Origin of the sequence: Facklamia sp. P12937 (assembly GCF_050409505.1) — a bacterium.
Taxonomy (GTDB): domain Bacteria; phylum Bacillota; class Bacilli; order Lactobacillales; family Aerococcaceae; genus Facklamia.
In genome coordinates this window covers 1-57,671 of sequence record NZ_JBNUPI010000014.1, presented here as the reverse complement: position 1 = coordinate 57,671, position 57,671 = coordinate 1, and the positions used below count along the sequence as shown (strand labels likewise).

The window sequence follows — 57,671 nt, the reverse complement described above, 5'->3', positions numbered from 1 at the left end:
TGTTCTATATGAACTGAATCACACTAACGAAATTATTGAAAGGGTGACTAATGCCCCTGTCAACTACTATCGAATGCCATATGGAGCAGGTGGCAAACGTGAAATGAATTTAACGGAAATGACTCCTGTTCTATGGAACGTTGATTCGGAAGATTGGAAGAGTCGAAATGAACAAGCCATTATCAACCGTGTAGTAGCAACCCTATTACCTAGTCCAGTAATTTTAATGCACGACATCTATCAAGAATCGGCTAACTCATTAGGAGCAGTCATTGAAAGCGTCCAAGCCAATGGGTATCAGTTTGTGCGACTGGATGAAATGATGTAATTATTCAAACCTCATTATCATAAGTATAAATGCCTAGCTAGAATTCAAGTCTAGTTGGGCATTATTTTTTCTTTTGTTTAATAGTTTTTTACAATTTTAGATTATAACTAATGAGCCATAATCTATTTATAAAAATAATATGCTATATAAACTGATTAAGTAATAACCAAGTGTTATAATTAAATCATGAAGCGTTTACACAAAAATTTAGGAGGTATTTTATGAAGAAGTTTTTCGCAAGCATTGTTGCCATGTTATCGGCAGGAATGTTACTGGCTCAACCAGTAGCTGCCTGTACAGGCGTATATGTTGGTAAGGGCCTTACAGAAGATGGGTCAGTTATTTTTGGCCGAACAGAAGACTTAGAACAAAGCCATAATAAGACTTTTGTAGTAATTGAAGCGACGGAAAATGAAGAAGGCGCAAAGTTAGTGGATGAATATACTAAGTTCGAATTTGAACTACCAGCTCAATCTTATAAGTATTTTGCTGTGCCAGATACCACCCCTGAGTGGGGCTTGTATTATGAAGCAGGTTATAATGAGTATGGTGTAGCGATGGATGCGACCACTACTACTTATACTAATGATGAAGTTTTAGCGGTTGACCCTTTAGTTGAAAATGGTCTTTCAGAAGGAATCATGACGACCGTCGTTTTAGGTCACGTTAAAACAGCGCGTGAGGGCGTGGAGTTGTTAGCATCGATTATCGATGAGAAAGGCTCTTCCGAAGGCAACGGATTGATTATTGCTGATAAAAATGAAACTTGGTATATGGAAATTTTATCCGGTCATCAATATGCTGCGATGAAGTTGCCAGATGATATGTTTGCCGTATTCCCCAACTCGTTCTTCTTAGAAACAATCGATGTGAACGATACTGAAAATGTGATTGCCTCTGCCGATTTAATTAACATTGCAGAAGAAGCGGGTACTTATGTCGAGGAAGAGGGGATGATTCGGGTTGCTGATTCTTATGCAGCTGAAATAGATCCCGGGTCTGTGTCTAGGTATTGGTCTGGAGTAAAAACCTTAGATCCAGATGCAGAAGTTTCTTTAGATGACACAGAGTTTCCATTCTTACATTCTACGGATAAAACAATCACATTAGATCAAGTCATGAGCTTACAACGAAATCGTTTAGAAGATACAGATTATATTCCAGCGGATAACATCGCATCTGCTACCGGTGGACAAGTTGTTAAAGAAACTGAAACAACAGAAGGTGAAGAAACCAAAGCAACAGAAAGCGAAGAGGCTGAGGCAACAGAGGGTGAAGAAACCAAAGCAACAGAAAGCGAAGAGGCTGAGGCAACAGAAGGTGAAGAAACCAAAGCAACAGAAACCGAAGAAACCGAAGTAGAAGAAAGCGAAGAAACCGAAGCAACAGAAACCGAAGAAACCGAAGTAGAAGAAAGCGAAGAGGCTGAAGCAACAGAGGGCGAAGAAGCTGAAGCAACAGAAGGCGAAGAAGCTGAAACAACAGAGGGCGAAGAAACTGAAACGACTGAAAAGCAAGAACCAGAAAAGCCTGAGAATGCTTTATATCCCATTGGTAACAAAAATACAATGGAAGCTCATATCTTCCAAATTTATGAAGATATGCCTGAAAAAGTACCAGGTGTGATGTGGTTAGCGATGGGATCGCCTACCGTTTCACCTTACTTACCATACTTTGGAAATATCAATGACACACTATCTGCTTACCAAGTGGAAACCAATGAATATGATCCAGAATCATTCTATTGGGCAGTAGATAATCTACTAACCATTATGTTAGAAGATGAAGAGAACTTAAAACCAGAAATGAGAGAAAAGATCTTAGCCATTGAAAAAGCTGGTAAAGATAAATACGAAGAATTACGTCAAGAACTTATTACGATGTATGCGGAAGATCCCCAAGCTGCTGCTGAGTGGATTACTGAACAAACCATGCAATTAGCTCAAGATGCTTTTGATCAAATTAAAGATTTAGAAGCAGAGTATGTAGAGAAATAAGGCTCATTGTCCAATCGGATTGATAATATTTTTCAAGAGATCAAGCAGCATGTTTTTGTTGCTTGATCTTTTTTTCCTGACGTAAAGCGTTATGAAATGACTAAACCACTTGCTCGGAAGTGTGTGTAGTATTGATAGCCATCAGCATATCTGTTGATAAGTTTAATCTTATGGTTGATTCCTTCAATTGGTTCATTGATTTGAGGAGGGAGGAATAAGTTCTATTTTTAATAATGGTTTGATGCCCATTATATATCGAACAAATAAGGATAGAATAGGTTAGTATTGTTTGATATAGATATTGTTTCAATAATTAACAGCAAAACATTTCACTATGTTGATGTAATAATTTATAATATCAAAACTATTAATAAATAGGCTCAAGAAGCTAAGAATTATTGCTTAATCTAAGGCTTCTCTTTTGTTACTCTTAATAAGCGGATAAAACTTGATAAAGTTAAAGAGAGTGTTTCCGTGGAAATAAGAGTGTTGAATGAAGCAGATATAAAGGAAGTTATGACCATGAAAGAACTATTCAAGCGGTAAAAAAGCTTTAAAATTATATTCTGAAGATAAAACAGATACTCCCTTAAGAACAAACATTGATTTAGAAGAATTCGGAGGTCAAAATTTATCCATGCCAAGTTTAGCTGGCTCGGCGACAGGGTTTAAAATAGTTTCTGTCTATCCGAATAATATCCATGTTTAAAACAGGGGGACACGCTCAGCATCAATTAGAAGCGATGTTATCAGCGCAACCAATTAAAGAAGAGTGTGCCTTTGATAGTGACCAAGAGCGTGCTAGCGCATTCGCTTAAAAAAATGATGGATTTATTCGCTAAAAAGTTTGACGTTGAAATTAAAGCTGTTGCTTCTCCAAAAGAAACAATCGGTGGGGACGACGTTATCACAATTGTTACCACATTACAAAACCCGTTTTTGATAGTAAAAATCTTAAACCAGGAGCCCATATTAATGGCGTAGGCTCATACACACCAGACATGCAAGAACTTCCTGAAGCAATTTTTGCTCAAGCAGGTAAGATCTATTTAGATACCAAAGATGGAGTCTTAAACGAATCAGGCGATTTAATCAATCCGCTTAAAAAAGGTATGATACAAAAAGAGTCCATCACAGGTGAATTAGGTCAATTAGATTCAGGTAAAATAGCCGGGCGTCAATCAGAAGACGAACTCACTGTCTTTAAGACGATAGGCTCTGCTGTTTTAGATATTATAGTTGGAAAAGCGATTTATGAAAAAGCTATGGAATTAAACAAGAGCCAAGTGATTGAATTATAAATCTAAGTCACTTCTATGCGAAGTGCTTTTATATAAATAAAGTTAAAATTTAAAGAGAATAAGTAGGGAAAAATGATGAGCTGTTATACTTATTAAACAAAGAAAAAGAAATTAACTTTAGGGAGGTCATCAATGAAGTTACCAACGATTAATTTTGAAGAAGTAAATTTCTTTACCATACTCTTAAGGCCCCTTTTAGCTATGTTGATTAATGGTATGATTGGTTTTGGACGTGGATTGAAAATCATCCAGCCGGTATGCGTACTTATATTTTAGTCTGTGTAACTTCAGCCATGGTAATGATGACCAATCAGTTTGCAGCCGAATTTTTTTGAAGGAGTTGATGCTACACGGATGGGGTCGCAAGTTGTGAGTGGGATTGGCTTTTTAGGTGCCGGTATGATTTTAGTTACTAATCGTGACAAAATTAAAGGGTTAACCACGGCTGCGGGCTTGTAGTCTTCGGCTTGTATTGGCTTAGCAATTGGGATCGGCTTCTACGAAGTAGCAATTGTTGTAGGCTTTATACTCCTAATCACTTTGACCTTCTTACAAAGACTTGAAAGCTCATTAAGGAAGAAAACACCTTGGGTAACGGTTTTTGTGCAAGCAAATGATGTTCAATCTTTTAATGAGGTCCTTCATTTTATTGAAGTGTCATTAGTTACCGTCACTTTTATCAAACCCTTGGTGAATAATAGTGACCAACTTGATTATTTAGTCCGTCTAGTAATTCCTAAAGAAGTTCATGCTGAAAAGTTCTTTCAAGATATCAATCAGCTTGCAGGCGTGAGTATTTATGAATCGGAAGATGAATATAATGAATAAAAAAGCTAGTCAAATGTTATCACCATTGGCTAGCTTTTTGCTTATATATTTTTATAGAATATTCCTCTTGGATGTAATCAATTAGAGGATGATGATCTTGGTAATGGGTTGATTCAAGTGTTTTAATTGGAGTAATCCCCATCAAACAGTTGGTCATAAAACCAGCTTGGAAAGTTTGTCTTTCTTGCCAGTCTATGGGGCGAATAGTCACAGGGAAATGGTCAAGCACCCATTGACGCATAATACCTGGAAGAAGACCTGCGCTTGTTGGAGCAGTGATAAGCTCTTGGTCTTTAACAAAAAAGAGATTCGTAAAGCTTCCCTCAGTGATCTGGTCTTTTTCATTTAAAAAGATGCATTCAAAAGCCCCTTTTTCTCTTATCTGCTTTAAATTAATTTTGTTCGCTAAGTACATAGTGGACTTATGTTGCAAGAGTGTGTTAGAGGAATGGCGCTGCCACTTGGCTAATTTTAATGGCTTTGCAGGCAAGAATCTCTTACCATAGGGATCCGATCGTTCTTGTAGAACAAGATTACCTGGTGAGAGGATGATTTTTAAAGCCCCATCCACCATTTCTTTCTCGTTAATAGAGTTGACAATAACGTTTTTGGTTATAGAACTTTTGAAACCTAAAGCTTTGGCTGATTGACACAAACGGCTAAGATGTTGGTCTAAGAAGAGCGCTTGTCCATTGATGACTTTAAGGGTGGTAAAAACACCTTGTCCAAAAAGAAAGCCTTCATCTAATTTGATGTAAGCCATGGTTGGCACTCCTTCATTAGTTGATCCAACATAGAATAATCAATAGTCTGAGCGGCATCGGTCCAGGCCTGGTCGGGATTGTGATGGACTTCGACCATAATCCCCGAAATATCAGCGGCTAAAGCGGCTTTACTTAAAGGGAGGATGAGGTCGCGTCTACCACTGGCATGGCTAGGATCAATAACGACAGGTTGTTTCGTTTTGGCTTGGAGGAGAATAGCACCTGCTAAATCAAGGGTGTTGCGTGTTTCATCTTGAAAGCTACGTATGCCGCGTTCGCAGTATACAACCGAAGCTTTTCCTTCGCTCATTAAATACTGACCGGCCATTTCCCATTCTTTAAGAGTTGCTGAAAAGCCTCTTTTTAATAGGACAGGTTTACCGGCTTGACCTAACAACTTCAGCAGTTGGTAATTATACATATTTCGAGAACCTACTTGAAACATGTCCACAAGATCGATCAGCTTTTCGACATCATATTCACTTAAAACTTCTGTGACCATCGGGAGGTGAACTGAATCAGCGGCGGCTCTTAAGTACTTTACACCTTCAAAGCCTAAACCTTGAAAAGCATGAGGGCTAGTTCTTGGTTTATAAGCACCCGCTCGAATCATGTCGACTCCCGCCGCCTTCAAGGCTTGAGCTTCTTTAAAAATATGTTCTTCAGATTCAATAGAGCAGGGTCCAGCGATAACAATAGCTGGTTGTTTGCCAAAAGTGACTTGCTTTACAGATACAGAATTCATTGTCATTTATATCTTCTCTTTCTATGTGATAGGTGATGGATTATTAGGATTAAAGAGGTAATTTTTGATAAAATCCAGAGCTTGAAGGTAGCCTGCAGGGCCTTGTCCTTCAATTGTTATTAAGGCTAAATCTTGGATATATGAGACTTGTCGGTAACTTTCTCTTTGACTAATAGAACTTAGATGGACTTCTACAAAAGGAATGGCAACGGCTGCTAAAGCATCGCGAATAGCGATGGATGTATGGGTGTAGGCAGCTGGGTTTATTACTATGCCATCCACCTTTTGATAAGCATTTTGAATTTTATCGACTAAGGCTCCTTCGTGGTTGGATTGAAAGATATCAAGGTCTACAGCATATTCATTTGCCCATTTTTTTAAAGAGTTTGTTAAGTCAGAGTATGAGGTTTGACCGTATATTTCTGGTTGACGGATGCCTAATAAGTTAAGGTTGGGTCCGTTGAGGACTAATAATCGCATGTTTGATCAGCCTTTCTTGCATTTCTTGATAGCTAGTAGGGATAGAAGACTTGACGGGAATAATGAGGTCTGCACTCTCTTGGTAGAGTGTTTTTCGTTCATTCCATAAACGCTTAACTTGGTCTAGTGAAGCTGAAAGTGGTCGGCCCTTTCGAGACAGTTCTTCTAAGGGGCGCTCCAATAGAATCAATCGACCATTCTGAGTTAGAGCTTGTCGGTTCCTTGCCCTTAAAATGGCACCTCCGCCCGTGGCAATTACTTGCCCATTTCTCTTAGCCACTTGATGAATGATTTTTTCTTCTAGGTCGCGAAAAGGTTTTTCGCCCACCTTGGAAATATATTCAGAGATCGGTTGATGGATGACAGCTTCGATCAATTGATCGGTGTCTAAAAAGGGGCGGCCTAGTTGATCAGCCAGTTTTTTTCCGAGAGTGGTCTTGCCAACACCTGGCATTCCGATGAAAACTAAGTTTTCGATTCCCTGCCAATAGGATTGGCAAATTTGATGGATGAAGTCTGTCGGATAAGACTTACCGGTAAAAAGTTGACTGGCAAAAAAAGCTTGAGCAATTAACATGTCGAGTCCACCTATACCTTGAATGCCTTGGCTTTTGGCTTGGAGGACTAAAGAAGTCCGTAAGGGATTATAGATGAGATCAACGACCGCTTCTAGTTGAGGGAATGCGGTCAAGTTTAATCTTAAATCCTGGTTATTAGGGTACATACCAACCGGTGTCGCATTGAAAATAACTTGAGCCGCCTGATTGTCAGCCTTTAATGGTGGGAAAGCTTGGCGAATGCTTAAATGGCTAACTCGGTGACAGTTATGGTTTTTAGCATAAACAGCGATCATTTTGGCAGAGCCACCGGATCCAAGAATAAGCACATTTTTGCCTGTTAAGGTCAGATGATTGTTTTTTAATAAAAAGTCTAAGCCAGCGTAGTCAGTATTATAGCCTTTGAGTTTTCCCTCTTCATTCACAATTGTATTGACCGATCCGATGGCTTTAGCCAAGGGGTCTAGGTTGTCTAAATAAGGTAAGGCCGCTTCTTTATAAGGAATAGTCACATTGAGTCCGAGGTAGTTTTTCTCTAAAAGAAAGTCTTTCAACTGATTGGGTTCTAATTCAATTAAGTGATAGGGATAGTTCCCAATTCGTTGGTGAATAGATTGGGAATAACTATGACCTAATTTACGTCCGATTAAGCCACAAAGAGTGGGTTTTTTATTTTTTTGAGATGTCTGTAACATAAGAACCTACTTTCTAAAGGCGGCAATTAATTTTTTGTTGAAATAGTTGGCCATTGACCGTCCATCATCATTAGGTCTAAAAGGCAAATAGCGGTCATTGCTTCAATAACGGGAACAACCCGAGGGACGATACAAGGATCATGCCGGCCCTCAATCGTCAATTCTTGATTAACTTGTTTATCAAGGTTGACACTTGCTTGGGATTGACCGATAGAAGAAGTAGGCTTAATTGCTACTCGCATAATCAAGGGCATGCCAGTGGTCAAACCACCGATAATACCGCCGTGATGGTTGGTCAGCGTTTTAACCATCAGGTTATTATCCAAATAATAAGGATCGTTGTGCTGGCTGCCGCGTAAGTTTGCTCCAGCAAAGCCCGTTCCGAATTCTACGCCGCGAGTGGCGGGAATGCCAAACATGGCATGGGCTAATTTAGCTTCACACGAATCATAGAGGGGTTGACCGATACCAACTGGTAAGCCGTCAACGATTACTTCGATTTGCCCTCCTACAGAGTCTTTATCTTCTTTAGCGGCTAGGATAGCTTCCTTCATGGCTTGGCCTTGCAGGTCATCAATTACGGCAAATTCTTTATTAACTAATTCACTTAAGGCTTTAAAATCAGGTTGCGCAAAATCAACTAACCGGTCTTTTATACCAGCGATTGAATGAATGTGGCTATAAATTTGGATGTCGCTTGTTTCTAATAAATAGCGGGCAATACTACCAGCCATTACAATTGGAGCAGTCATGCGCCCTGAAAAGTGTCCGCCCCCACGAATGTCATGGTGTCCCTCATATTTAATGAAAGCAGGATAATCAGCATGTGAGGGGCGAGGGAGATAGTGATGTTGGGCATAATCCTTGGACTGCATGTCTTGATTCCTAATTTCTAAGCAAAGGGGCGCCCCACAGGTTTTACCGTCTACAATACCTGCTTTGACTTCAAATAAATCAGTCTCGTTACGGCTAGTTGACCAAACCTTTTTACCAGGACGACGACGTTCGAGAGCTGTTTGAATGGCTGCATAAGGGAAATCTAAACCGGCAGGAAGGCCATCAATGACTACCCCAATCGCTTTAGCATGGGATTGTCCGTAAACAGTGAGACGAAAATTTTGACCGAGACTAAAGGACATGATAGATACCTCCTAATTTTTGAAAATCATCGAAGAAGTGGGGATAAGATTTAGAAACACAGTCCGCCCCTTTAATAATCACAGGTTCTTGGGCAAAACTACCGGCAATGGCAGCTGTCATTGCAATACGGTGGTCTTGAAAAGTATCCACAATTCCGCCATGAAAGCCTTGCCCTCCTTGCAAGATGAACCCATCAGCTTCAGCTTGTATGTAGACACCTAAAGCTTGCATAAGAGCTACGGTTGATTCTATCCGGTCACTTTCTTTTAAGCGGAGACGTTGGCCGTTAACGATGCGAGTAATCCCAGCTTTTCTAGCGGCTGCTAGGGTAAGGATAGGAATGGCATCGGGCAATTGACGGGCATCGATTTCCACTATTTGATTACTTGCAGTTGAAGTCTTACTGGGATGATAGTCAGTGGATTGTCTTGCCGGCTCGGGGATGGGATAGCCCAATTTATCCAAATAGGACAAAGCCTGACGGTCTGCTTGGAGACTGTCAAAAGTAAGATTTAAGACCTGGACGCCTGCTACTAAGAAGAAAAGGGCGTTGGACCAATCGCCTTCTACTTGGTAGGGTGCTGCTTGTATAGGTCCATCGAGTAAGTGATAGGCTTGAGTTTGATGAGAAAAATCAATCCTTTTACTAAATTCTTTTAAGCTAGCTAAGGTCATGTCGACATAGGCAGCGGATTCCAAAGGCGAAGTTAATTTTATCTGACTTGCTTTATTTAAATGAGCGAGAGCCAAAGCTAATCCTGAAATAAATTGAGAAGAAACATTACCTGGAAGTTGGTAATTTCCTGCTTCTAACTTGCCTGAAAGCCAGATACTAGGGCCTTCTTCTTGCCAATAAATACCCAATTGGTCAAACAAGTCCCAATAAGGTTGGTTGGTTCGATTGATCAAACTCCCTTGGCGAAGGATTTCGACCTGTTGGTTCTTTTCTAACCGACTAGCTAAGATAGGAATTAGAAAGCGTAAGCTTGTTCCCGACTCGCCCACATTGAAGTGGCGCTTCATAGAATGAGCATCTGGCAGGATATGGTATGCTTTTTGATCTGAATCATGGTGAACCAGGCAACCTAGTCCTTCAATACAAGTCAATGTTGCTTCTAAATCTTTTGAAAGACGGTCTAAATAGATGGTAGAGGGACCATTGGCTAAGCTGGCTGCAAAGAGTGCTCGATGAGCATCTGATTTAGAAGGAATTGCAGAAATACTGCCTTTTAAAGAGTGAGGCATAATTTGAATATCCATCTACAATCGACTCCCTGCTTCAATCCATTGGCCTAATTCATGAATAGGAATGGCTTGTCGGACACAATTTCCTATTTCAACAGGAATAATTAAGTGAATCGTTTGGTCTTGTTTTTTCTTGTCGTGATTAATGGCGTTCAGTAAATCATGGTTATCACAGTAATAAGTCTGGAATAGTCCTTGTTTTTGGTATAAATCTTCAAGAAGAGGAACAAATGATTGGCGGGCCCAACCCAATTTAAAACTAGCACGAGCCATCCATAATAGGCCGATTGCGACTGCTTCACCATGGTTCACTTGGTGGTTGCTAATACTTTCAATGGCATGGGCGAAAGTATGACCTAAATTAAGGAATTGTCTTTTACCTTGATCGTGAAAATCATTAGCAACATAGGCGTGTTTTATTTCTAAAGACCGTTTAATTAGATTCAAGTAGTTGAGTTGACTTTTATCTCGCCTGATGTCCTCCAATAAAGCGGGGTCAGTAAGGATCGCATATTTTATAATTTCTGCTAACCCATTGTTAATTTGTCTGATATCTAAGGTGTCTAAATAGGCAATATCGATATGAACCCAAGCGGGATGATAGAAAGTACCCACTTGATTTTTATAGGCACCAAAATTAATGCCATTTTTACCCCCAATGGCAGAGTCAACCATAGCTAAAAGAGTCGTCGGAACTTGTATAAAGTTGATTCCTCTTAAATATGTGGCGGCTAAAAAGCCCCCTAAGTCACCAATGACGCCACCACCAAAGGCGATTAGGCAATCAGACCGAGTAAGTTTTTCTTCTACCATGCGATTCATCACTTCTTGATAACAAGCTAATGACTTTGACGCTTCACCGGCAGGAACAATATGGTAAGAAAAGGATGCTAACTGCCCAAGTTGATCAATTTGGTCTTGGTAAAGGGTCGCCACATTTTGATCCGTTAGTAGAAACTTTTTTCCGCTCATTTGGCTTAAGCGTTTTTTTAATTGACTAAAATGATGGTGTTCTAGATAGATTGGATAAGGAAAAACATTCAATTGGATGTCCAAAATGTACCCTCCTAAACAAAAATAGGAGCTCTGAGAAATTCAGAGCTCCGCTAAAGATGGATAATAAAACAGCGGAAGATAAAAGGCATCGCATGATTGTTCATTTCGTTTTACAGCAACTTCCCATCTGTAAATACTTTACGCACCTTTTATACTCTGTTCAAAGTTCTCCTTCATTATAGGTGAATGATAGCACTTGTCAATCATTGACAAGGATTAAATGCTATTCTTTTTAAATTACTTTTCAGGTATTTTTACTAACTACAAATTGTGATAAAATAGGACAATAACCAGTTGCATAGATATCGTTGAAAAAAATGTTAGGAGAAACCATTATGAAGTTTGTTATCATTGATAATTATGATTCCTATACTTATAATCTGTTTCAATTAATAGCCAAAGTGACGCAAGAAGTTCCGTTGGTTATTAAGAATGATCAAATGTCATATGAAGAATTTAAATTGTTAGATTTTGATGCGGTGGTTATTTCACCAGGTCCTGGAAGTCCTGAAAATCCTGAAGATTTTGGTCTTTGCCGTGAAGTAATCGAAAAAGAAGAACGTCCCATATTGGGCATCTGTTTGGGTCAGCAAGGAATTTACTATCTGAATGGAGGAGAAATTATATTGGCTCCCCAGCCTGTTCATGGGCGGCTGAGTGAAATCAGACATAATAATCAAGGGCTTTTTAAAGGACTACCGCAAGATTTTAAAGTGACCCGTTACCATTCTTTAGTCTGTAAAGAAGAGAAATTGGAGAACATTCAAGTGGATGCGAGAACGCACGATGGCTTAATTATGGGGATTTCTCATCGTAGCAAACCTCAATACGCCGTTCAGTTTCATCCAGAGTCAATTGCTTCACAAGAAGGTGAGCGTCTAATTGAGAATTTTGTAGACTTGATCCACACCTTCCAAATACAGACAAATCCTTTGCGTGTTACAAAAGTTCCTTATCAAGGCAATGCACAAGCGTTGTTTAATCAGCTTTATCAAATTAATAAACAAACGCAATGGTTAGACTCTAGTCAAGTGACAAAAGCTTTGTCTCGTTTTTCTATAATTGGACAAGCGGGTCCTCGCCATGGCCATCGTCTGACCTATGATATTACGGATAATTTGGTTATCAAGACAGATATAAAGGGAAGAGAAGAAAGAATTCATCAAGATATATTCACTTATTTAGAAAAACATCAACCTCAATGGCCAATCCATCAAGATTTACCATGTGATTTCCAATTAGGTTATATTGGTTATTTTGGTTATGAGCTCAAAAGTTTAATGGAAGGGCCTAATCAGCATCAGTCATCGTATCCTGATGTCATATTAGATTATATTGATCGAGCGGCTGTTATCGATCATCACGAAAACCAACTTTATTTACTATCCTATAAAGATGACAAAGACTGGATCAAAGATTTAGATTTTTCACAGGCTTATATTTCAGTAGGTGAAAAAGAAGAGCTTATCATGGAGGCCTTCGATCAACCAACTATTGCTTGGGCTATGGCTCGCAGTGACTATTTGAAAGCTATCCACCAATGTCAAGACTACATTCGAAAAGGAGAGTCCTATGAAATATGTTTGACCAATCGCTTGGATATCAAAGACCAGCTAGATGCCTATATATATTACCAAACCTTACGCCAAGCCAGTCCAGCCCCTTACGCAGCCTTTTTAACTTTTGATCATTTTGCTGTTGCGTGTTCTTCTATGGAAAAATTCTTAACCTTGAATCGTGATGGTAGAGTTCAAACCAAGCCCATCAAAGGAACGGCTAAAAGGGGTCAAAACCCAGCAGAAGATCAAGCGATTATTCATGCTTTAGCAACCGAGGAAAAGACCATGGCTGAAAACTTGATGATCGTAGACCTATTGCGAAATGATTTAGGTAAGGTCTGTCAGATTGGAACAGTAACGGTTCCCAAGTTGATGGCTGTTGAGAGTTATTCAACCCTTCATCAATTAGTGACTACCGTTCAAGGCTTTCTTGCAAAAAATGTTTCAGCTATTGATCTGTTTAAAGCTTGCTTCCCTGGTGGTTCAATGACTGGAGCGCCGAAGTATCGTACCCTCGAATTAATTGATCAATTAGAAGGACGTCCACGAGGTATCTACTCAGGGGCTATTGGCTATATTGCTAATAATGGTTGTATGGATTTAAATATTGTTATACGCACGGCGGTTATTGAAGAAGAAAAGACTAGTCTCGGTCTAGGGGGAGCAATTATTGCCCTTTCAGATCCAGAAGAAGAGTACCAAGAAACTTTAGTCAAAGCCCAAGGAGCTCTTAATGCCTTAAAAGCCTATTACCATCTACCTTCAACTTACGAATTTAAAATTGAAGGGGCCTAAAAGGATTCATTAAAGATAAATGAGTTTGTTAAACGAAGAAAACCAGCAAGCATACCATTATTATGCTTGCTGGTTTTTTTATTATTTAACTTTCCCAAGTGTTCGCAAACTATTAAGAACTGCAAGGATGGTCACACCAACATCGGCGACAATAGCCATCCACATGGATGAGAAGCCTAAAGCGGCGAGGCTTAGGAAGAGCACCTTAATTCCAAGTGCAAAGGCTATATTTTCTTGAGCAATGCGTAAAGTTTTTTGAGCAATTTTAATAGCTTGAGGGAGTTTGGCTAAAGAATCATTCATAATGACAATGTCTGCTGATTCAATAGCTGCGTCAGATCCCATTCCTCCCATGGCAATTCCAATATCTGCACGGGCAAGAGCCGGGGCATCATTGATGCCATCACCGATAAAGGCTACATTAGAGGATTTTTTATTAGACGTTGATTGCTTAACGTTAGCTAAAATTTTCTCCAGTTCGATCATCTTTTCTTGTGGAAGCAAGTCACCTTTTGCTTGATCAATCCCAACAAGTTGAGCGATTTCGTCGACGGTTGCTTGATTGTCACCAGAAAGTAAGATGGCAGAGGAAATACCTAATTGATGTAATTCTGTCAGCGCGGACTGAGAATCTGGTTTGATCTGGTCTTTAATGAGGACATAGCCTTGATATGCTTGATTAATACTGAGATAAACGACAGTGGCAGCAGTCTTTAATTCTGGCACTTCGATCTTGAATTGATCCATCAAGTCCTTGTTTCCAGCAAGTAAACTTTTACCGTCCACAATTCCTTTAAGACCTTTACCGGTGATTGTTTCTACTTCTTGCACACGATGAGGATCTAAGGGCTGATTATAGGCTTCTTGAATGGAGAGTGCAATAGGATGGTGGGATTGGCTCTCCAAGTGAGCCAGTGCTTCTAAAAACTCATTTTTGCTTAAATATAAGGCCTCTACTTTGTCAATCGCAAAGTTACCTTGAGTGATTGTTCCGGTTTTATCTAAAACTAAGGTCTTAATCTTTGTTAGGGTTTCGAGGAAATTTCCGCCTTTAACCATGATACCTTCACGTGCTGCTGCACCAATTCCACCATAAAAACTCATAGGAACAGAGACAACTAAGGCACAAGGACAAGAGATAACTAAAAATTGTAACGCACGGTAAAAGCTTGTTGACCAAGAAATGTCACTAAAAAAGATAGGAGGCAAAGTAGCCAAAAGAACTGCTAAGGCAACTACAACCGGTGTATAAACGCGTGCGAACCGAGTAATAAATTTCTCAGTAGCTGCCTTTTTGGAAGAAGCATTTTCAACTAAGTCGATAATTTGGCTGACCGTTGAATTTTGGAAGGTCTTAGTGACTTTAACTTTCAGCTGAGAACTTAAGTTGATCGAACCTGAGTAGAGGGTGTCGCCTTCTTTTAAACTCTGAGGAAGAGATTCTCCAGTAATAGCTGAGTGGTCTACTTGAGATTGACCTTGGATAATTTGTCCATCTAGAGGGACCTTGTCTCCGACAGCTACGATAAACTCTTGACCTTCAACTAACTCGCGGGGGTCAATTTTGGTTAATGTACCATCAGTTTGTTGAATACGGGCAAAGTCAGGACGAATTGCCATCAAGGATTGAATTGATTGGCGAGATTGGTTAACGGCACGGTCTTGAAACCATTCTCCGATAGAATAGAACAGCATAACGGCAACTGCTTCAGGGTACTCACCAATCACAAAGGCACCTAAGGTAGCAATCGTCATTAAGAAATTTTCTTCTAACCAGTCCTTATTTTTAATTTTATTCCAAGTAGTTTTAAGTACATTCTGACCTATGAACAGATAGGTCAGACCAAAATAACCCACTAGAAGCCATTCAGAAGAAATATAATTTGTTAAAAAGAATCCTAAGATAAATAAAGGAATGGTAATTAAAATACGCCAGCCTTCGCTATCAAGTAAGCCTTGACTGTCTTTATTTTTATCAAGGTTTAGATTTGATTTTTCTTCTAGCTCAAAGAGCGGAACCAATTTTATCCCTTGTTCGACTTCTTGTACATTTTGTTCCAAGCTTTGAATGAGATTAGACTCCATCACTTGGTCCGTGTCGATTGTTAATTGTCCTTGTGCGAAATTAACGGTCGCTTCAACTTGATCCGAATTGTTTAAGCGAGTTTCAATTTTTTGAGCACAGTTAGCACAAGACAAACCCTGCATTTTAAATTTATAAGTCATTATTATCATTTCCTCCTTCTGCTGCATGTTCCAATGCATTGTGATATAAAATACGCACATGGTCATCAGCAATTGAATAATAAACAATACGTCCTTCTTTGCGCTTTTTAACTAAATTTAATTTAAATAGATAAGCGAGTTGATGAGAAGTGGCAGATTTGGACATGCCTATTAGATGGCCTAAATCGCAAACACACAATTCTGTCTTAAGCAAATACCATAAAATTTTTGCTCGAGAGGGTTCTGCTAATGCTTTAAAGAGTTTGATTAGAATTTTAAAATGTTCTGGATTGAGAGGCACTTCTTGAGCTTTCTTAATCGCTTCAGGATGAATTGCATTCTCTTGACAGCTATCCATGGCATGACCTACTTTCTGTTTATAAATAGTAAAAATTATCATTTATAGTTGAACAGCTGTTCAACCTTTACAACTTAAATATACCACGCACTATTATTTTTGTCAAATGAATACTAATGGTTGATAAACGGCTGTTAAACTATAATAAACTGACCTCTAAATGAATAGAAATCAGGTAGAAAGAGTAAACGATTAAAAAATAATAAGTAAAATAGTATATAGATTGAGGGCCTTTGAGTAGACGTTAGTGAGTTTAATTGACTGTTTTAAAAGGAAATTTAATAAAGTAGAGGTTAGTTTATGAATCTTATTTATCATTTCATTGAAATAAGATTCTTTGACTAAGAGCCGGTTGACTGATAATGATACAAGCCAAATCGCCAAACACCATAAACAGGTATAGCAAAAACTAGACTCAAAAAAGGAAATAGAGCTAATCGCCAATCATTACTCTTACCTACTAAATATAAAAAGGGATAATACTGGACCAAAGCCAGAGGGAGAATAAAGGTTAGAAACTTTAATATCTTCTTTCCATAAATAGAGAAGGGATATTGACCAAATTCACGTCCGCCATCTGTAAAAATATTCATAATCTCTAATCCTTGAATGGTAAAAAAAGAAAGGCTTGCTGAAAGAAAATATAATAAGGAAAATAACAAGCTGGCTGTTAAGATCATTATGAATAAAGTAGCAATCTTATTCCACGACCATACCATCTTGCCTCTTTCAATGACGAAAACTAGTAGTAAGGCTGCTTGGATTAAGCGTCCTATACGTGAAAACTCAAATTTTGATCCAATAACTTGGAGTAAGGGGCTTTGGGGGCGAGTGAGGACACGATCAAATTCACCATTAGCAATCATCTGAGGAAAAGAATCGAATCCCCTGGCTAGCATTTCAGCTAAGGCGGCCGCAAAAGTGAAAATTCCAGCACATAAAAGCACTTCATCTTTTGAAAACCCTTGTACGCTGTGAAATCTTTCTAACATAAAATAAATGCCTAGTACAGAGACAAAGGTTGCTAAGAATTGCCCCATAATTAATAACAACATAGAAACAGGGTATTGCCATTGAGCCTGCCAATTGAGTTTAAAATAAAGACCTAAAATTTTAAACACTGCATTTAACCTCCTTGAATAACGAATTTAGATAGAGCATGTTGCATCAGCCACCAACCGACCACCAACAGAAGAATCAGCCAAAAAGCTTGAGGAATGATAATATTCCAAGAGCTAATGTCTAGAGAATAGACTCTAAGAGGAATGTTTTGCATATAGGCGAAGGGTGTCCAATGGATAAAGGTTTGTAAAGGCTGGGGTAAAAAGGGTAATGGAATGATTGCTCCGGTTAGAAATTCCCCGATCGTAGCAACAATCACTCGAATTCCCACGTCCGTTAAGAAATAAAAGACACTAATATAGACTAACATTAAGAAGGCAATGATTAATAAAGTAGACAGAATCATCGTCACTATAAAAAGTAGGAGGTGGTTTGGCGGCAAAAGCTTATAAGGTTCTGGCAGAAAGCTTGCTACAATTATCATTGGCAAACACCGTAATAAAGTGCGAGCAATTCGCATGGCAAGGTTAGATATAAACCAATGGGGATAGAGACCGAGAGGACGCGTCAATTGATAGGCAACATTGCCTGAAATGATTTCTTCGAAGATAGTACGGTCATAAATCCATAAAGCAAACAAATTAAGACCGGCTTGTTGGATCCATATATAAGCGCAGACTTGTTCAAAAGTCATAGGTTGACTTTGTGCGTTGGTTTGATAAAAAGATTCGAACATTTTGATGAGAAGTAGGCCCCAAGCAAATTGGGTAAGAATACCTGCTAAAGCAGCCGTTCGATATTGAATGGCTGATTGAAATTGAATGCGAAATATTGCGCTATAAGTTTTCATAATTGATACTCCCGATAAAGCTGGATTACTAGGTGATCAAGGTTAGTAGCATGAGGGCTTATAGATTGTAAATCAAGATTTTGATTTAATAAAGCAATAAATTCATTTTTGGATAGAAGATCCGAATCAAAAGATAATAAAGCTTCTGATTCAGTCGCTTGATAAATTTGAATACCCGGGTGATGAGGTAGTCTTCCTTTATTAAATTCAATGTTCCAAATCTGTTTTTGTTGATTTTTGTTCTTTAATTCCTCCAGGGAACCGTCGAGCAGTATTTTTCCTTGACCAATCAATATAATCCGTGAAGAGAGTGCTTCAATATCTTGCATGTCATGCGTGGTTAAAATAACTGTTGTCTGTTCTTCTTGATTAAGATCGATAATGAATTTTCGAACAGCTAATTTAGAAACTGCATCTAAACCAATAGTAGGTTCATCTAGAAATAGAATGGCTGGCTGATGAATTAAAGCAGCGGCAATTTCACACCGCATTCTTTGGCCTAAACTGAGTTGTCTAACGGAAGTATCCAGTAAGTTTTCGATAGCTAAAGCATATGCTAACTTATCAATTTGTTGATGATAACGCTGTGGATCCACACGGTAAAGGTCACGGATCAGGTCAAAAGAATCCTTAACTGGTAAATCCCACCATAGTTGAGAACGTTGTCCAAAAACGACGCCGATATTTCTAACATGGTCGATCCTGTTTTTCCAAGGCGTTAGGCCCATTATTTGGCACTCACCAGTATCTGGATGGAGGATACCTGATAGGATTTTAAGTGTGGTACTTTTACCAGCTCCGTTTGGGCCAATATAGCCTATCATTTCGCCTTTTTTAACATTAAAAGATACTTGGTCTAATGCCTGATAGTATTCAGTCTCTCTCTTTAAATAAGATAAACCAGGCATTGAGGAGTGTTTTTTTCGTTTGGCTATTTTAAATTGTTTTGAAATGTTTTCAACCTGAATCATCTAATCTCTCCTAAGTTTTTTGATTATTTGAATTATATAGCTAGCGAACTAAAGAAGTAAAATTGAGCCTTTGAATTGTATAACAAGAAGCCTTTCAAGTCAACGAAGAGAAGGTTTTCAATCATAATCTGTTAATAAAGATGATATAATAGGAAAAAGTGGAAAGGGGTGGATCAATGACTTCTGTTTCCATCGAAAAATTGTATACTTATCTTCTGCAAGAAATGGGTCCCAGTGGTTGGTGGCCGGGGGATTCTAAATTAGAAATCATTTTAGGTGCTATTCTGGTTCAAAATACCAACTGGTCGAATGTTGATAAAGCCTTAACTCAATTAAAGCTGGCGACTGGGTTTGATCCGCAAAGGATTCTAAGGTTGGAAAGTAGTCAGTTAGAACAGCTGATTTATTCAGCTGGTTTTTATAAAAATAAAGCCCTAGCTATCCAAGCCGTTTTGAATTGGTTCCAAGAACACCAGTGGAATTATAGCCATATAGTAGAAAAATACGGATCTGATTTAAGAATAGAATTACTTAAGCTTCGAGGTATCGGCCAAGAAACGGCTGATGTCTTCTTAGTCTATATTTTTGACCAAGTCGCCTTTATTTCAGATGCATACGCTCGCAAGTTGTTTTCTTATATCGATCAAAAAGACTATAAAAGCTATCAGCAATTACATGCAGTCGTGCAAATGCCTGAATCATTCACTTATCTTCAAGCTCAAGACCTGCATGGACTGATTGATGAATTTGGTAAAAATTATTTAAAGGATCCTGTTAGGATGGAACGGATAGCTGGAGAGGTGAAGAAATAGTTACTGTATTTTTATGATCGATGCTAAAGCATTTTAGTCGGAGATGAAGGGCTGTTAACTTATAATTTGAAAAAGGAGTGGTTTGATGAAAATTAAAAATTGGTTACTTGTAGGAGCTCCATTGGTCGGTGGAACAATTATTGGTCGTTTAACGGCCGATAATGCCAAAGCAGACTATGAAAAGTACAAACAACCCCCATTTGCACCTCCCAAAGAGACTTTTGGCATTGTTTGGCCATTATTATATACCATGATGGGGATTGCCCGAATAATCATTGATGAAAGTAAAGAGAAAGACGAAGCTGTTATAAGCTATCGAACCCAATTAGGTCTTAATGGTCTTGGGTCACTGCTATATTTTAAGTAAAAATACCACGGCATTACTTTAAATGAAAGTTTTGTTTTTCATAGCTGTTCGAGTCACAGCTTGGAAACTTTATCAAAAGGACACTTGGAGGATTACTTTTATTGCTCTATGTAATTTGGTTGGCCTTTGTTTTTTATCTTAATGGAGCTACTTGGTTCTTAAATCGAGATTAAGTGTCTTATTGCAATGAATAAATTAGGAGGGAAATAATGCGATTATGGCATGAAGATTTGATTCCCTTATTACCTCGACAGCAACTCTTAGGACAACATCGAGAATGTTGTGCTCTAAGAGGAAAGGGATGGGGCAAGCCGCATTCTACTGTAAACTATATTTTTAATTATCATCCCTATAAACTTTACCAATACCATGTTTTAGTAATGGAAGAAATGATAGCCAGAGGCTATCAGCCGGATAGCCTCTGGCTAGATCCAGAATATCGAGGACAATCGGCTCCGCCTTATAAAGATTTAGAAGCCCTCTCATTAGATTGTCCCATCTATCCAGAACATGATGAAGTTTATCTTCAAGCTTGTTTGATGAATTTAAAGGATAAGGGGATTGCTATTTAAATAAAAAACAATTAAGACTGTTGCAAAAAATTTTCTTTTGAGAATAATTTTGTTTAATGGGCTAAGAATAACTATTTATTGACAAAAAATTAGTTATAATAGTAAATTGAAAAAGAGGAGGTAGACTATTAAAATAGTGGTTTATTGTGGTGCTTCCTAATGGAACAGGGATATCGGATGAAGTAGTGGAAGCCATCTCTTGGAGTCGGGTGGGTCAAAACACGAATCCCTGTATATTCATGAATGTTAATGGTTATTACAATGGACTACAAAAAGTTTACCAACAAATGGTTGAAGAAGGATTTCTCTTAACGGAAGATTATAAGCAAATTGAAGGATTCATTAAAAACGAATCACGATTGTAAATAAGTGAAAATCAGCCTCTAGTACAAGTCGCTTAGTAATTGATTCTGGTAGAATAGATATACTATTAAGAAAAGGAGACTAAAATGAAAAACAAACACACTTTTAAATTATCTATCCTATTAATAATGGTTTTAGCTTTGACTGGCTGTCAGGCTATAAGTGAATTTGTTTCTGGCTTTAAACAAGATTTTATTGGTTTGACTATGACCGTCCAAACTTATGATGAGCAAGCCCAGATCATTGATTCTATGACGGGAAAATCAGTTTCAATTGAACGAGATGAAGAGTTCGATTCACAAACAGCTGAAGGCTCAACCAAAGCTGACTCACAGGTTTTAGATATTCAAATTGGTGGGCACACGATGACTCATGTAGGATCATCTTTGATTGCTGCTGAGAAGGGGTTAAATGACTTGACGATGGAGGTAGATAATCGCGTTGAACTTTATGATACGAGATCGAACCTTCCATTCATTTCGCGCTTACAGGACAATTTAGGCCAAACCTTTTTTGGTAAAAAGAAGACGATTATGGTGCGAAGCCAAAACGGAACACCTTTAGCCGTTTATTCAGGGAATAAGGTCTCCTATTTTAAAACGGATGTACCTAAGTCGACAGGACTCATAATAGATGGCAAGTATCTCTTTATTTACCGTTGTGATTACACGATCTATGACAATGAGTTACTCGAAAATAGTTAGTTATTTAAAGCGATTTTTGAAAATAAAAAAGAGGCGGACGTCAGTCACAGCCTCTTTTTAAACTTTCCATCCTCGGGCATGTTTCATTTCTTGCCCTTGATCATCGTATTTCTTTCTTTTGCTCGAAAGGTGCTCTATTTCGATAGCATAGACTTGAACATAATCGAAAGCTGTGTCAATGGCTTTATCAACTAGTGAATAATGTTTAGGGACATATTTTTTGGCGATCAGACGTAAGGCCTTGCGCAATTCTTTTTCGTTAGTAACTTTGCGAATTTTACCATAGATAATGGCCGATTCAAATTCAGTGGTGAAAACAGTGCGGGCTAGAGTTCCCCATGATTTTGGATCAGCAGCTATCCTTGCGATTTCACTTTCACTATATAAATTAGGAACTTGAACTTTACCGACAAAAGTAACACAGACTTGCATGCTATCTTCAATCAATTCAACCTTTTTACCAGCTTTAGCGCTGTGAAAGTATAAAGTTTGATTGTCACGAACGATTGAAAGGGGGATGGCATAGGGATAAGGTTGATCAGGAAGGCTAAGAACACCATATTGGGAGTGATCGATAACGTGCTCGGCGAAATCTCTGGGCATGGAACGATCGTGGCGACGCATAGCTTGATAAATTTCTGACATCATAAACCTTCTTTCTATAAGTGCCAACAGCTAAAAAATATAAACATCAGGTTCAAGGATCAGATGTTTATATTTTGTATAGCTAGTTTATAAATTTTTGAAAAGGGTGTCAATAATTTTTGGGTTGCTTATATTGTGAATAAGATCTTGCGGATAGTATTTTTCAAAATGATTTTGTACGGCTTCTTTATTGAAGCTAATGCCTTTTAGCGACTCTTCCACTTCACTCAAATCATGAGCACTAAAGAAGTCGCCTTCAAAAACTAAAGATTGAATCACACCTTTTTCAACTTGGCAGTGCATTTTGAGCAAACCGCCAGCTAATACGGCTTCATTGACTAAGGAAAATTGGGGGTTGCGACCGAAGACCCAGTCCCAAGATTCAAACTTTTCTTGTTTGATTTTTTGGACGGCTTTTTCATCTTCTTCACTTAGGTGGAAGTAGCTTGGCTGCTCGCCTATAATTTCTTTGACTAAAGCGTCTTTAAAGGTCTTAGCATCCCAATCGTCTGGGCAGTAATTCTTAATATTAGTTGTCCGATCTTTAACAGACTTGATTCCTTTGGAGATAATCTTGTGTTTAGCGGGGTTTAAATAACAGGCCATAGCAGACAAGTCGCTATCAAATAACAAGGAACCATGATGCAGGGTGTAGTCTCCTTTAAAACATTGAGCATTGCCGGAAATTTTTTTACCGTGTATGGCTAAGTCATTGCGGCTATTCATTTCAGCAGGGAATCCTAAACTTTGCAATGCCTGAATGATGGATTGCATGAAGCGTTCAAAATTAATTGCTTCATGCCGCTTGTCGCCTTGAGGACGAGGTGTGATAAAACTAAATTGCCAGCCACCTCGGTCGGTGAAGATAGTACCGCCCCCTGTATTACGTCGTGTAATAGCGACTTGATCTTTTTCTAGTTCTGGTAAGTTCAGTTCAACATATGCATTCTGGTAATTACCCAGCATGACTGTAAAATCGGTTTGCCAGATCATGAAAAGGTCTTCTTTTAAAGCTTTTTGGGTCATTAAGTATTCTTCTAAGGCAAAGTAATAGTTAGGATCAAGTGAATCAGTCGGTAAATATAACATGGGTCTTTATGCTTCTTCTTTGGCTAATTGAGCCACTAAGCTATTTTCAGCATCAAAGTTATGGTCAACACCGACGGCATCCAAGGATTCATGAGCCTTGTAGGAGCTTCTTACTTGAGGTCCAGAGGCTACGAACTTGAAGCCCTTTTTCATCCCCATTTTATTGTATCTACCAAATTGTTCAAGCGAAATATATTCTTCTAGTTTGTAATGCTTAGGGGAAGGCTGAAGGTATTGTCCAATTGTAAAGAAATCTACGCCTACCGCTAAACTATCATCCATAGCTTGAGCAACCTCTTCTTCAGTTTCACCTAAGCCTAGCATTATCCCTGTCTTTGTATAGATATGGGGTGCTTGTTTTTTAATATATTTTAAAACGTCAAGAGAACGTTCATAGGTAGCGCGGTGACGAATTCTTGGAGATAAACGCTCTACCGTTTCGATATTATGATTAATAATTTCAGGATTGGCTTCAATAACAAGGTCAATACTTTCTTTGTTACCTAGGAAATCTGGTATAAGCACCTCGATCGTTGTGTCTGGGCATTTTTCTTTAACAGCACGAATTGTGCGAGCAAATTGTTCAGCTCCACCATCTTCTAAATCATCACGTGCCACACTGGTCACTACCACATGGCGAAGCCCCAGTGTTTTACAAGCATCGGCTAAGTTTTCAGGCTCCTTGTCATTCACTTCTTCCATATTGCCTGTCAGAATATCACAAAAACGACAAGCTCTTGAGCAATGGCTACCAAGGATCATGAAGGTGGCTGTACCATTTTTGTAGCACTCACCTAGGTTAGGACAGGTAGCTTCGGCACAAACGGTATTAAGTTGTAGGCTAGAAAGTAAGTTATTAACTTGATCGACGGATTCATTGTCAAAACGGATACGTGGTTTTACTTGGGTTGATGAAGAGGCAGTGATTTTCATTTAAGCTTCCTCACTTTCTTCAATGGTCGCAATTAAATCACCAGCAGTGACTTTGTCACCTAGCTCTTGATGGATAGCTATTAGCTTTCCAGAAAAAGGCGACTCAATCTCATGAACAGCTTTATCGGTTTCGACTGAATATAATACTTCACCTTTTTGAATGCTTTGGCCAACCTCTGTGGTCCATTCAATAATGACCCCTGACAATACTTTTGAACTTAATTTTGGAAATACAATTTCTTTTTTCAAAATGACTCCTCCAATCAATTAATTTAAAGTTATTTCCTAGGAAATCTCTACGCTCCATTGTAGACATTCCGCTATAAATGTTCAATACTTTTCACAAAAATTTAATCCAGTTCTTGCCTTCCCACCCAAATTCATAAAACCTAGCGTACAGGCATTTTTATACCAAATACACTTAAGTTCGTGAAAAAAATAATAAGAAAAGTCCGAAAGATTGTGATAAAAATTCAAGAACTAGGTCTTGATTAATCATCATAAAGAGAGGTAAGAATTTATTTTGTGAATGTCTACTTGTGGAATGGGTAAGAATGTTCTATTCTTAATGGAAGATAGAGTGAAATGAGGAAAGGTGCATATGATAGAAAGCTTAAAACTATATTTTGAAGATCAAAAATCTTGGTGGGTATTTGTTTATAATGTTATACTTGCTTTCTTTTTAGCGGTACTTGTTATGTTAATGGATGTGCGCTATTGGGGAGACCTAGATGCGCTACCGAGTGTGTTACTAACCAGTCAAAACTTTGCGCAAATGATATTAAGTTCTTTAGCAGGCTCCCTTTTTGCTGTGGCAACTTTTACTTTTGCTACCATGCTGAGTGTGATGTCCTATTATGCTTCTAGTTTTGGGCCGCGAACAATTGAAAATTTTCTTTTTCGTAAATCGTCTACTCAAACTTTGGGTATTTATTTAGGTGGTTTTGTTTATTGCCTGGTTTCCTTATTTTTCATGCGCGAATCTCAAGGCGAATATTTAGTGATGTCGGGGACAGTGGCTTTAATGTATGGGATTACAAGTGTTTTATACTTTATTCGTTTTGTTTTTGATATCTCACAATCTGTTCAACACAATCAGGTCATTAAAGGACTATTTGAAAGAGCTTCAAAAATTATCTCGGAAAATAAAGCCTTTTTTGAAGCAGCAACATTTGTGGACCAATTGCCTTCTATTAAAGGGGCAGCCAGTCAAAGTGTGCAGTCTTTGAAACAAGGTTATCTAGATTTTGTCGATATTGATCATTTATTTGATTTAGCAAAAGAATGTAAATGTGTGATTGTTTTGAAGGTTAGAAATGGTGATTTTGTAGGTAAAGGAGCTGTTTTAGCTGAGGCTTATTCTTTGAAGAAACAAAAAGATTGGGAAAAGTTTGAAGAGAAATTGAATCGGTCTTTTATTTTTCAACACGAACCTTCTTCTATGTACAATCCTGATTTTGCTCTTTCGAAGTTAACAGATATCGCTTTGCGGAGTGCCTCACCTTCTATAAATGACCCCAACACCATTAGTCATGTTTTTCGTTACCAGTCCATTTTATTAGGTGAATTAGGGCAAGCTCCGGCCAGGTATGCAGTCTATTTAGAAGAAATAGAATTACCTTCGTCACAAACACTAGAAGTAGGCGTTTGTTATGACTACTGCCCTTTTCAGAAGATTCTATTCCAAAATTTTGGTCAATTGGTTCAGTATATTAATCAAGACGCCTATTTAATTCGTGATCTTTATGAAGCCTTATATTTCATTGGCCTTAATTCTTCTCATAAGCATCAAGAGGTTATTAAAGGGTTTATATCATACTTATCAAATAAAATAACCGACCATTTTGAGTCTGAATATGACCAAAGAATGTTTAACGAAGTGATGGAACCTATTGCTAGGTTAAGGCCTAAAGAAACTGAGAAAAATGAGGAATAAAGGTGTAAAAAATTGCTGTAATTTGTTAGACTATTGGTGTGAGCAAAGATTTTAGTTTTTTAATGAGGCCGATCACAACGAATCAGCTTTATCAGTTTTAATGTGCGATTAAAAGACACCGTTAGTAAATAATGGCACTGTTTATCAAAAAAAAGCATAAAGCCGTTGAAAACGCTTAAATAATCAGCTAATATAGATTCTATAAGAGTAATTATTTGTGATTTATTATATGGAGGGTGACTAATGAGTAAAAAAACAATTATGTTGGTGTGTGGTACTGGAATGTCTACAACCATGTTGGTTAATAAGATGAATAATATTGTAAAGACTGAAGAACTAGATTATGAGATTATTTCATCTTCGATCCATGAAATGGAAGATTATGTAAACAATGAAAATATCGATGTCTTATTATTAGGACCACAAGTTTCTTATTTATCAGAAGGTTTGTCTAAACGCTATGCTCCAAAGCAAATCATTGTTGAAAGTATTGATAAAAATGATTACGGCTTAGCAAACGGTAGAAAAGTCTTGTTGCAAGCCGAATCGCTTTTAGACTAAAATGAAAGTAGAAGAAGTACAAGAAATTGCCATGCTAATGATTGCCAATGGTGGCGATGCGCGCAGTCAATCAATGGAGGCTATCCGCTTTGCTAAAGAAGGCAATTTTGATTTGGCTCAGCAGAAGTTCGCATTAGCCCAGGAGTCAATCTTAACTGCTCATCAATTGCAGACAAAGTTATTGGTAGGCGAAGCTCAAGGGAATAGCTCGGAATTATCTTTATTAATGATTCATGCCCAAGACCACCTGATGAACGCAATGACTGTTAACGATATGGCAAAAGAAATCGTCGATTTATATCAATTAATCCTACCGAATCATAAAAAATTTAAATAAATAATTATTTAAACCTTCTTTTTCTTTAAGAAGGTTTTTCCTTTCCATGGGAGAAGTTCACCAGCCCTATGTTGAAGCTAGCAGCGATAATTGATAAAATAAAGAATATCAAAAATGATAGGAGTGGTTAGATGTTATCTGATTCGATTCAAAGATTAAAAAGACATTATGGCTATTTTATGGGGACTATTCTTATTGCAACTGTAGGATCCTCCGTAATCAATAGAATTCTCAATATGTTCTCTCCGGTTAATGATCAATTGAATACATTTATTACCAGTGTTAATGAAACGATGACACCCGATCAATTAGTTCAATTTAGTCAAGATTTTTTTAAAGCACAATATACAGGTGTAGGAGGCTTAATAGCCTTAATCACTATGATATTATCGGTATTCCTACGCATTATGCAAAGAAGATCCTATTTTCAAAAGCTAAATTTTCCTGAAATGCGAATAGCAGATTCAGCTTTCTTTCATACCTCTCCTGTAAAAATCATTACACTTCCAATCAAGTCATTTTTTGCCAATGTCTTGGGTTGGATCGCCGGGTTCTTACTATTATTTGTTTCTGGCTTGATATTTTTTCAACTAAGCCAATATGGCAATACGGCTAGCTTAGTTTTTGTTTTGATATTTATGCTGTTGGCATTGGCCTTAAGCGTGTTTTTAGTACCTATTTCATATCTAATAGCATATGATGTGGAAGGCAAGTATAATTTCTGGGCAACCTTTACTAAAAGTTTAACGGTAGCTAAAAATAATTTTGGCCGAATCGCAAAAAGCCTAATAGTTATTCTTTTAATCTTTATTGTCTTTTTTATTTTGATAGGTCTTCTAGGCTTCGTTATGATGGATGGAGTTGGAGCGATTGTTACTGTAGGGTTGTTAGGGCTTCTAACAATAATTGGGTTAATTTTTTGGGTAGGTCCTTTAGTTGAAGTGTATATGGTTCAAACTCTAAATCATATTTTTAACAGAGAATATTAATTTCAATTGTTTTTTAAGGAGAAAAAAGATGAACATCGAAAAAATTATGGATATATTTCAAAATGATATAAAAGTCGCTGTGCTAGCAACGGTTGACAATGAAAATAAACCGCATGCTCGACATGTTCATGTTGGTCTAGCAAACGATAAAGGAATCTTTTTCATGACCAATCCTAAAACAAATCTTTATCAACAACTCCAAGACAATAAAGCTGTTGCAATGACAGCTATGAAGGAAGAAGATTATTTGATTCAGGTGATTCGGATTGAAGGGAAAGTACGAGAGTTAGGTAAAGAAAAATTAACAGAAATTTTAGGTAACAACCCTTATGTCGAAATAGTTTACCCTGATCAAGCAGATCAAGTGGGTGCCCAAGTGTTTCAAATATATGAAGGTAAAGGCTTCTACCACTCAATGACTCAAGGTCATAAGTATGAGTTTGAAATTGGTGGAAAATTATCTAAGATGTAATGATAAAGCCCTTTGAAAATGTAGAAGTTACATTTTCAAAGGGCTTCACTAATTGTTCAATTAGAAAGAATGCTGGAGGGATCTTGCTCTCAGTCAAAGATAGGTGGAGCTATACTTTATTAAAGCCAAAATCTCTCAAAGGTAAAGATTTTTTCATATAGCTATTTAGTAATCGAAGTGATTTTATTTAATCGGTTTTTAATCCTAACAAATGTTTTAAAAGGTCCTCTATTACGCTAGCAATTATAAAGGTCACCCAAGAGATTGCCCAAGCGCTACTGATAAACGACCAGAGAAAATAAATAACAGTGACCAATGGCCAGTATATATCATCAAATATTTTATCTGTTTTTTTAAGACGCTCTCGACTGTTGATTTCTTGAGGGCTAACCTGTGATGAAAGGCCAGATTCTAATAACTTTTTATAAGTTGATTGATTTCCTCCTAAATAGATGAAAAGGAAGACTGCGCTAGCAACACAGATCAAGAGTCCGGAAATAGTCAAATCTGCTAGACTAGTTGCTACATTTAGACTGTCAACTATAACGATAGGTATAATGGGTAGAAGAATTAAGGCGATACCAGCAATGAATCCATAAGAGCTAACTTTCTCTTGTTGTTTCAAGTCGTTTTTTAGTTGCCTTTCTAAGTTCTTAGATAAACGATATTCTCCCTTAGCTACTTTTTTTGGTTTGCCATTAAATTGGCTAGCTGTTACATAGAAACCAACAGCAATTACAATTGACACTATGATGATACTAATTCCGAAGCTATCGGCTAAGGTGCTGTTTTCACCTAAGACACTTTCTAAAGTCATGAAGACTGATGAAGAGGCAATCATTAAAAAGGTGCCGAGGGCTGTTAATAAATTTGACTTGGTGCTATTGGTAATAAAAGCATTGATTTCTTCTTCTGTGAGTAAGGGATAGTGTGGCAGTTTGTTTTTATCTTGTGTTTTGAATTGATAAGCATCAATCAGTTCCTCAATACTGCCAAATTCAGTAATCACTTTACCAACGGCTTCATGCTCACTCAGACCTGAATCAATTAAGTCTTGGTATTTGTCTTCCATATTTGCCAAGATTTCTGCCTTCAGTTGAAGCATTTCATCATTGACTTCAATCTTGGTAAACATAGAATCAAGATAGGTTTTTATTACGTCCATAATTAAGCTCCTTTAATAATATTTTCCACGATTGCTTTAACGATTGTCCATTCTTTGACTTTATCTTGTAAGACTTCTTTCCCTTTTTGCGTTAATCGATAGTAGGTTCTTGGACGACCATTTGTTTTCTGGCCGGGATAGTCTTCGATTAAACCATCTTTTTTTAAGCGGTTAAAAATGGAGTAAAGAGTTGTTTCTTTCATGATGTATTTTTCATTGGATAAATGAGAAATTGTTTTGCCAATTTCATAACCATAGGAATCACTCTTATCTAAAATAGCTAGGATGAAAAGGTCGTTATACCCTCTAAAAATATCACTATTTATCAATGAATCACCTCACTTTTTTTACTGTATCTGATGGAGTATTTAAATTATAAAACAATTACTACGGCAGATAAAGTAGTTTTTTAAAAAATCAGACCATAGTCCTAGGAAAATAGGAATAAAACAAGCGCCTCTCGATTGTTTAATCGAGAGACGCTTTGATTTTATTATTTGGCTTAGATTTAAAATAGGAATTAAGCTTTAAATAGTAATTGGTGTAATTTCAATGGTTCAATATATTGGCCGTCTTTATAGACACGCATATTACCACCAGAGATTTCATCAATTAGGACAACTTCATCGTTGTTTTGTAAAGTACCAAATTCAAACTTAATATCATAAAGATCAAGACCATGAGCTTTTAATTCATCAGATACAATGGTTGTAATTTGACGAGTGAGCTCAACGGTGCGGTCTACTTGTTCAGCGGATAAAATATCAAGAACAACTAATCCGTCTTTAGTGATTGGTGGATCTTGACGATCATCATCTTTAATTGTGAACTCCACGTATTGAGGAAGATCACTGCCTTCTTCAATATAATCACCGTAGCGACGGAAGAAAGAACCCACTGCTTTTTGGCGGCAAATCACTTCTAAACCTTTACCAAACACTTTAGCAGGCTTAACCTCCATTGTTTGTTCATCCATGTTTGCATTAACAAAGTGTGTTGAGATTCCAGCTTGATGGATTTTTTCAAAGAAAAATTGAGACATTTCTAAACCAGCACGACCAACGCCTTCGATAGATAGACCAACAGAGTTCGCCCCAGGGTCAAAGACACCGTTTTCTCCAGTGACATCGTCTTTAAATTTTAAGAGGTAGTTTCCATTTTCCAAGGAGTAGACGTCTTTTGTTTTGCCTTTATAAACTAATTGCAATTTCAACACCCTTTCTTATTAACATAAGTTAATTTTAGCACACCCCTATCTTAAGGAGTATAAAAAGTTAGATGAATAAACGAAATTCCAGTTAAACGTTCGGGAAAACATACGAACAAATTTTCTGGTTTAGAAAGTGACCTGTGTTATAATGAGGTGAAGAGTTTTTTTACGGACAGAGAAGAGAGGGATTATTTTGACTAAAGATAAAATTACCATCAAGGGTGCAAGAACCCACAATTTAAAAAATATAGACATAGAAATACCTCGTGATCAATTAGTTGTAGTGACTGGATTATCGGGGTCTGGCAAGTCATCACTTGCCTTTGATACCCTATATGCAGAAGGCCAAAGAAGGTATGTAGAAAGTTTGTCAGCCTATGCACGTCAATTTTTAGGGCAAATGGATAAACCGGAAGTCGATTCGATTGAGGGTCTGAGTCCCGCCATTTCAATTGATCAAAAGACAACCAGTAAGAACCCGCGCTCAACCGTAGGAACAGCTACTGAAATTAATGATTTTTTACGTTTGCTTTATGCCAGAGTAGGGACTCCCTACTGTCCTCGTCACAACTTACCCATTGTTAGACAATCTGTTGAACAGATGGTGGATCGCTTATTGGAATTACCAGATCGCAGTAAAATTCAAATTCTTTCACCACTTGTAAGGAATCAAAAAGGGCAGCATAAAAGAGTGTTGGAGCAAGTAGCTAAAGAAGGTTATGTTCGTGTAAGAGTAGATGGAGAAATATTTGATTTAACCGAAGTTCCCGAACTTTCAAAAAAAGTCAGTCATACTATTGAAATTGTGGTCGATCGAATTGTGATTAAAGAAGGGATTCGATCTCGACTTTATGACTCCGTTGAAACAGCAGTGAATGCTTCTAAAGGTTATTTAGTTGTAGATGTAATTGATGGAGAGGAACTTTATTTTAATGAGCATTATACTTGTCCATACTGTGATTTTTCTATTGAAGAGTTAGAACCAAGACTTTTTTCTTTTAATGCACCCTTCGGTTCTTGTCCGGCTTGTGATGGTTTGGGTGCTCGTTTAACTCCTGATGAAGATTTAATTATTCCTGATCCAACCTTAACTTTGCGTGAGGGAGCCTTTTTACCTTGGGGCAAAGAAGGTTCGGGCTACTATGCTTCTATGCTAGAACAATTTGCTAAAGCTTACGGTATCCCAATGGACCTTCCTTATGAAGAATTAACCAAGGACCAACAAGAAGCGCTCAAATATGGGCAACCTAACTTTCACTTTAAATTTACCTTTGAACCCATGCACGGTGGTAAGAAGCGAACGGTTGATCAGACATTTGAAGGGATCTTTAATAATGTTGAAAGACGCTATAATCAAACAAGTTCAGATTATATGCGAGATGTTTTGCGTAATTATATGCAAGAGTTAGAGTGTCCAACTTGTAGAGGTCAACGCTTGAACGAAAAAGCTTTAAGTGTAAGAGTGGCTGATAAAAATATTGCTCAAGTGACAGCATTGTCTATTGATATGGCAAAAATACATTTTGAAAATATACAATTTGATGAGCATGACTTGATGATTGCTCAACCGATTATGAAAGAAATCAATGATCGTTTGACTTTTCTAGATAATGTGGGATTGGAGTATTTGACACTCGATCGAATTGCAGGCTCGTTGTCAGGAGGAGAAGCTCAAAGGATTCGTTTAGCTACCCAAATTGGCTCGCGACTAAGCGGCGTGCTTTATATACTGGATGAACCTTCAATTGGCTTGCATCAACGAGACAATGATCGCTTAATTCATTCATTAATGGAGATGCGTGATTTAGGGAACACCCTAATTGTTGTTGAGCACGATGAAGAGACCATGTTAGCAGCTGACTACCTAATCGATATTGGGCCTGGTGCGGGCGATCAAGGAGGAAAAATTGTAGCTGCTGGAACCCCTCAAGAGGTAATGGGGAACCCTGACTCTCTTACTGGTAAATACCTAAGGGGCGAAAAAGGGATTGTTGTGCCTAAAAAACGTAGACAGGAAGACTTAGGTTGGATTGAGGTCAAGGGTGCTCGTGAAAACAATTTAAAAAATATCGATGTTTCTTTTCCAATTGGTCGCTTAACTTGTGTGACTGGCGTTTCCGGTTCTGGCAAATCGTCCTTAGTGAATCGCATCTTAAAAGTTGCCTTAGCTAAGCGGTTAACCTCTACTCAGGAAAGACCGGGTAAATTCAAAGATATCAGTGGATTTGAAGAGCTAGAAAAAGTGATTGAAATTGATCAAAGTCCAATTGGTCGAACTCCAAGGTCTAACCCGGCAACCTATACTTCTGTTTTTGATGACATTCGTGCATTATTTGCGAATACTAATGATGCTAAAATTCGCGGTTACAATAAAGGAAGATTTTCATTTAATGTCAAGGGAGGACGTTGTGAATCTTGTGGTGGAGCAGGTATTAAGAAAATTGAAATGCATTTTCTCCCAGATGTTTATGTTCCGTGCGATGTCTGTCATGGCGCCCGTTACAATTCAGAGACACTCGAAATTAAATTCAAAGGACAATCGATAAGTGATGTCTTAAATATGACAGTCGATGAAGCAGTGGAATTTTTTGATGCGCATCCAAAGATAGCGCGCAAAATGAAAACGCTGCAAGACGTAGGTTTAGGCTATATCCAGTTAGGACAATCGGCAACCACTTTATCGGGTGGCGAAGCACAGCGAATGAAATTAGCCGCTGAACTTCATCGTGTTTCCAATGGCAAAACGCTTTATATTTTGGATGAACCGACTACTGGATTACATGTTCATGATATTGTTAAATTAATGAATGTTATTAATCGATTAGTAGAGGCTGGCAACACGGTAGTTATTATTGAACACAATCTTGATGTAATTAAAACGGCAGACTATATTATTGATATGGGGCCCGAAGGTGGTAGTCACGGAGGTCAAGTAGTGGCTGTTGGTACTCCGGAAGAAATCGCTAGAAAACGAAAGAGTCATACTGGCAAATTTTTAAAAGATATTTTGAAGCGCGATAAAGATAAGGGTTTTCGATAATAGAGAGCATAGGCTGGGAAATTAAGACGTCCGGCCTATGCTTTTTTAATAATAACCGCTATCCTAATAACAGGAATCAGATAACGATTTCTTTAAAAACAAATATCAGCCTAGGGACCTATGATTAAAGAGTAATTAACTAGCATAATAGAAGATGAAGAGGGTCAGTATAAATTAGGAGGATTATTATGAACGAGAAAGAAAGAATTATCGAATTAGTTAGACAAAAAATTATATCTATGGATGAAGCCTTAAGATTACTTGAAGCAGGTGGTATGGCAAACGACTCATCAGAACCTACTGAGGATAGCGCTAAGACAAAAGACACTAAAATTGAGAGCAAGACATTGGTAAAAGATGACCTCAACCGCCTGGTTCGTTCAATGGTAGATCAAGCAGTGAATGCAGGGACAAGTGTAGTGAAAGAAGTAGCTCAAGCAAGCAATCAAGTCGTTAAAGAGGTCAATGATTCACTGGAAAACCGTAAAGAAACAAAAGACAGACCTTCTTTTAAAGAACAGACCAGTGATCAAGAAGAACATGCTTCTTATCAAGCAAAGGCTGAAGCTTTTGAAACAAAAGGGCAGGCCATTCAGCAAGAAATTGAAGAGGCTAATGAGCGACTTCATCAATTTAATGAAGAAAAGATTATTATCCAACAGCGGTTAAGAGAACTAGAAATTCTGGCTGAAATTGAAGAACTGACCACTGAGATGAAAGATCAGGTCAAAGATTTTACCTTACAAGAAAGAGCGATTGACAGTGAAATTAAGCATTTAGAACAGCAAGTCGAAGGACTTTATGATCAGCAAGAGGATCTATATGAAGAATGTAAAGAAAATCAACAAGCTGACCCTGAATTTAAACGGTTTATTTCTAATTCCACCCAAGTTCTTACTGAGCAAGCGCACCAATTTAAAGAAGAAGCAAGCAGAGAAGGTAAACGCCTTGGCAAGCAAGTGAAGGATCTGATAAAATCCTCACTCAATAATTTCACCACTAAGGATGTTAATGTATCTTTCAATGTGCCTTGGATTAAGAGTCAAGTATTAGACCATACTTTTTCCTTTGATGGAGCAACTTTAACAGCGATGGATTTTAATGTATTAAATGGTGATTTACAAGTAGAATTCCATGAAGGCGACGACATTTTAGTAGAGGCTGTTATTAAGCTGATGGGTGGACAAGATAAGCTAACGGTTGACTTGTTCAAAGAAAAAGTAACTATAACCACCATTGAAAATAAATTGGTTTTTCATGTGGATGCTATGAATTTAGCTATGGATGCCAAGATCAGCTTGCCTCATAAGCTATATCATTCAGTTGTTTTAAATACCCTTAATGGAGATATAAGAGTCAAACAAATGGAAGTAAACAATCTAATCATTTCTAGTAAGCGAGGAGACATCCGTCTTGCTGATACCAAGGCAGATGAAGTGAATATTGACACAAAATTAGGAGATGTTAAACTTAAAAACATCTCAACTGATATATTAGGTTTGAATCTAGTCAATGGTGATGTAAAAATTAAAAACTCAACCATCCAAACAACTAGTCTTAAAAATATTAATGGAGACTTCCGAATTGTTGGACCAGTTGGTAATATTAAGGCCAGTACAGTTAATGGAGATTGTTACATTACTAAAAAAGATATCGAACCAGCTAACATCTCACTTTCAGCTGTTCATGGCGACCTTAAAGTCAGCTTACTAAAAGAACAGGCTTTCACCGCAAGAGGTAATCTCTCTGAAGGACAAATTAAGCATCGAATGTCTGGCTTAGACCGACAAGAAATTTTTGATGGTGGTAAATCATTTATATACAATCGTCCCGGTCATCTGGATCAGAAAGAAGTTCAGATTGATGCAAGTATTACCTTTGGAGATTTGTACCTAAAAGATGGAGATTCTGAGACAGGAAAGGAAGGTAAATAATGCAACGATTAACACGCTCATCATCCGATCGCCGCATTTTTGGTGTTTGTGGTGGTATAGCAGAATACTTTAATATTGATTCGACTTTAGTCCGTTTAATTTTTCTGATTGCTATGTTTTCAGCAGGAGTGGGTTTTTTCCCATACATTTTAATGGCGGTTATTATACCCTATGATTATCAAGTTGGCAAACCCTCTTTACGTCGTAAAGGAAAGAAATATTCAGAAACTAATTCTCATCAGGTGATTAAAGATATTACTCCTCAAGATGACGATAACTGGAGTGACTTTTAGAAAAATAAAACGAGCCCTCATCTTATTAGGTGAGGGCTCATTTTTAATGATAGCGCCATTTGCTAGTCAGAAGGCTCTTTCTATGATACCATTTTAGAGAAAAATGAATGGAGGATCGGACCGTGGGAAAATATGTGACAGTCCAAAAATTAACTGAAACTTTAGATGTGGAGATTGTCTATGGTCATGAACATGTCGATAAGAAAATTGTTTCCAGTGAAGTTTCAAGACCAGGACTTATTCTGGCAGACTTCAAAGAATTCTATCCGAGTGATCGGATTCAATTAATCGGTCGAACAGAAACAGCTTATTTAGATACCTTGACTAGCCAAGAACGTATTGAGAAATTCCGCTCTATCTGTCGTGAAGATACGCCTGCTATTGTAGTCGCTCGAAAAATATCTATACCTTCAGAACTTATTTTAATAGCTAAAGAACGTCAGGTGCCACTACTTTCAGCTCGTTCTCGTACTAGCCGGGTCTTGGCAAATCTAACCAATTATTTAGAAGGACAATTAGCAGAGCGTTTTTCAAAGCATGGAGTCTTTCTTGAAGTATTTGGGATGGGAGTCTTGTTAACAGGCACCTCTGGAGTCGGCAAATCAGAAACCGCTTTAGAGTTGATTCAAAGGGGTCACCGTCTAGTAGCCGATGACCGAGTAGAATTTTTTATGGTGGATGAGCTAACCCTAATTGGTGAAGCGCCGGAAATTCTACAAAACTTATTAGAAATTCGTGGCTTGGGAATTGTTGATGTAATGAGTCTTTATGGAGTCTCGGCCATTGTACGTTCTAAAAAGTTAGAATTAATTATCGAGATGGTATTAGATGATGGACAAATTGAATATGATCGTTTAGGGTCTGGTCAACAATACGACCGGATTTTTGATGTTCAAATCCCAAGAACGAGAATACCGGTAAAAACAGGACGGAACTTAGCAGCTATTATTGAAGCAGCCGCTATGAATTTCAGAGCCAACAGTATGGGCTTTGATGCTACAGATGCCTTTAATGCTAAATTAGATGCTTTGATCATGTCTAATCGTGAGGTGACTAATGATTAATTCTTTCGGCTCAATTTTTATGAAGATAGATCGCATCGCCTTTCATATTGGAAGTTGGCCTGTCTATTGGTATGGGCTAATCATTGGTTTCGGAATGTTATTGGCCTATTTCTTATATATAAGGGAAGTTAAACGTAAAGGGGCCGATCCAGATAAGGCCTTTGATCGCCTTTTTTGGGCAATTATCATCGGTTTTATAGGGGCTAGAATTTATTATGTAGCCTTTTCTTGGCAGTCCTATCAAGATAATTTGTTGAGTGTTTTTGCTATTTGGAACGGTGGTATTGCAATCTATGGCGGAATTATTGCGGGCTTTCTAACCTTAATATATTTTATTCGTAAAGATAATTTAAATGCAGCATTAGAAATGGACATGGCAGCACCTGCCTTGATGTTGGCACAAATTGTTGGGCGGTGGGGTAATTTTATTAACCAGGAGGCTTACGGAGGGATTGTGAGTCGCTCCTATTTAGAAAATTTAAGATTACCTACTTTTATCATTGATCAAATGGAAGTCCAAGGGCAATATCGTCAACCCACCTTCTTATTTGAGTCTTTATGGAACTTTATCGGTCTTGTTTTAATTATGACGATAAGAAGGAAGCGTTTCTTAAAAGAAGGAGAAGTCGCAAGCTTTTATGCAGTTTGGTACGGTATAGGTAGAGCTTGGATTGAAGGTTTACGAACAGATAGTCTTTATTGGGGACCTTTTAGAGTCTCACAAGTTTTTTCGTTAATTATCGTTGTAAGTGCTATTTCAATTATGATTTATCGAAGAGTCCACTTGACACTTCCCTTCTATAAGGAATCAGATATTGCAAGATAAGGAGAAAAAAATGAACATTACAATTCTAGGATCAGGTTCGTGGGGGTCTGCTCTAGCAAAAGTCTTATCAGACAATCAACATAGTGTTACTATTTGGAGCATTGATCCTCAGGTGGTTGATGAGATTAATCAACAACATACCAACTCGCATTTTCTTAAAGAATTTGAGCTGAATGAGACTGTTAAAGCAACGCTTGATTTAGTACAAGCCTTAAAGAAAGCAGAAGTCTTGCTTTTCGCAGTACCCACCCAAGCAATTCGTAAGGTTTCTAAAGAAGTAAATAAACTTTTAGTCAAAATGGAGCGACCTCCTTTAATTATTCATGTGTCTAAAGGACTTGAACAAAAAAGTCACTTGCGTATTTCTCAAGTGCTTCAAGAAGAGCTGACCACAGATCTTTACAGAGCTTTAGTCGTCTTATCCGGTCCTAGCCATGCGGAAGAGGTCGCACGCGAAGATCTTACATCCGTTACCGCGGCCAGTGAATCGCTAGAAGCTGCTGAAACTGTTCAAGAGCTCTTTATGAATAATTATTTCCGTGTATACACTAACACGGATGTGATAGGGGTTGAATTAGGCGCTGCCTTGAAAAACATTATTGCTTTAGGCGCAGGAATTCTTAATGGTTTAAACTACGGGGACAATGCTAAGGCCGGTTTAATTACACGGGGCTTGGCTGAAATATCGCGTTTGGGTATACGCTTAGGGGCAGACCCGCTAACTTTTCTTGGTTTAAGTGGAGTTGGAGACCTCATTGTAACTTGTACCAGCATTCATTCACGTAATTGGCAAGCTGGTAATTTGTTGGCTAAAGGCTTAACCGTTGAAGAAGTGACAGAAGAAGTCCAGATGGTGGTTGAGGGTATTTTTACTTGCCTGGCAGCTTATGAGTTGGCACAAGAATATCAAGTCGATATGCCAATTACTAATGGCCTCTATCAAGTTCTTTATCAAGGAGCAGATGTTAAAGAAGTGGTTAGTCAATTAATGAATCGCTCTGGCAAACAAGAAGCCTCTTTAGCCCAACACAATGAAGTGATCACCTCAGAGAAAGGAAGATAAGATGGAAGATACGATTGAAAAGACAATGATTAATGTCGATGTTGTGATAGTAGGCGCTGGCCCTGGAGGAATGACGGCAGCCCTATACGCTTCACGTGCCAATTTAAAAACAATTATTCTTGAGAAGGGTCTACCAGGAGGAGAAGTTAATAATACGGCTGATGTAGAGAACTATCCAGGTTTTTCTAAAATAGCCGGTCCAGAATTAGCTCATAAATTTTTTGAATCTGCTATGGAGTTTGGCGCGCAGCATTCAATGGAAACGGTGGTTGGAATTGAGTTACATGACCAAGTAAAACATGTCATTACCAGCAAGAACATCTATGTAGCACCTGTTGTCATTATTGCTACTGGATCTCAGCATAGAAAGTTAGATATTCCAGGGGAAAATCTTTTAAGTGGTAAAGGAGTTTCTTATTGTGCTGTTTGTGATGGCTTCTTTTTCCGTAACCGCCACTTAGTGGTTGTAGGAGGGGGAGATTCGGCTGTCGAAGAAGGAATTTACCTCACTCAGTTTGCTGATAAAGTAACCATTGTTCACCGTCGAGACAGTCTTAGAGCTCAACAGATATTACAAGAGCGTGCTTTCAAAAATGATAAAATTGACTTCATTTGGGATACGACTGTTGAAGAAGTTATAGGTGATCAATCCGTAGAAGGCGTGTTCTTACGAAATAGAAAAACCGGCGAACGCTACACATATCCTTGTGAGGGAGTCTTTATCTACATTGGCTTAGTGCCGAACTCTTCGTTGGTTAGCCATCTAGATATTACGGATGAAGAAGGATGGATTATCACCAACGAAAAAATGGAAACGCGGATTCCGGGCATTTTTGCTGTAGGAGATGTTCGCCAAACACATTTACGTCAAATTGCCACGTCTGTTGGCGACGGGAGTCATGCAGGCCATATGGCTTACCAATATATTCAAACCTTAGCAGACTAATTTTTATAATTAATCAGACTTGGCTATTTTTAAAGGTAAGTCTTTTTAAGAAATAACTAAAAACGTGGGAGATTAGTCAAATTTCTACTATTTTATCCCAATCATGATATAATAAATAACAATGAGAAAGGTGGCGAGAATATGCCTTGGCGTGAATTATATAAAAAATGGAAAAACAAAGAAAATCTTGACCAAGCGGTCAAGAAATCTCTAGAAGAACAAGCTGGCGATGAAACAAAAGATGCTTTTAATAATGTTTTAAGCTTTGGTACGGCAGGGATGCGCGGTATTATAGGAGCGGGCCCGAACCGAATGAATATTTATACAGTTAGACAAGCAACAGAAGGTTTAGCCATGTTAATCAATGAAGCAGGTCAAGAAGCAAAAGAGCGTGGTGTTGTTATTGCCTATGATTCGAGACACTATTCCCCCGAGTTTTCAATGGAAGCCGCTTTAGTCTTAGGTAAGCACGGAATTAAGGTTTATTTATATGAAAGCCTACGTCCAACACCTACCTTGTCTTTCGCTGTGCGTTATTTACATGCTTATGCGGGTATCATGGTAACGGCTAGTCACAATCCGGCAGAATATAATGGTTATAAGGTCTATGGTGAAGATGGCGGTCAAATGCCACCAGAAGATGCGGATAAGTTAACTCGGTTTGTACGGTCCATTGAAGATCCACTAGTCATTGAAGTAGGAAATAAGACGGAATTGTTAGGGTCAGGTAAAGTTGAAATTATTGGTGATCGTGTGGATCAAGCTTATCTAGCTGAGATTGCTAAAGTAACGATTGATTCTAATCTAATTGCTGAGATGGCAGAAGAAGTAAAAATTGTTTTTACTCCACTACACGGTACGGGAATGTATCTAGGGATGCAGGCTTTAGAACAAGCAGGGTTTTCTAACATCCATGTTGTTGAAGAGCAAGCAGAACCAGATGGAGGTTTTCCAACTCTTAAATCCCCTAATCCTGAATCGCCTGAATCATTTGACTTGGCTGAACAAATTGGGCGAAATATTGAAGCTGATATTCTTTTAGCAACAGATCCGGATGCTGATCGTTTAGGTGCGATGATTCGTACTCAAGAAGGAAATTATCAATTGCTATCAGGAAACCAAATCGCCTGCTTAATGTTGAACTATATGTTAAAAGCATACCAAGCCAAAGATCAATTACCTGAAAATGGTGTAATCATAAAATCGATTGTTTCAACAGATCTAGCAGAAGAAATTGCTAAAGCCTATAAGGTTGAGACGGTAGATGTTTTAACAGGTTTTAAATTTATTGCAGAAAAAATTAAACAGTACGAAGAATCAAAAGCGCACACCTTCATTATGGGCTTTGAGGAAAGTTTTGGCTATTTATTGAAGAGCTTTACACGTGATAAAGATGCTATTCAAGCCTTAGTAATGTTGGCTGAAATTACAGCCTTTTATAAAAAACAAAACAAAACCCTCGCACAAGCGCTAATGTCAATTTATGAAGAATATGGTTATTATAAAGAAAAAACTTTATCCATCTCTTTTACATCACTTGATGGAAAGCAAGAAATGGAAGCGTTAATGAATGAAACGCGGGCTAATCGCTTGACGGAGGTAGCTGGTATTCCTGTTGCCGAAGCCTACGATTATTTAAATAGTAATTTGATTTATGCAGATGGTAAACAATCCAGTCTTTCATATCCTAAATCCAATGTTTTAAAATATAAATTGAAAGACGGATCATGGATTGCCTTAAGACCAAGTGGCACAGAGCCAAAAATAAAATTATATATGGGCGCTAAAGCTGAAAGTGAACAGGCTGCAAATGACAAAATAGTGAGTTTAGAGGCCTTTTTGAATCAATTGATTAAGTAAGTTAAATCTCTGCTGAAATCTTTTTCTTTTTAAGAAAGTGGATTTCAGCAGCTTTTTTAGCTAAAAGATTCATAGATAGAGTAGAAATTAATTTGTGATATAATAGAGAGTAATAAATATTCACCAAGAAAAGAGGGAGACCATGTCAAATTTGGAATTAGTCATTATCACTGGGATGAGTGGTGCAGGCAAAACCGTTGCTGTTCAAAGTTTTGAAGACCTTGGATATTACTGCATCGATAATATGCCGCCAAGTCTTTTGCCAACCTTTTGGCAATTGATGCGAGAATCAGGTAAAATCACTAAAATCGCTATGGTAATTGATTTAAGAACACGGGAGTTTTTTGATGAGTTATCGGATATAATCGGTACGATGGATAATAATCAAGATGTTACTTCAAGAATTCTCTTTTTAGAAGCCAATGACCAAGAATTGGTTTCTCGTTATAAGGAGTCACGTAGACATCATCCATTATCACAAGCAAATGAAGTCTCAACATTGAGTGCGATTGCTAAAGAAAAAGAGTTATTACGCGATTTAAGAACGCGTGCTCAAATGATTGTAGACACTTCTGAAATGAAACCCAGACAACTAAGAGCTTATATTATGGAACATTTTGCTGAAAAGGAGCAAGTTACCTTTAGAATAGATGTAGTCTCTTTTGGTTTTAAGTATGGTCTTCCAATAGATGCAGATGTTGTCATGGATGTGCGTTTTTTACCTAACCCTTATTATATTCAAGATTTAAGAGGATTAACTGGAGTGGATAATGCGGTTTATGATTATGTTATGAGTCAACCGGAAAGTCAAATTTTTTATAATAAGCTAATCGACTTATTAAATTATTGTGTTCCTGGCTATAAACGCGAAGGCAAAAGTAGGGCTGTGATAGCGATTGGTTGTACAGGGGGGCAACACCGTTCAGTGGCCCTAGCTGAAAGAATTGGCGAACATTTTACTCGCATGAATTATTGTACAAATGTTAATCACCGTGATATGGCAAAAAACCAAAACCAAGTATTAAAGAAGGTTGCTAGAAATGAATCAGATGCGTCAAGCTCGTTATAAAGTTGCGGTAATCGGTGGGGGAACCGGCTTGCCTGTAATTTTAAGAGGGCTAAAGAAATTAGATGCCAACATTACAGCAATCGTTACTGTTGCCGACGACGGAGGGTCATCTGGCGTTATTCGTGATTATATTAACGTTGTTCCACCGGGAGATATCCGTAACTGTATGTCAGCTCTTTCCGAAGCAGACCCAGTCTTACTTGAACTCTTTCAATATCGCTTTAACACGGATGATGATTTTTTAGCAGGCCATGCCATTGGAAATCTTTTGATTGCCGCTTTAAAGGAAATGAAAGGCTCACTGTCGGAAGCCATTGATATCTTATCGCAATTTATGAATATTAATGGTCAAATCCTACCAGCAGCTCCTGAACCATTAATTTTGCAAGCTTTATTTGAAGACGGAACGATCGCTGTTGGCGAGTCGAAAATAGCCCACCATCGTAAACGCATTCAAGAAGTTAATGTAATGACTATTGAAGGAAAACCTGCCGTTAAGGCTTCTTCAAGGGTTGTGGAAGCAATCATGGAAGCAGACTTAATTGTATTAGGTCCAGGCAGTTTGTATACTTCTATTTTGCCCAATTTAATGATTGATGAGATTGGGCAAGCGATATCAAAAACCAATGCTCAGGTAGTTTATATTTGTAATATTATGACTCAATTAGGAGAAACAGAAAACTTTACGGATGCAGATCATATTGAAGTATTACATAATCATTTGGGAGTTCGATTTGTCGATACCGTTTTGGTTAATACTACAGAAGTTCCCAAAGAATATATTATCAATCAACCAAACAAAGAGTATCTGCTTCAAGTAAAACACGATTTCAATGGTTTGCGTCGTTTAGGATGTCGGGTTATATCTAGTGAGTTTTTAAGTATGAAAGAAGGCGGCGCTTATCATGATACGGATAAGGTTGTTGAAGAATTAGGGCACTTATTGAATAGTGTGCGTTTGCTTGATAAAAATAGTTCTGATTCAAATAAGCACTCAGTTTTATAAATGGACTAAATGTTGGTTAAGGAGAGAGTAGGATGACATTTGCAGCAGAAGTAAAAAAAGAATGTACATTATTAGAAGTTCACAAAGAGCATGCCAAAGCAGAATTAGCGGCATTGATCCGCATGAATGGTGCGGTTTCTATTTATCAACAAAAGCTAATTTTAAATGTACAAAGTGAAAATGCTGCAATCGCAAGAAGGTTATATACCTTACTCAAGGACTACTTTGATGCTGAAAGCGAACTGATTGTTCGGCGCAAAATGAAATTAAAAAAGAACAATGTCTATATTGTGCGCTGTCGTTATCATGTACAAGAAATTTTAGAAGATTTAGAAATTTTTGATCAATTAAGCCTCATCTCAAGAGTGGCTCCCGAAATAATGCAAAACGACCCAAAGAAGCGCTCTTATTTGCGAGGAGCCTTTTTAGCGGGAGGCTCGGTGAATAATCCGGAGTCAAACTCTTATCATTTAGAAATATACTCGAGTTATGAGGATCATAATGAAGATCTTTGTAAAATGATGAATGATTTTCATTTAAATGCAAAAACAATTGCTCGTAGAAACGGATATATCACCTACTTAAAAGAGGCAGAGAAAATCGCTGACTTTTTAGTAATTATTGGAGCCAATCGAGCAGTCTTAAAATTTGAAGATGTGCGGATTGTTAGGGATATGAGGAATTCAGTTAATCGCTTAGTTAATTGTGAAAACGCTAATCTTAATAAAGTAATTGATGCTTCGCAAAAACAAATTGCAGCTATTAAACGAATTGAAGCCAAAAAAGGATTGTCCTCTTTACCGGAAAAATTAGAAGAAATGGCACGTTTTCGTATTGAAAATCCAGATATGAGCTTAAGAGAGTTGGGAGAGCAAATTCCTAACGGACCTATTTCGAAATCGGGAGTTAATCATCGGTTGAGAAAAATTGTTGAATTGGCCGAAAAAATCTAAATAATATATTTGCTTAGCACTTTTAAACTTCTTTTTTGGTATTTAATATTAACACCATTAAGGAGGAATTATATGAATCAAGTAACTTTTGTTGGTAGATTATGTCGAGACATACAGTTAAAAGAGGTTGGCGATTCAGCGGCTGTTACTAATAATGTCATTGCAATCAAACGTCCTTTTCGTGATCGTAATGGTGAATCAGTGACTGACTTTATTCCTTTCGTCGCTTGGAACGGTTTGGCAAAATTGATTCACAAGTATGCATGCAAGGGGCAACGCATTGCTTTATCAGGAATGATGCAAAGTCGCAGCTATCTCAACGCTGAAAAAGAAGAAATTTATGTTATTGAATGTAATGCCAGCGAAATTACTCTCTTGGACAAGCCGAAATCTAAGGCGGTTTCTAATCAAGAGATGGAGATGAAGGCGGAAGATATGCAGGTGTCCCAAGAAACGATTCAGCAAGTGTTAAATGATATTTCAAATTGATTAGCTGTTTTAAAAAAGTTGCCGAGCAAATACTTGCTCGGTTTTTTGTTTTTATAAAATAATAAGCCCAAAAACTATAAATGTTATATACTACCTTGGACTGAGTGGAGAAGACCTAGTGTCTCTTATAATAAGATTTGTGTATAATAGAAAAAACAGTAGGTTCTTAAAAAGGGGGAAGCCAAATGAAAATATTAATGATTGAGGATAATGAATCCGTTTGTGAAATGATGGGGATGTTCTTTGAAAAAGAAAATTTTGAAGCAAGCTTTCATGGTGATGGAAAAGAAGGATTTGAAGCCTATCGGACGCAACCTAACATTTGGGACATTGTTATTCTGGATTTAAATCTACCTTCTATGGATGGAATGACCATTTGTCGCAAAATTAGACAGATTTCTAAAGAGACGCCTATTATTATGCTAACTGCTCAAGATTCTGAAAGCGACCAAGTGATTGGTTTAGAAATGGGCGCGGATGATTATGTAACCAAACCCTTCAGTCCCTTGACGTTATTAGCGAGGATGAAAGCTCTGCATCGAAGAGCTCAAGTAGTTTCAGCTGATGCAGCTGTTAAAGAAGAAAATGAGTTTGATATTGAAACAAAAACTGTCAAAATCAATACTTCTACACGTGAAGCTTACTATCACGATAAAAAAATAGAGAGTTTAACACCTAAGGAATTTGATTTATTTGTAATGTTTGCTCAGCATCCTAAGCGAGTGTTTACCAGAGAGCAATTACTCAAGAGTATTTGGGAAGATCCCTTTTTTGGTGATGAAAGAACAGTAGATGCACACATAAAAAAATTAAGACAAAAAATAGAGCGTTATGGTTCCCAGTTGATTCAAACAGTTTGGGGAGTTGGTTATAAATTTGAAGAACTAGGTGATTAATTATGAAGTTCTTATGGCAGCAAATAATTGTTTTCTTAATAGTATTATTGACTGCCCTAACGGTTTCTGCATACCGTATTTCCGATTATATGGAAAAGAAGATCTATGAGGATCGTGAATTGCAGCTCTTGCGTTATGGTGAAAATATAGTTGATAATTATTTTTCGAGAGAAGATTTGGTTCGTGCATCCCAGTTACTGTCAAGTGAAAAAATAATTATCCAAGTGAATTTGTCCGATGGACGAATAATTTATCCTACTTATGATCAGCGCTTTGGTTCGAAGTTGAGTAAAGAAGATCTGGAACAGATTGCTAAGGGTGGAAATGTTGGTTTACGCTACTCACAAAGATACGTAGACCCAGACACGCAGTTACAAATGGCAACGGTCTACATTCCTTTGAAAGAAAATCAAGTAGCAGGTTTTCCTCCAGGTTTTATTAGTTTAGGGGCACCACTAGAAGATTTAGAAGAAAAAGTGACGGCCATGCAAGAAAAAGTATTATTTGCTTATTTATTAGCAGGTATTGCAGGCTTAGGGATGAGTGTTCTCTTTTCAATCTATCAGACTAATAAGTTAAAACAGCTGCGAAAAGCCAGTCAAGAAATTGCTTCTGGAAATTATGAAATTAAGGTGAATACCAAAGGTCAGGATGAATTTGCTGATTTATCTAAAGATTTTCAAAAGATGGCAGATTCTCTTGTTCAATATGAGTCGGAAGTTGAAAGACAAGAGACATTAAGGAAACAATTCATGATGGATGTAGCTCACGAAATGCGAACCCCTCTAACAACCATGAGTGGATTATTAGAAGGTTTACGTTACGATATGATTCCTGAAAATCAAGTGGATCGCAGTTTGGAACTCATCCACTCTGAAACGCAGCGCTTGACACGTTTAGTTAATGAAAATTTAGATTATGAACGAATACGTAACAAACAAATCAGCCTAAATAAAGTTTCTATCAATACCGAAGTTTTATTTGAAAATATAAAAACCCAATTACAAGTAAAAGCTAAAGAAAAGAATGATCAATTAGTTAGTCAAATTGCACCAGATTTCACTTTATGGGCAGACTATGATCGTATTACTCAAGTTTTGATTAATTTAGTAACCAATGCCATTCAATTTTCGCAAGATAGTGAGATTGTTTTAGAAGCTAAAATGGTAGACGCAGGTTCTCAAATAAAAGTGATCGATCATGGTATTGGGATTGACACCGATCAGATTCGTTCCATATGGGAAAGGTTTTATAAAGTTGATGTTTCAAGAAAAAACACAAAGTTTGGGGAATCTGGCATCGGTTTGGCTGTTGTCAAATCCTTGGTTGAAGCTCATAATGGGAAAATAGAAGTTGAGAGCGAACTCAATAAAGGGTCAGTTTTTATAATAACGTTGCCACGTCAAAACAAATAAGCTATAATGTACCCTTGTTAATGATAACTAACAAAACTGACATGATAAGGAGGACTATCGAGTGGGGAAAACTTTAAAAGGCATAATATCTATTGCTCTTATTTTAGGTTTAGTAGGAGTCATTACTTTGAACGCTTACGTAAATTCAAATTCAAAAGCTAATCTTGTTCAAAAGCCTAACCAAGAATTCACCAACATTTTGGACGATATTCAATCTCAAATTGATGAGCTATATTATGATGAAAACCAAGATTTCTTAAAAGAATCATTCCAAGTGGAAATGATAGACCCAATTAAAAAGAATATTAATAAGTTGAATGAATCAACGACTGTTAAGAATCAATATCTTGATCAGTTGAAAGAAATTGAAAAACGTTTCCAAGCACAAAATGAGGTCAATGACTTCTTTGCAGGAACCAAAGATGCTATCCGTGGAAATGAAGTGAATGAAGATTTAATGATCCGCGAAGGGCTCACTAAAGAAAAAGTGTTCAAGGTAAAAGAAGAATATTACTATGAAGAAATTGGAATTGATGAGCAGACGTCGGATTCAAATCAAGAAGTAGAATTAGATGCTTTTCAAAAGGCGATTAATCTTCTGATTGATCAAGTGGAAGAAAGTGTTGTTGAAGGTGATGAACTTTTAGAACTTTTCAAAGATGTAGAAAAAATTGACATCGTTGATGGTAATATTGGTAAAATAGCACAAGCTATGCGCAAATTCGATCAGCGATTATTAGAAGTCAAAAATTCACTTCCTTCTCTATATAAAACAATGAATAAAAAAGCGGATACTTATACCCATAAAGTGATTAAGGAAGTGGCAAAAATAGCTAAAGATGTGCCACAATACTATCAACTCTTAGTTAGCTCTTTGGAACCATCTGAGCGTTTAAGTCAAGCTCTTGAAGATAATAAGGAACTTTTCGAAGGATCAGAGGAAACAACGGTTGAAGTAGTTGAAACAACTCAAAAGATAGCTGAAACTGTTGAGACTTCTAACGATTATTATTACGAGGAACCAGAAAACTCATGGACTAATCCAGAGCCAACACCTCCAAGTACAACTGTTCGACCAGGAACATCTGAACCAGTTGAATCGACACAAGTAATCGAGACATCTGAAGTTAATGACGATAATTATTACTAATATGCCTTTGATTTTTAATTAAGAAAAGCACTTCACCTTCAATTCATGCCTTTTATTAAAAGGTTATTTATTGGAAGTTGGAGTGCTTTTGTTAAAATAATTGGATATAAGAAATAAGGAGGAAAGATATGGATGTTTTATGCTTTATCGCCCATGATCAGCTAGCAAATTCTTCTAGCCAGCAATTTTTATTAGCTAGTGGCCAAGCACTCACCCAAACAGACTACGTTGATTTAACGGCTGAGTGGCAAGACAAAGGTTTTTTTGATTCCAAACAAGAGCTTTTAAGAATGGCTGATTATGAGCGTATTTTATTTCAATTTCCTCTGTATTGGTATCAAGCACCGGCAATCTTAAAGGTTTGGATGGACCAAGTGTTTAATGATCAATTAAACTTTAAACAGACAGTGAAAATTTTACAAGATAAAGAATTTGGAATTGTATTAACGGTAGGTTCTAGACTCGAAAGTTTTCAACCAGGTGAACGAGCGGGAGTTAGTTTAGCGGACTTAATGTCACCTTATTATGCTTGGGCAAACGATTTTGCTATGAAGTATCGTCCACCTTTTATTATTTCACAATTTCATTATTTAACAGAAGAAGAAAAATATCATTTAATGATTGATTACGTGACTTATTTAAAAACAGGTCGACTTTATTTACTAGAAGATAAGGTGAATGTTTTGTTAGAAGAACTTGATCGACTAAAAATAAATTTAGACCCGCTTGATCAGCATATATATGACCAATTTATTCAGAAATTAATTGACCAAGCAGACGAGCTAAAAGAATTAGAACTTTTTGATGAGGAGTAGTAAAGATAATATGCAAAAAGCAAAGATGTTCCAAGTTCCTATTGAAAAATGGGCAGAAAGTTGCAAAGATTATCCAAGTCGTGCTGTTTTAAAGGTAGCTTTAGCTGTTTTGAAAGAGCAAGAGAAGAGAATTGAACAAAATAGAGACCAATTAGATGCTAATGCATGGAGTCCCAAAGCTTGGTCTTAGATAGGCTTGCAAGATAGTAGAATAGACTTTATACTAAAACGAAAGAACGAGTGGGAGTGAATGTGATGTCAATAATTGAAGATTTAAAGTGGCGAGGCGCTATCAATCAACAAACAGATGCAGAGGGTTTAGAGAAGCTATTATCTAAAAAAACGATTGCCTTATACTGCGGAGTAGATCCAACGGGGGATTCTATGCATATTGGGCATTTAATTCCTTTTATGGTTTTAAAGCGGTTTCAATTAGCCGGTCACCAACCGATTGTCTTGATTGGAGGGGCAACAGGATCGATTGGCGATCCTTCAGGTCGAACCAGTGAAAGAAGCTTACAAACAATGGAAGTAGTCCAAAAAAATGCTCAGAAGCTGACACAACAAATGGAAAAACTGTTCTTAAAAGGGGATTCGGCTGATAATACTTTCAAAATAATGAATAATTATGATTGGTTAAGTAAACTCTCTTTATTAGAATTTCTGAGAGATTATGGTAAACACTTTAATGTTAATACGATGTTGGCTAAGGATGTTGTAGCCAGTCGACTTGAAAATGGAATTTCATTTACTGAATTTTCCTACCAAATTCTTCAATCCGTTGATTTTCATTACCTCTTCCAAACACAAAATGTTCAATTACAAGTCGGTGGTGGTGACCAGTGGGGAAATATTACAGCAGGTTTAGATTTTATCCGTCGTATGGAAGGAACAGAAGCAGAGGCCTATGGTTTAACTATTCCTTTAATGCTTAAGTCAGACGGTACTAAATTTGGCAAATCAGCAGGAGGAGAAACTGTTTGGTTAGATCCAGAAAAGACGACTCCTTATGAATTTTATCAATTCTGGCTTAATCAAGCAGATGATGATGTTGTTAAATATTTAAAATATTTCACTTTCCTCGAGCAATCAGAAATTGAAGCTTTAGAAAAAGAAGTGGCTGAACAACCGCATTTAAGAAAGGGACAACGTCGTTTAGCTGAGGAAATCACACGGTTTGTGCATGGTCAAGAAGCATTAGAAGAAGCCGAAAAAATTACTCACGCTCTGTTTACCGGTAATGTGGGTAATCTAACTACTCAACAAATTGAAGCAGGATTTAAAAATATGCCGCATGCACTAGCGAATAAAGAAGCAATGAATATTGTAATCTGGCTAGTGGAGACAGGGATCGTTCAGTCCAGAAGACAAGCCAGAGAATTTGTTAGCAACGGTGCTATATTAATTAATGGCACAAAAGTAACTGATTTGGATTATGAAATCAGTCAAAAAGATGCCATTGGAGAACTTTATATTATTGTCAGACGCGGGAAAAAACACTATACACTGGTCACTTTAAAATAGCGGTTGGTTCAAAACATCCTTAGAAAATTTCTAAGGATGTTTTTATCTGTTCAAATGTTTCAATAAGGTTACAAGTCTTATACGATTCAACGAAAACGCCCTTTTTTGATGTTTAATGTGTTAATATCATTCTTGTTAAGAGAAAAGTATCAATAGATATATTTAAATAAAAGTTCAAAGAGGAGCTAATAAGAATGAAAATCAAATTTTCTAAGAAGCTATTAACGACATTATTAACTTCATCAATTATACTTTCATCAGTTAGTAGTTTACCAATCTATGCTCAAGATATTGAGGGTATTAATGCAAACATTGATTATCAAGTAAATAATTTAAATGCTGAACAAACTCAGCTATATGCTCAGTTAGTAAATTCATACAATCAAATTGAAACAATTAAAGAAGAGGCTGAGCAACTTCAAAATTCGATTTCAGACGATAACCAAACAATTGAATTATTAAACCAAGAAATTGAAGAACTACAAGAAATGATTGACAAGCGTCAAGAGTTAATTGCTGAACAAGCGGTTGCTATTCAAGAAAAAGGTGGAACTACCAACTACCTAAATATTTTAGCATCTTCAGAATCACTTTCTGATTTCGTTGGACGAATGGATGTAATTATCAAGCTGGTTTCTTCTAATAAGGATTTATTAAATAGTCAAAAAGAAGACATGGCAAGTGTTGAAGCTAAAAAAGTAGCGACTGAAAAAGCTAAAGCAACAAAAGTTGATAAAATGATCAGCTTAGAAGCATTAAAAGGTGATTTAGAAGTTGAAACAGCTTCAGCAGAATTAGCTTACGCAGAATTAACTAGACAAGCAGAATTAGCTGAAGAAAACCGTCTAGCTCTAGAAGCAGAAGCAGCGGCCTTTGAAGCGGCAACTCAAGTAGCAATTATTGAGAACATACAAGCAGTTGAAGAAGCAGTTGTTGAATCTGGTGAAGATGTTGTAACTTCAGAAGTAGCACCATTAGAAACAATTGAAACATCTCAAGAGACTACACAAACAGCAGAAGTTTCATATGAAGTTGTTGCTTCACTAGAGACAATTGAAAGTGAAGAAGCAGTTGTTACAACTCAAGCAGTAGAAACAAGTTTAGAGCCAATTGAGACAACACAAGCTATCGAAACCACTGTTGCGCCAGTTGAAACAACACAAGTTGTTGAAACGAGTCTTGAGCCATTAGAAACAACAGCGGTTGAAGTGATTGCAACCACTGCAGAAGTAATCGAAGAAGTCCAAGCGCCAGACTTGTCTTATAATACTGGATCATTAATCGGAAATGCTGAAAAATATATTGGTATCCCTTATGTATGGGGAGGTAAATCTCCAGCAGGATTTGACTGTTCAGGATTTGTTCAATATGTTTTCAAAGAGACCTATGGTATGGAAATTGGTGGATGGACTGGTGCTCAAGAAAATGCGGGCACTAGAATTTCAATAGACCAAGCACAAGCAGGTGACTTATACTTCTGGGGTAGTCCTGGAGGAACTTACCACGTTGCTTTAGCAACTGGTGGAGGAAATTATATTCATGCTTCTCAACCAGGCACACCTTTAGGTTACTCAAACATTTCAACATTTACCCCATCGTTTGCGGTAAGAGTCTTATAAAAATTAATGAGAGTCAGGAAACTGACTCTTTTTTTATACAATCATTTAATTAAGCAAAAGACTGCTTCTAATCTATGATATAATATGAGAGATAATTTATTTGAAAGGGGCACTCATCCGTGACCGAACAAAAAACTTTTTATATTTCAACACCGATTTATTATCCCAGTGGTAAATTGCATATAGGAAATGCTTATTCCACTCTTGCTGCTGATACCATGTCACGCTATAAGCGTTTAATGGGTTACGATGTTTTCTTTGTAACTGGAACTGATGAACATGGTCAAAAGATTGAACAAAAAGCTGAGGAATTAAATTTAGAGCCCAAAGCATATGTTGATGAAATGGCTGAAGAAATTCAAAAGCTTTGGCAAAAACTAGAAATAACCAATGATCATTTTATTCGTACTACTGACGACTATCATGTTCAAGCGGTTCAAAAGATTTTTGACCAATTATTAGAACAAGGCGATATTTATTTGGGTGAATATTCAGGTTGGTATTCAGTCAGTGATGAGGAGTATTTTACCGAAACGCAGCTAGCGGAAGTCTTTAAAGATGAAAAGGGTAATGTCGTGGGAGGAATTGCTCCTTCCGGCCATGAAGTAGAGCTAGTAAAAGAAGAATCTTATTTCTTTAAATTAGCCAAATATACGGATCGGTTAATTGAATATTACGAATCCGATGATCAAGTGATTTTACCTGAATTTCGAAAAAATGAAATGATTAATAACTTTATCAAACCTGGTTTAGAAGACTTAGCAGTATCAAGGACCTCCTTCAGTTGGGGAATCCCAGTGAAGACAAATCCTAAACATGTTGTTTATGTATGGATTGATGCACTATCTAATTATATCACCTCTTTAGGTTATGGTAGCGATAATGATGAAGCTTTTAAAAAGTTTTGGCCTGCGGATATTCACGTCTTAGGCAAAGATATTTCGCGCTTCCATATGATTTATTGGCCCGCCTTATTAATGGCTTTAGATCTTCCTTTACCGAAACGTATTTATGCCCATGGTTGGATTGTCATGAAAGATGGCAAGATGTCTAAATCCAAAGGGAATGTGATTTACCCAGAGATTTTGATTGAACGATATGGTCTTGATGCGACTCGTTACTATCTTTTAAGAGGGATGAGTTTGGGGAGTGATTCTGTATTTACACCAGAAGACTTCGTTAAAAGCATCAATACTGAATTAGCCAATGACTTAGGAAACTTGCTCAACCGTACTGTTGCGATGATTAATAAATACTTCCAAGGTGCCGTACCTAACAAGCAAGTTTTGCAGTCACAAAATGATTTGGATAAAGAGTTCACTAATTATTTAACAGATCATTTAGAAGCATACCATGAAAAAATGGAATTAATGGCTTTTGATAAAGCGATTGACGCCTTAATGGCGATTGTTTCTAGATCTAACAAGTATATTGATCAAACTGAACCTTGGAATTTAGCAAAAGACTCACAATTAACAGATCGTTTAGCCATTGTAATGTTCCATTTGGCAGAAAGCTTACGCATCATCGGTCATTTATTAAGACCTTTTATGACACAGGCTCCATTGGAAATCTTCAAACAATTGGGTGTTGAGGAAGAAATAAACGCTAATTTAAGCGATCTAGTTTTTGGTCAATTTGCAGAAAATGCGCAGGTAATTAAAAAAGGTGTTCCTATCTTTCCTCGTTTGGAAGTGGAAGAAGAGATTACTTATTTACAAGAAGCCATGTCTCTTGAAAGTCAAAAGGATATTTCTTCAGCTAATTTAACAGTATCTGATCCTGACTGGGACCCGGAAGCAATTCAGTTAAGCTATGCTGAAACGGCAGAAGTAGCATTTGATGATTTTATTCAAACTGAAATTAAAGTAGCAGAAGTTATTGATGTCGACGAAGTAGAAGGCTCCAATAAGTTGTTACGCTTTAGACTGGATGCAGGTGACCAAGGTCATCGTCAAATCTTATCGGGTATTAAAAAATACTATCCGGATTTCAAAGAGTTAATTGGCAGAAAAGTCTTGGTTGTGGCAAATCTTAAACCGAGAAAGATGATGGGTCATATTAGTCAAGGTATGATTTTATCTGCTGAAAGTGGCAAAGATTTACATTTAGTTTTTGCCCCAGATCAAGCCAAAAATGGTTCACTGATTGGGTAAAAAGAATAAAAAGGACAAGTATTCGCACTTGTCCTTTTTATGTTTAATGAGCCTATCTGTTTGAAAAGAACGAGTTATGTTAAAATAACAAAAGATTGGAGAGGAAAAAATGAAATTATTTGATACACACACTCATCTAAATGTCTCCCAATTTCATGGGAAAGAAGAAGAATATTTACAAAGAGCTAAAGAAGCAGGCGTCGGTTTTTTAGCAGTTGTTGGTTTTGATCGTCCTACCATCGAGCGCAGTCTAACGCTTAGCCAAGAGCATAAGCATTTGATTAGTGTGGTAGGTTGTCATCCCACCGAAACCATTTATTATGATCAAACTTTTGAAGACGATTTACATAAGTGGTTAGAATTAGATCGTGTCAAAATGTTAGGTGAAATAGGTTTGGATTATCATTGGGATACCTCTCCCAAAGATATTCAAGCTAAAGTCTTTAGAAGGCAAATAGCCATTGCCAAGGAACATAATCTACCAATTACTATTCATAATCGCGAAGCAACCAAAGATTGCTACCGAATTCTTAAGGAAGAAGGGCTTCCAGCAGCTGGGGGAATTATGCACTCTTTTGGAGAAGGACCTGAGGAGGCGAAGCGCTTTTTAGATTTAGGTATGCACTTATCTTTTAGTGGGGTGGTCACTTTTAAAAAGACGGAAGATGTCCGTCAAGCTGCGGCCATTACACCACTAGACAAACTATTGATCGAAACAGATGCTCCTTACTTAGCCCCTGTTCCAATGAGAGGAAAGCAAAACGAACCAGCTTTCGTTAAGTATGTAGCGGAAAAGTTGGCTGAAGTTAGAAACCTTTCCGTCGAAGAAGTTGCCCGGATAACAAGTGAAAATGCCTTTAAGCTATTTAATTGGCAACCAGAAGAGGAAGCTTAATGAAAGAAATAGAAGTGCCCACCGAAGTGGTGGTAGTAGAAGGTCGATCTGATACCCAACGTCTTAATCAGATTTTTGGCCCAAGTATTAAAGTGATTGAAACCAATGGGTCGGCCATTGATCAAGAAATCCTCAGCCGAATTGAAGAAGCTAATAAGCAATTTGGCGTAATAGTCTTTACTGATCCTGATTATCCTGGCGAGCGCATTCGCAGAATTATTCGTACTCAAATTCCAAGCGTTAAAGAAGCTTTTTTAAGCCAAGAAGCTGCAAATTCACACCGTAAAAAAGATTCTTTGGGAATTGAACATGCCAGTGCAGCCGATATTCAAGCAGCCTTAAGTAAAGTAACAAAGATGTCGCCTCAAAAAGAATTGAAACCGATACCCATGGCAGAACTGGTGGCTATGGGTCTAGCTGGAACAGAGCAAGCCAATGTTTTAAGGCAAACAGTAGCTAATCATTTTAATTTAGGACACGTTAACGCTAAGCAGTTACAAAAGCAATTGGCTAAGTACCAAGTAAGTCGTCAAGAGATACTAGCTTATTTAAAAAGGAGGGAAGAAAGTGAATAAAGATATTGATCATAAACTAATAGCAACACCCAGTCGTACAAGTTCGATTATGAAGCAGTATGATATAAAAATGAAGAAAAGTTTAGGGCAAAACTTTTTAGTAGAGCCTCAAATTCTACAAAGGTTAGTAGAAGTAGCAGAGATTGATTCAGAAACAACCGTTATCGAAATAGGTCCAGGAATAGGTGCTCTGACAGAGTTTTTGGCCTTATCTGCTAAGAAAGTGTTGGCATTTGAAATAGATCAACGTTTTGTAAATATTCTTCAAGATACCCTATCTCCCTATGAAAACGTTGAAGTTATTCATCGAGACATTTTAAAAGTTGATTTTAGTCAATCAGATTATGCTTACTTACACCAAAGTAAACGCTTAGTGGTGGTCGCTAATTTACCTTATTATATTACGACGCCTATCATTATGCATTTACTAGCTAGCCAGTTGTCCTTTGATTCTTTAGTCATGATGATGCAAAAGGAAGTAGCTGAGCGCATGACTGCGCAAGTAGGAACCAAAGCTTATAATTCACTAACAGTGGCTATTCAGCTTCAAATGAAAGCGGAATTAGCATTTATTGTCCCTCCCACTGTTTTTATGCCCAGACCCAATGTCGATTCTGCTGTGTTAAAATTAACGAGCTTAGAAAATCCATCTCACAACTTTAAAAACAGTAGGTCATTTCAACAGTTTGTTCAAGCTTGCTTTAAACAACGTAGAAAAACCCTGTGGAATAATTTAAAAGTTTATTATCCCAATCAAGAAGCAACTTACTTAGAAAGTTGCTTTGCTAAGGCGGATATTTTACCTAGCCGTCGCGCTGAAACATTAAATTTGGATGAGTTTATCAAGCTTTTTAACATTTTAAGTGAAAGAAATTGATAGAATAATTGTTAGACGATAATGTTAGACGATAATACATGTCAACCGTAAATGAAAATGTCCTGAAATTTTAAAAATTTGCGGGATAAAACTA

The 57,671-nt window shown here is 37.4% G+C and carries 60 protein-coding genes and 1 riboswitch (1 of these 61 running past the window's edge); of the genes, 40 read left to right on the top strand and 20 right to left on the bottom strand.

Going from position 1 to position 57,671, the window contains the following annotated elements:
• Together ACQV2R_RS06455 and ACQV2R_RS06450 are read left to right on the top strand one after the other, a co-directional pair.
• A protein-coding gene (locus tag ACQV2R_RS06455; RefSeq protein WP_428891979.1) for a polysaccharide deacetylase family protein crosses the window boundary here: on the top strand, positions 1 to 328 show its final stretch. It extends 839 nt beyond the left edge of the window; only the last 328 of its 1,167 coding nucleotides appear in the window; the start codon falls outside the window, past its left edge; its stop codon occupies positions 326 to 328.
• 221 nt (positions 329 to 549) lie between these two features.
• Positions 550 to 2,325: a C69 family dipeptidase gene (locus ACQV2R_RS06450; protein ID WP_428891977.1), complete on the top strand. Its 1,776-nt coding sequence runs from the start codon at positions 550 to 552 to the stop codon at positions 2,323 to 2,325.
• 89 nt (positions 2,326 to 2,414) lie between these two features.
• Here the strand turns inward: ACQV2R_RS06450 and ACQV2R_RS06445 are convergent, their stop codons facing one another.
• On the bottom strand, positions 2,415 to 2,513 hold the full coding sequence (locus ACQV2R_RS06445) for a hypothetical protein (protein WP_428891983.1): 99 nt from the start codon (positions 2,511 to 2,513) through the stop codon (positions 2,415 to 2,417).
• Between the two features lie 735 nt (positions 2,514 to 3,248).
• Between ACQV2R_RS06445 and ACQV2R_RS06440 the strand changes: the two genes are divergently transcribed.
• The 4 genes from ACQV2R_RS06440 to ACQV2R_RS06425 all read left to right on the top strand — a co-directional run bounded on the left by ACQV2R_RS06440 (position 3,249) and on the right by ACQV2R_RS06425 (position 4,454).
• Positions 3,249 to 3,626: a hypothetical protein gene (locus ACQV2R_RS06440; RefSeq protein WP_428891981.1), complete on the top strand. Its 378-nt coding sequence runs from the start codon at positions 3,249 to 3,251 to the stop codon at positions 3,624 to 3,626.
• A gap of 132 nt (positions 3,627 to 3,758) precedes the next feature.
• A complete protein-coding gene (locus tag ACQV2R_RS06435; protein WP_428876269.1) occupies positions 3,759 to 3,902 on the top strand; it encodes a hypothetical protein in 144 nt (47 codons plus the stop codon).
• 39 nt (positions 3,903 to 3,941) lie between these two features.
• Positions 3,942 to 4,085, top strand: a complete 144-nt coding sequence (locus ACQV2R_RS06430) for an MgtC/SapB family protein (RefSeq protein ID WP_428876270.1) — start codon at positions 3,942 to 3,944, stop codon at positions 4,083 to 4,085.
• 144 nt (positions 4,086 to 4,229) lie between these two features.
• The gene (locus ACQV2R_RS06425; RefSeq protein WP_428874362.1) at positions 4,230 to 4,454 is read left to right on the top strand and encodes a hypothetical protein; all 225 of its coding nucleotides are present in this window, start codon (positions 4,230 to 4,232) and stop codon (positions 4,452 to 4,454) included.
• Positions 4,455 to 4,473: 19 nt separating this feature from the next.
• Here the strand turns inward: ACQV2R_RS06425 and ACQV2R_RS06420 are convergent, their stop codons facing one another.
• The 7 genes from ACQV2R_RS06420 to aroB are packed head-to-tail and all read right to left on the bottom strand — an operon-like array spanning position 4,474 to position 11,136.
• A complete protein-coding gene (locus ACQV2R_RS06420; protein ID WP_428882208.1) occupies positions 4,474 to 5,217 on the bottom strand; it encodes an aminotransferase class IV in 744 nt (247 codons plus the stop codon).
• Positions 5,199 to 5,969: a 3-deoxy-7-phosphoheptulonate synthase gene (aroF, locus tag ACQV2R_RS06415; RefSeq protein ID WP_428874360.1), complete on the bottom strand. Its 771-nt coding sequence runs from the start codon at positions 5,967 to 5,969 to the stop codon at positions 5,199 to 5,201. The genes ACQV2R_RS06420 and aroF overlap by 19 nt, the downstream gene beginning before the upstream one ends.
• 15 nt (positions 5,970 to 5,984) lie before the next feature.
• On the bottom strand, positions 5,985 to 6,443 hold the full coding sequence (gene aroQ / locus ACQV2R_RS06410; protein ID WP_428874359.1) for a type II 3-dehydroquinate dehydratase: 459 nt from the start codon (positions 6,441 to 6,443) through the stop codon (positions 5,985 to 5,987).
• Positions 6,409 to 7,695 (bottom strand): shikimate kinase, encoded by a 1,287-nt coding sequence (locus ACQV2R_RS06405; RefSeq protein ID WP_428891976.1) that lies wholly within the window; start codon positions 7,693 to 7,695, stop codon positions 6,409 to 6,411. Before ACQV2R_RS06405 ends, aroQ begins: the two co-directional genes overlap by 35 nt.
• Before the next feature lie 26 nt (positions 7,696 to 7,721).
• The gene (aroC, locus tag ACQV2R_RS06400; protein ID WP_428882204.1) at positions 7,722 to 8,834 is read right to left on the bottom strand and encodes a chorismate synthase; all 1,113 of its coding nucleotides are present in this window, start codon (positions 8,832 to 8,834) and stop codon (positions 7,722 to 7,724) included.
• Positions 8,824 to 10,095, bottom strand: a complete 1,272-nt coding sequence (locus tag ACQV2R_RS06395) for a 3-phosphoshikimate 1-carboxyvinyltransferase (protein ID WP_428891975.1) — start codon at positions 10,093 to 10,095, stop codon at positions 8,824 to 8,826. Before ACQV2R_RS06395 ends, aroC begins: the two co-directional genes overlap by 11 nt.
• Positions 10,096 to 11,136 carry a 3-dehydroquinate synthase gene (aroB, locus tag ACQV2R_RS06390; protein ID WP_428891974.1) on the bottom strand — a complete coding sequence of 347 codons (1,041 nt, stop codon included), beginning with the start codon at positions 11,134 to 11,136 and terminating at the stop codon, positions 10,096 to 10,098. It lies immediately after the preceding gene.
• 67 nt (positions 11,137 to 11,203) lie between these two features.
• Positions 11,204 to 11,297: riboswitch (THF riboswitch) on the bottom strand.
• A 174-nt stretch (positions 11,298 to 11,471) separates the two neighbouring features.
• On the opposite strand from aroB, the gene pabB reads away from it, so the two are divergent.
• Positions 11,472 to 13,490, top strand: coding sequence for an aminodeoxychorismate synthase component I (pabB, locus tag ACQV2R_RS06385; RefSeq protein WP_428874354.1), 2,019 nt, complete (start codon positions 11,472 to 11,474; stop codon positions 13,488 to 13,490).
• Positions 13,491 to 13,571: 81 nt separating this feature from the next.
• Here the strand turns inward: pabB and ACQV2R_RS06380 are convergent, their stop codons facing one another.
• From ACQV2R_RS06380 to ACQV2R_RS06360, 5 genes are all read right to left on the bottom strand, one after another.
• Positions 13,572 to 15,716: a heavy metal translocating P-type ATPase gene (locus ACQV2R_RS06380; protein WP_428874353.1), complete on the bottom strand. Its 2,145-nt coding sequence runs from the start codon at positions 15,714 to 15,716 to the stop codon at positions 13,572 to 13,574.
• Entirely contained in the window at positions 15,706 to 16,074 is a 369-nt protein-coding gene (locus ACQV2R_RS06375) for an ArsR/SmtB family transcription factor (RefSeq protein ID WP_428875159.1), read from the bottom strand. The genes ACQV2R_RS06380 and ACQV2R_RS06375 overlap by 11 nt, the downstream gene beginning before the upstream one ends.
• 341 nt (positions 16,075 to 16,415) lie before the next feature.
• Complete coding sequence (locus ACQV2R_RS06370; RefSeq protein WP_428874351.1) at positions 16,416 to 17,195, bottom strand: ABC transporter permease; 780 nt, start codon at positions 17,193 to 17,195, stop codon at positions 16,416 to 16,418.
• Positions 17,196 to 17,200: 5 nt separating this feature from the next.
• Complete coding sequence (locus ACQV2R_RS06365) at positions 17,201 to 17,986, bottom strand: ABC transporter permease (RefSeq protein ID WP_428874350.1); 786 nt, start codon at positions 17,984 to 17,986, stop codon at positions 17,201 to 17,203.
• Entirely contained in the window at positions 17,983 to 18,957 is a 975-nt protein-coding gene (locus ACQV2R_RS06360) for an ABC transporter ATP-binding protein (RefSeq protein WP_428891973.1), read from the bottom strand. The genes ACQV2R_RS06365 and ACQV2R_RS06360 overlap by 4 nt, the downstream gene beginning before the upstream one ends.
• 176 nt (positions 18,958 to 19,133) lie before the next feature.
• On the opposite strand from ACQV2R_RS06360, the gene ACQV2R_RS06355 reads away from it, so the two are divergent.
• The 5 genes from ACQV2R_RS06355 to ACQV2R_RS06335 all read left to right on the top strand — a co-directional run bounded on the left by ACQV2R_RS06355 (position 19,134) and on the right by ACQV2R_RS06335 (position 21,775).
• Complete coding sequence (locus ACQV2R_RS06355) at positions 19,134 to 19,769, top strand: endonuclease III domain-containing protein (protein WP_428875161.1); 636 nt, start codon at positions 19,134 to 19,136, stop codon at positions 19,767 to 19,769.
• An 85-nt stretch (positions 19,770 to 19,854) separates the two neighbouring features.
• Entirely contained in the window at positions 19,855 to 20,136 is a 282-nt protein-coding gene (locus ACQV2R_RS06350) for a TspO/MBR family protein (protein ID WP_428884946.1), read from the top strand.
• Positions 20,137 to 20,345: 209 nt separating this feature from the next.
• Positions 20,346 to 20,708: a TIGR02328 family protein gene (locus ACQV2R_RS06345; protein WP_428891972.1), complete on the top strand. Its 363-nt coding sequence runs from the start codon at positions 20,346 to 20,348 to the stop codon at positions 20,706 to 20,708.
• Between the two features lie 146 nt (positions 20,709 to 20,854).
• Positions 20,855 to 21,073, top strand: a complete 219-nt coding sequence (locus ACQV2R_RS06340) for an LOG family protein (protein ID WP_428891971.1) — start codon at positions 20,855 to 20,857, stop codon at positions 21,071 to 21,073.
• A gap of 84 nt (positions 21,074 to 21,157) precedes the next feature.
• Positions 21,158 to 21,775: a DUF5052 family protein gene (locus tag ACQV2R_RS06335; protein ID WP_428875165.1), complete on the top strand. Its 618-nt coding sequence runs from the start codon at positions 21,158 to 21,160 to the stop codon at positions 21,773 to 21,775.
• A 57-nt stretch (positions 21,776 to 21,832) separates the two neighbouring features.
• On the opposite strand, the gene ACQV2R_RS06330 is transcribed toward ACQV2R_RS06335, so the two are convergent.
• The 4 genes from ACQV2R_RS06330 to ACQV2R_RS06315 all read right to left on the bottom strand — a co-directional run bounded on the left by ACQV2R_RS06330 (position 21,833) and on the right by ACQV2R_RS06315 (position 24,691).
• On the bottom strand, positions 21,833 to 22,420 hold the full coding sequence (locus tag ACQV2R_RS06330) for a pyridoxamine 5'-phosphate oxidase family protein (RefSeq protein WP_428891970.1): 588 nt from the start codon (positions 22,418 to 22,420) through the stop codon (positions 21,833 to 21,835).
• Between the two features lie 87 nt (positions 22,421 to 22,507).
• A complete protein-coding gene (locus ACQV2R_RS06325; RefSeq protein WP_428891969.1) occupies positions 22,508 to 23,509 on the bottom strand; it encodes a lipoate--protein ligase in 1,002 nt (333 codons plus the stop codon).
• A 6-nt stretch (positions 23,510 to 23,515) separates the two neighbouring features.
• Complete coding sequence (gene lipA, locus ACQV2R_RS06320; protein ID WP_428873170.1) at positions 23,516 to 24,442, bottom strand: lipoyl synthase; 927 nt, start codon at positions 24,440 to 24,442, stop codon at positions 23,516 to 23,518.
• A complete protein-coding gene (locus tag ACQV2R_RS06315; RefSeq protein WP_428873171.1) occupies positions 24,443 to 24,691 on the bottom strand; it encodes a biotin/lipoyl-containing protein in 249 nt (82 codons plus the stop codon). It lies immediately after the preceding gene.
• A 352-nt stretch (positions 24,692 to 25,043) separates the two neighbouring features.
• On the opposite strand from ACQV2R_RS06315, the gene ACQV2R_RS06310 reads away from it, so the two are divergent.
• The 5 genes from ACQV2R_RS06310 to ACQV2R_RS06290 all read left to right on the top strand — a co-directional run bounded on the left by ACQV2R_RS06310 (position 25,044) and on the right by ACQV2R_RS06290 (position 28,737).
• Positions 25,044 to 26,378, top strand: a complete 1,335-nt coding sequence (locus tag ACQV2R_RS06310; RefSeq protein ID WP_428891968.1) for a DUF2254 domain-containing protein — start codon at positions 25,044 to 25,046, stop codon at positions 26,376 to 26,378.
• A gap of 243 nt (positions 26,379 to 26,621) precedes the next feature.
• Complete coding sequence (locus ACQV2R_RS06305) at positions 26,622 to 26,939, top strand: PTS sugar transporter subunit IIB (protein ID WP_428873173.1); 318 nt, start codon at positions 26,622 to 26,624, stop codon at positions 26,937 to 26,939.
• Between the two features lies 1 nt (position 26,940).
• Positions 26,941 to 27,276, top strand: a complete 336-nt coding sequence (locus ACQV2R_RS06300) for a PTS lactose/cellobiose transporter subunit IIA (protein WP_428875170.1) — start codon at positions 26,941 to 26,943, stop codon at positions 27,274 to 27,276.
• A gap of 131 nt (positions 27,277 to 27,407) precedes the next feature.
• Positions 27,408 to 28,265 carry a hypothetical protein gene (locus ACQV2R_RS06295; protein ID WP_428891967.1) on the top strand — a complete coding sequence of 286 codons (858 nt, stop codon included), beginning with the start codon at positions 27,408 to 27,410 and terminating at the stop codon, positions 28,263 to 28,265.
• Positions 28,266 to 28,293: 28 nt separating this feature from the next.
• The gene (locus ACQV2R_RS06290) at positions 28,294 to 28,737 is read left to right on the top strand and encodes a pyridoxamine 5'-phosphate oxidase family protein (protein ID WP_428891966.1); all 444 of its coding nucleotides are present in this window, start codon (positions 28,294 to 28,296) and stop codon (positions 28,735 to 28,737) included.
• Between the two features lie 187 nt (positions 28,738 to 28,924).
• Here ACQV2R_RS06290 and ACQV2R_RS06285 read toward each other — a convergent pair whose 3' ends face one another.
• The 3 genes from ACQV2R_RS06285 to ACQV2R_RS06275 form a co-directional block, all read right to left on the bottom strand.
• A complete protein-coding gene (locus ACQV2R_RS06285; RefSeq protein WP_428891965.1) occupies positions 28,925 to 29,902 on the bottom strand; it encodes a permease prefix domain 1-containing protein in 978 nt (325 codons plus the stop codon).
• Between the two features lie 2 nt (positions 29,903 to 29,904).
• Complete coding sequence (locus ACQV2R_RS06280) at positions 29,905 to 30,231, bottom strand: PadR family transcriptional regulator (protein ID WP_428873178.1); 327 nt, start codon at positions 30,229 to 30,231, stop codon at positions 29,905 to 29,907.
• Between the two features lie 191 nt (positions 30,232 to 30,422).
• Entirely contained in the window at positions 30,423 to 31,109 is a 687-nt protein-coding gene (locus ACQV2R_RS06275) for a phosphoribosylaminoimidazolesuccinocarboxamide synthase (RefSeq protein ID WP_428875174.1), read from the bottom strand.
• Between the two features lie 196 nt (positions 31,110 to 31,305).
• Here ACQV2R_RS06275 and uvrA point away from each other — a divergent pair, with 196 nt between their 5' ends.
• From uvrA to rsmA, 23 genes are all read left to right on the top strand, one after another.
• Positions 31,306 to 34,152, top strand: a complete 2,847-nt coding sequence (uvrA, locus tag ACQV2R_RS06270; RefSeq protein WP_428875175.1) for an excinuclease ABC subunit UvrA — start codon at positions 31,306 to 31,308, stop codon at positions 34,150 to 34,152.
• Positions 34,153 to 34,340: 188 nt separating this feature from the next.
• The gene (locus tag ACQV2R_RS06265) at positions 34,341 to 36,086 is read left to right on the top strand and encodes a DUF4097 family beta strand repeat-containing protein (RefSeq protein WP_428891964.1); all 1,746 of its coding nucleotides are present in this window, start codon (positions 34,341 to 34,343) and stop codon (positions 36,084 to 36,086) included.
• Entirely contained in the window at positions 36,086 to 36,379 is a 294-nt protein-coding gene (locus ACQV2R_RS06260; RefSeq protein ID WP_428873182.1) for a PspC domain-containing protein, read from the top strand. Before ACQV2R_RS06265 ends, ACQV2R_RS06260 begins: the two co-directional genes overlap by 1 nt.
• A 122-nt stretch (positions 36,380 to 36,501) precedes the next feature.
• Complete coding sequence (gene hprK, locus ACQV2R_RS06255; protein WP_428873183.1) at positions 36,502 to 37,443, top strand: HPr(Ser) kinase/phosphatase; 942 nt, start codon at positions 36,502 to 36,504, stop codon at positions 37,441 to 37,443.
• Entirely contained in the window at positions 37,436 to 38,269 is an 834-nt protein-coding gene (gene lgt / locus ACQV2R_RS06250) for a prolipoprotein diacylglyceryl transferase (RefSeq protein ID WP_428875177.1), read from the top strand. Before hprK ends, lgt begins: the two co-directional genes overlap by 8 nt.
• Positions 38,270 to 38,279: 10 nt before the next feature.
• Positions 38,280 to 39,332 (top strand): NAD(P)H-dependent glycerol-3-phosphate dehydrogenase, encoded by a 1,053-nt coding sequence (locus ACQV2R_RS06245; RefSeq protein ID WP_428873185.1) that lies wholly within the window; start codon positions 38,280 to 38,282, stop codon positions 39,330 to 39,332.
• A 1-nt stretch (position 39,333) separates the two neighbouring features.
• Positions 39,334 to 40,278 carry a thioredoxin-disulfide reductase gene (trxB, locus tag ACQV2R_RS06240; RefSeq protein WP_428875179.1) on the top strand — a complete coding sequence of 315 codons (945 nt, stop codon included), beginning with the start codon at positions 39,334 to 39,336 and terminating at the stop codon, positions 40,276 to 40,278.
• A gap of 141 nt (positions 40,279 to 40,419) precedes the next feature.
• Positions 40,420 to 42,138, top strand: coding sequence for a phospho-sugar mutase (locus tag ACQV2R_RS06235; RefSeq protein ID WP_428875180.1), 1,719 nt, complete (start codon positions 40,420 to 40,422; stop codon positions 42,136 to 42,138).
• Positions 42,139 to 42,280: 142 nt separating this feature from the next.
• On the top strand, positions 42,281 to 43,207 hold the full coding sequence (rapZ, locus tag ACQV2R_RS06230; protein WP_428873188.1) for an RNase adapter RapZ: 927 nt from the start codon (positions 42,281 to 42,283) through the stop codon (positions 43,205 to 43,207).
• On the top strand, positions 43,179 to 44,213 hold the full coding sequence (locus ACQV2R_RS06225) for a gluconeogenesis factor YvcK family protein (protein WP_428873189.1): 1,035 nt from the start codon (positions 43,179 to 43,181) through the stop codon (positions 44,211 to 44,213). The genes rapZ and ACQV2R_RS06225 overlap by 29 nt, the downstream gene beginning before the upstream one ends.
• 32 nt (positions 44,214 to 44,245) lie before the next feature.
• Positions 44,246 to 45,166 carry a DNA-binding protein WhiA gene (gene whiA, locus ACQV2R_RS06220; protein WP_428873190.1) on the top strand — a complete coding sequence of 307 codons (921 nt, stop codon included), beginning with the start codon at positions 44,246 to 44,248 and terminating at the stop codon, positions 45,164 to 45,166.
• A 72-nt stretch (positions 45,167 to 45,238) separates the two neighbouring features.
• A complete protein-coding gene (locus tag ACQV2R_RS06215) occupies positions 45,239 to 45,655 on the top strand; it encodes a single-stranded DNA-binding protein (RefSeq protein ID WP_428873191.1) in 417 nt (138 codons plus the stop codon).
• A gap of 185 nt (positions 45,656 to 45,840) precedes the next feature.
• Positions 45,841 to 46,551: a response regulator transcription factor gene (locus tag ACQV2R_RS06210; protein WP_428873193.1), complete on the top strand. Its 711-nt coding sequence runs from the start codon at positions 45,841 to 45,843 to the stop codon at positions 46,549 to 46,551.
• Positions 46,552 to 46,553: 2 nt separating this feature from the next.
• Positions 46,554 to 47,966 (top strand): ATP-binding protein, encoded by a 1,413-nt coding sequence (locus ACQV2R_RS06205; RefSeq protein WP_428873194.1) that lies wholly within the window; start codon positions 46,554 to 46,556, stop codon positions 47,964 to 47,966.
• 61 nt (positions 47,967 to 48,027) lie between these two features.
• A complete protein-coding gene (locus ACQV2R_RS06200) occupies positions 48,028 to 49,116 on the top strand; it encodes a hypothetical protein (protein WP_428891963.1) in 1,089 nt (362 codons plus the stop codon).
• Between the two features lie 128 nt (positions 49,117 to 49,244).
• Positions 49,245 to 49,931, top strand: a complete 687-nt coding sequence (locus ACQV2R_RS06195; protein ID WP_428891962.1) for an NAD(P)H-dependent oxidoreductase — start codon at positions 49,245 to 49,247, stop codon at positions 49,929 to 49,931.
• 10 nt (positions 49,932 to 49,941) lie between these two features.
• Positions 49,942 to 50,121 (top strand): hypothetical protein, encoded by a 180-nt coding sequence (locus tag ACQV2R_RS06190; protein ID WP_428891961.1) that lies wholly within the window; start codon positions 49,942 to 49,944, stop codon positions 50,119 to 50,121.
• 65 nt (positions 50,122 to 50,186) lie between these two features.
• A complete protein-coding gene (gene tyrS, locus ACQV2R_RS06185; RefSeq protein WP_428891960.1) occupies positions 50,187 to 51,455 on the top strand; it encodes a tyrosine--tRNA ligase in 1,269 nt (422 codons plus the stop codon).
• Between the two features lie 194 nt (positions 51,456 to 51,649).
• A complete protein-coding gene (locus ACQV2R_RS06180; protein ID WP_428891959.1) occupies positions 51,650 to 53,074 on the top strand; it encodes an NlpC/P60 family protein in 1,425 nt (474 codons plus the stop codon).
• A 119-nt stretch (positions 53,075 to 53,193) separates the two neighbouring features.
• Positions 53,194 to 55,230, top strand: a complete 2,037-nt coding sequence (gene metG, locus ACQV2R_RS06175) for a methionine--tRNA ligase (RefSeq protein ID WP_428875184.1) — start codon at positions 53,194 to 53,196, stop codon at positions 55,228 to 55,230.
• 109 nt (positions 55,231 to 55,339) lie between these two features.
• Entirely contained in the window at positions 55,340 to 56,125 is a 786-nt protein-coding gene (locus tag ACQV2R_RS06170) for a TatD family hydrolase (RefSeq protein WP_428891958.1), read from the top strand.
• Positions 56,125 to 56,700, top strand: coding sequence for a ribonuclease M5 (gene rnmV, locus ACQV2R_RS06165; RefSeq protein WP_428873205.1), 576 nt, complete (start codon positions 56,125 to 56,127; stop codon positions 56,698 to 56,700). The genes ACQV2R_RS06170 and rnmV overlap by 1 nt, the downstream gene beginning before the upstream one ends.
• A 49-nt stretch (positions 56,701 to 56,749) precedes the next feature.
• On the top strand, positions 56,750 to 57,577 hold the full coding sequence (gene rsmA / locus ACQV2R_RS06160; RefSeq protein WP_428873343.1) for a 16S rRNA (adenine(1518)-N(6)/adenine(1519)-N(6))-dimethyltransferase RsmA: 828 nt from the start codon (positions 56,750 to 56,752) through the stop codon (positions 57,575 to 57,577).
• Positions 57,578 to 57,671 lie beyond the last annotated feature (94 nt).

Bases quoted from the DNA above. Each gene is read 5' to 3' on its own strand.
- ACQV2R_RS06350 (WP_428884946.1), top strand. From the start codon at position 19,855: ATGAAAATTAAAAATTGGTTACTTGTAGGAGCTCCATTGGTCGGTGGA.
- pabB (WP_428874354.1), top strand. From the start codon at position 11,472: ATGAAGTTTGTTATCATTGATAATTATGATTCCTATACTTATAATCTG.
- tyrS (WP_428891960.1), top strand. From the start codon at position 50,187: ATGTCAATAATTGAAGATTTAAAGTGGCGAGGCGCTATCAATCAACAA.
- ACQV2R_RS06215 (WP_428873191.1), top strand. From the start codon at position 45,239: ATGAATCAAGTAACTTTTGTTGGTAGATTATGTCGAGACATACAGTTA.
- ACQV2R_RS06380 (WP_428874353.1), bottom strand. From the start codon at position 15,716: ATGACTTATAAATTTAAAATGCAGGGTTTGTCTTGTGCTAACTGTGCT.
- aroQ (WP_428874359.1), bottom strand. From the start codon at position 6,443: ATGCGATTATTAGTCCTCAACGGACCCAACCTTAACTTATTAGGCATC.
- ACQV2R_RS06300 (WP_428875170.1), top strand. From the start codon at position 26,941: ATGAAAGTAGAAGAAGTACAAGAAATTGCCATGCTAATGATTGCCAAT.
- ACQV2R_RS06265 (WP_428891964.1), top strand. From the start codon at position 34,341: ATGAACGAGAAAGAAAGAATTATCGAATTAGTTAGACAAAAAATTATA.
- ACQV2R_RS06170 (WP_428891958.1), top strand. From the start codon at position 55,340: ATGAAATTATTTGATACACACACTCATCTAAATGTCTCCCAATTTCAT.
- ACQV2R_RS06310 (WP_428891968.1), top strand. From the start codon at position 25,044: ATGATAGAAAGCTTAAAACTATATTTTGAAGATCAAAAATCTTGGTGG.
- ACQV2R_RS06260 (WP_428873182.1), top strand. From the start codon at position 36,086: ATGCAACGATTAACACGCTCATCATCCGATCGCCGCATTTTTGGTGTT.
- ACQV2R_RS06180 (WP_428891959.1), top strand. From the start codon at position 51,650: ATGAAAATCAAATTTTCTAAGAAGCTATTAACGACATTATTAACTTCA.
- ACQV2R_RS06405 (WP_428891976.1), bottom strand. From the start codon at position 7,695: ATGTTACAGACATCTCAAAAAAATAAAAAACCCACTCTTTGTGGCTTA.
- ACQV2R_RS06205 (WP_428873194.1), top strand. From the start codon at position 46,554: ATGAAGTTCTTATGGCAGCAAATAATTGTTTTCTTAATAGTATTATTG.
- lipA (WP_428873170.1), bottom strand. From the start codon at position 24,442: ATGAAAATCACTGCCTCTTCATCAACCCAAGTAAAACCACGTATCCGT.
- ACQV2R_RS06210 (WP_428873193.1), top strand. From the start codon at position 45,841: ATGAAAATATTAATGATTGAGGATAATGAATCCGTTTGTGAAATGATG.
- aroF (WP_428874360.1), bottom strand. From the start codon at position 5,969: ATGACAATGAATTCTGTATCTGTAAAGCAAGTCACTTTTGGCAAACAA.
- ACQV2R_RS06335 (WP_428875165.1), top strand. From the start codon at position 21,158: ATGAAAAACAAACACACTTTTAAATTATCTATCCTATTAATAATGGTT.
- ACQV2R_RS06325 (WP_428891969.1), bottom strand. From the start codon at position 23,509: ATGTTATATTTACCGACTGATTCACTTGATCCTAACTATTACTTTGCC.
- ACQV2R_RS06420 (WP_428882208.1), bottom strand. From the start codon at position 5,217: ATGGCTTACATCAAATTAGATGAAGGCTTTCTTTTTGGACAAGGTGTT.
- ACQV2R_RS06355 (WP_428875161.1), top strand. From the start codon at position 19,134: ATGACTTCTGTTTCCATCGAAAAATTGTATACTTATCTTCTGCAAGAA.
- ACQV2R_RS06360 (WP_428891973.1), bottom strand. From the start codon at position 18,957: ATGATTCAGGTTGAAAACATTTCAAAACAATTTAAAATAGCCAAACGA.
- ACQV2R_RS06305 (WP_428873173.1), top strand. From the start codon at position 26,622: ATGAGTAAAAAAACAATTATGTTGGTGTGTGGTACTGGAATGTCTACA.
- ACQV2R_RS06285 (WP_428891965.1), bottom strand. From the start codon at position 29,902: ATGGACGTAATAAAAACCTATCTTGATTCTATGTTTACCAAGATTGAA.
- rapZ (WP_428873188.1), top strand. From the start codon at position 42,281: ATGTCAAATTTGGAATTAGTCATTATCACTGGGATGAGTGGTGCAGGC.
- rsmA (WP_428873343.1), top strand. From the start codon at position 56,750: ATGAAGCAGTATGATATAAAAATGAAGAAAAGTTTAGGGCAAAACTTT.
- lgt (WP_428875177.1), top strand. From the start codon at position 37,436: ATGATTAATTCTTTCGGCTCAATTTTTATGAAGATAGATCGCATCGCC.
- ACQV2R_RS06435 (WP_428876269.1), top strand. From the start codon at position 3,759: ATGAAGTTACCAACGATTAATTTTGAAGAAGTAAATTTCTTTACCATA.
- ACQV2R_RS06245 (WP_428873185.1), top strand. From the start codon at position 38,280: ATGAACATTACAATTCTAGGATCAGGTTCGTGGGGGTCTGCTCTAGCA.
- ACQV2R_RS06295 (WP_428891967.1), top strand. From the start codon at position 27,408: ATGTTATCTGATTCGATTCAAAGATTAAAAAGACATTATGGCTATTTT.
- ACQV2R_RS06235 (WP_428875180.1), top strand. From the start codon at position 40,420: ATGCCTTGGCGTGAATTATATAAAAAATGGAAAAACAAAGAAAATCTT.
- whiA (WP_428873190.1), top strand. From the start codon at position 44,246: ATGACATTTGCAGCAGAAGTAAAAAAAGAATGTACATTATTAGAAGTT.
- ACQV2R_RS06345 (WP_428891972.1), top strand. From the start codon at position 20,346: ATGCGATTATGGCATGAAGATTTGATTCCCTTATTACCTCGACAGCAA.
- ACQV2R_RS06330 (WP_428891970.1), bottom strand. From the start codon at position 22,420: ATGTCAGAAATTTATCAAGCTATGCGTCGCCACGATCGTTCCATGCCC.
- aroC (WP_428882204.1), bottom strand. From the start codon at position 8,834: ATGTCCTTTAGTCTCGGTCAAAATTTTCGTCTCACTGTTTACGGACAA.
- ACQV2R_RS06195 (WP_428891962.1), top strand. From the start codon at position 49,245: ATGGATGTTTTATGCTTTATCGCCCATGATCAGCTAGCAAATTCTTCT.
- rnmV (WP_428873205.1), top strand. From the start codon at position 56,125: ATGAAAGAAATAGAAGTGCCCACCGAAGTGGTGGTAGTAGAAGGTCGA.
- trxB (WP_428875179.1), top strand. From the start codon at position 39,334: ATGGAAGATACGATTGAAAAGACAATGATTAATGTCGATGTTGTGATA.
- ACQV2R_RS06225 (WP_428873189.1), top strand. From the start codon at position 43,179: ATGAATCAGATGCGTCAAGCTCGTTATAAAGTTGCGGTAATCGGTGGG.
- ACQV2R_RS06365 (WP_428874350.1), bottom strand. From the start codon at position 17,986: ATGAAAACTTATAGCGCAATATTTCGCATTCAATTTCAATCAGCCATT.
- ACQV2R_RS06450 (WP_428891977.1), top strand. From the start codon at position 550: ATGAAGAAGTTTTTCGCAAGCATTGTTGCCATGTTATCGGCAGGAATG.
- ACQV2R_RS06190 (WP_428891961.1), top strand. From the start codon at position 49,942: ATGCAAAAAGCAAAGATGTTCCAAGTTCCTATTGAAAAATGGGCAGAA.
- ACQV2R_RS06290 (WP_428891966.1), top strand. From the start codon at position 28,294: ATGAACATCGAAAAAATTATGGATATATTTCAAAATGATATAAAAGTC.
- ACQV2R_RS06375 (WP_428875159.1), bottom strand. From the start codon at position 16,074: ATGGATAGCTGTCAAGAGAATGCAATTCATCCTGAAGCGATTAAGAAA.
- ACQV2R_RS06395 (WP_428891975.1), bottom strand. From the start codon at position 10,095: ATGGATATTCAAATTATGCCTCACTCTTTAAAAGGCAGTATTTCTGCA.